The organism is Endozoicomonas sp. (genome assembly GCF_051008435.1).
Lineage (GTDB): Bacteria > Pseudomonadota > Gammaproteobacteria > Pseudomonadales > Endozoicomonadaceae > Endozoicomonas_A.
Genome location: NZ_JBPCXO010000106.1, coordinates 1 through 42,804, shown reverse-complemented (window position 1 = coordinate 42,804; position 42,804 = coordinate 1). Strand labels below are relative to the sequence as shown.

Genomic DNA, 42,804 nt, shown 5'->3' with positions numbered 1-42,804 from the left:
TATTTCATAAACTGCGCCGAATCTCGCGCAGGCATTTGTCGCTCTAAGGGATTTTGCGAAGGAGTGCCGTACCGGGGAGTACGGTCGACTGAGTAAAACTCCCTTAGAGCGGCAAAGGGCAAGTGAGAGCGGGAGCATGTTTATGAAATGTCCCGGCTAGGAGCGTGGGCGCTCTCAATTACAATAACCAAGTCACTGAAGCAGTTAAAAGGTTCTACGATTCTTAATCAACCCTTTATCCTCAGCTTCCTTGAGAACCTTACCCCATTGTGTTCGCCTGGGAAGCTTTTTTAGCTCTTCTTTTGTTCTTGGATTATTTACTTTCTTTATCATTCCTTTTTCTCCTATCAGAGGCTAGTTGGAATTCCTGAAGTTCTTCCTTGGAAAGTAGAGGGACATCCTCATCGTTCTCAGCAGCTCGCCTAATATCATCATTAGTCATGCGCTTGAGGCGCTCTACATCGGTTCTGCTCCTTAACTTCTTGGCCTCTTCACGTGTAATAGGTTTAACCATAATCAGTAGCCCTTTCGAATGTCCTAGTGTGATACTGGTCTATTTCATCTCTCTCAGCAAGTCGAGCAGAGATAAGACGAGTTATATCGTCGCCATCGTGAGTGAACCTTTCCGTGTATACAACAAACAGGACGCCTAAGCGTGTTTTACCGATGGTCTGAATTCGATCTTCTCCATAGTCATGGCGAAGGTCTAAACGTTCTTGTCTAAGTAGGTCATCCCAGACATCCATAGCGTCAAGAAAGTCGATACCGTGGTCTCTAAGGACTTTCTCTCTCTTGTTATCATCCCAGTCAAATAACATCATTACCTCCCTATAGTGGGCTCGATGTTACACTAGGGGAGTTATAAGCAGTAGATATATATACCCATTGGATTTCAAGTTGCTACTAGGCGGCAAGAGAGCGAATACCCGTAGTAGGCGGCAAGAGAGCGAATCCCCGTGAGCCTACGAGTAGTAGGTGATCGGGGTGAGCGAACGCTGACAACAACATAGCAACTTGAAAGGCGATGGGTATATATACTTAAATCATTGCTCTATGTTCACTGAGAGTCATTGAGCAATGTCAGTTTTGTCTAAAGCCTTCGATGAGTAACGAGCTGAACCCTCACCAAGAGGGCTCATCCTGCTTTATTCAATCCAGATCAATGTGGCTAGACGACCAGACTGCGCCCCATCTCTTCGGTAGGAGAACCAGCGATCTTCTTCCTTAAACGTGCAGAAATTACCACCACTGATTCGCTTCACGCCCAGTTTTTCCAATCGAAGTCTGGCCAGTTGATAGAGATCTCCATACCAGCGATCTCCCTGACCGGGAATAAAGGCAGACTCTGCCTCTGGATCAAAACTTAAAAAAGCCTCGCGAACCTCAGGCCCAACCTCAAAATGCGACTGGCTGATTGCCGGGCCAAACCAGGCCAAAATCTGATCAGGGGCATCCCCCATGGTTTCTACCGTGGCTTCAAGCACACCGGCCTGAAGCCCTTTCCAGCCAGCATGGGAAGCGGCAACACGAGTACCCGATGCATTACAGAAAATCACCGGAAGACAATCCGCTGTTAAAATCGCACAGGGCAATCCCTGCTGATCCGTCCAGACAGCATCCCCTTCCCTCTCAATGCTATCCGGTTTTGCCGTGACTACTTCAACACCATGAACCTGCTTGAGCCACTGAGGTCTATAGCGCCAGTGACAGCACTCCCCCAGCAACGCCCTGTTTTTTTCCACTACATCAGGATCATCACCGGAACGCAGCCCCAGGTTAAAACTGTTGAAAACGCCCTGACTGTACCCTCCGGATCTCAGGGTTACAAAAGCCCTGACGCCTTTGGGCGCTGGCCAGTCCGGGAACAGGTAACGATCGTCAGACATGTTCAGTTCTCTCTACTTCAAACGCCTGTAGCAAAAAAAGCCCCCTGAGCCACGCATCGCCCCGAAAGGCAAACTGTCCTGCTCAGGATTCTTTAGCGTCTTCTTTTAATACGGTCAGCAGCTCTGAAAAATCATCGGGCAGGGGCGCTTCCCACTCCATGTAATCATCCGTAACAGGATGCATAAGCCCCAGCTTTCTGGCATGGAGTGCCTGATGTTTGAAACCTCTCAGAGCTTCTTCCAGAACGGCTGAGCATCCCTTGGGAATTCTCAGACGGCCAGCATACAGATCATCACCCACCAGAGGAAAGCGAATATGACTCATATGCACCCTGATCTGGTGCGTCCTGCCGGTTTCCAGCTTGCAGCGCACATGGGTATGAGCATTAAACTTCTCCAGAACCCGATAATGAGTTACAGAAGGTTTGCCACTGGCCACTACCGCCATACGAAGACGATGAATTGGGTGACGGGCAATCGGTTCATTCACCGTGCCACCTGCGGTCATCACGCCCTGAGCAACCGCTTCATACTCCCGACTGACACTTCGATCCTGGAGCTGCGCTACCAGATCGGTATGGGCTGCCAGTGTTTTAGCAACCACCATCAGCCCTGAAGTATCCTTATCCAGACGATGAACAATGCCCGCTCTGGGCACTGAAGCAATTTCAGGAAAGTGGTACAGAAGACCATTCAGCAGAGTACCTGAATAGTTGCCCGCCGCTGGATGAACCACCAACCCCACCGGTTTGTTAATAACCAGAATGACATCATCTTCATAGAGGATGTTGAGTGGGATATTTTCTGGCTCCCAGCGCTGCTCATCTTCCACTTCAACACTGAGTATCAGCTGCTCACCACCGACCAGCTTGTCTTTTGGTTTTTTCTTCTGGCCATCCACCAGCAGATCACCGTTTTTAATCCACTCCTGAAGGCGTGCTCTGGAAAAGTCCGGAAAGCAGCTGGCAGCCACCTGATCCAGTCTTTTACTCCCCAGCTCATCAGGCACAATCACCTGCTGATTGATCTGCTCACTCATTAACCACTTCTCAAGTTCTAGGAGCCTGACCGAGAACAATGCTCAAGCACTGTTTCTCAACCGGGATCCTGGCGTCATCAACGAAAAAATAATCTCAGCCGCTACCGCCCAAATGCTGCATTAAATCGGGGTTATGAAAAAGCCGGGTCTTTCTGAACGCAGCAGAATGATATTTATAGACCCAGTTTCTTTTCGTTTTACAGCGGACTGTGTTTAAATTAGTTTGGATAAAGGCAGGTAGTTTATCACACCAGCGGAAACAGGCTGAGCTATGCTCAAAACTTTATCAAACCTGCTTCCCAGCCAAACGTTCAGGGGAGGCCTGATGCATCAGTTCTCCTCACAATCATGCCGGAGTACGGAAACTGTAAACACCATGACAATACTCAAAACGACTTTTTCGCGCCTGGTATTTTCGCGCCTGATATGTCTGTTCCTTGCTGCGGTGGTTCTGGCAGGATGCTCATCAACCCCCGAGAAAGAGAAACTCCCGGAATCCCTGACTGAGGCCGAACTTTACCAGATGGCCAACCAGTCACTGAATAACAAGAATTACTCACAGGCTGTAGAGCGACTGCGTACTCTTGAGTCACGTTACCCCTTTGGATCCTTTGCTGAACAGGCCCAGTTGGACCTCGTTTATGCCTATTTCATGAATGTTGAGCCTGAGGCGTCACGGGCAGCAGCAGATCGTTTTCTGCGTCTGCACCCACAACACCCTAATGCCGACTACGCCTATTACATGAAAGGCCTGGCATCAAATACTGCCGCCATGGGCTTGATTGAGCGTTACCTGCCACTGGATAACACCAAGCGTGATCCAGGCCAGGCTCGTCAGTCTTTTAATGAGTTTCGTGAGCTGCTGAACCGTTATCCGGACAGCAAATACGCACCCGATGCCCGTCAGCGCATGGTAGCCCTGAGAAACCGCCTGGCAGAGTATGAAGTTCATGCTGCCAACTATTACATGAAGCGAAAAGCTTATGTTGCTGCGGTTAACCGTGGGAAGTACGTCGTTGAGAATATGCAAAAAACACCGGCTGTAGAACCCGCTTTGGGTGTTATGGTGGAAGGCTATCAACGAATGGGCTTGATAGAACCCGCTAACGAAACCCTTGAAGTACTGAAACTGAACTTCCCGGACTCAAAACTGCTCAATAGGCAAGGCAAGTTTGTCGGCTATCAATCCTTTGGTGATGTTGACCCATCACTGCTCTATACCGTCACATTCGGCCTACTGGGCGATTCCGGCATCGAAAAGCAGAAAATGCAAACGCCTGTCGCTCCTCAGCCCCCCAAAGACGAACATTAATAGTCTGTGGCTTCCCATAGGAAGCCACCCACCTTCTTCTGGTTTAGTAATTCAATGCCAACAACTGTGAAGTGCCCTAAATGTGGCAAAGACGTGGAATGGAAGAAAGAAAACAAGTTTCGACCCTTCTGCTCTGAACGCTGCAAATTAATCGATCTTGGAGCCTGGGCAAACGAAGAACGCTCAATTCCCGGAAGCCCGACATTCGACGACCTGATGTCGAGCGATATCGACGATCTAAAGCACTGAAAACCCTCTCCCAGCACCCAACTCTACAGGCCAGGGCTCTTGCTTTAGCAGAGCTTTAGCCTGAGCCCTCTTGAACTGCAAAACCTCATACATGGCCTCACGAACTTCTGGCTGGTGCATATGTTCAGCCAGCTCACCAAGCTGCTGGTCTGTTAATCTGGCTATCCTCTCCAAGGCCACCTGTATGGATCTGCTCACTTGCTCCCCTGGCATTTGCTCAACCATGTTCAGCAAGGTTTTCTGCCCACGGTACTGAACTCTGTGCAATCTTGAAGGGCGCAAAAGCTTTTCTGAAAACTGCTCTACAGAACAGTTTTCTGGCAGGGAAAACCGGTTGTAAAAAGACATACCAAAATCAATGCTGATTAACTTACCTGTAAGCAATTCATCACCCTCTTCTACCTTTGCTAACTCATCACCCTCGGCTTGTTTGAAGAGATAATTATCGAGTTTGAGGTAGTCCTGATCACCCAATAGAAAGCGCCGCATCACCAGATTAGTGGCAGGATTATGGTCATCGGTAAACTGGCAAATAGAAGGGAATAATGCTTGATGGAAGAAAGTATCACCCGGATAGTAGCCCCTCAGATCTTTTGAAGCCACACAATGATCCTGCTGTTTTTCGTCCAGGCTGTAACGATAAATATACTCCCCACCATATCCCATAGCTTTCTTATAAGCTTCAGCTGCGAGACATTCTCTCTGGGCCAGAATTTTTCGATTATCGTAAAAATGGGCTTTATACGATTTTCCGGTAATGAGGTAGATCACCTTTTGCAGCAGACGCTTGAACTTTTCGGCTCTCGTTTCATGCCCCGGTGTTTTTACATGCCAGACATCTTCCTTTTTTTCGGTTTTGGAAGAGCCTGCTTCTTTCTCTGTACCCCTGACCTCTGGTTTAATTCGCATTAATTTATGATCAACAACACCTTGATGAATCTGCCCAGGTACTTCTTCCCAATACTCCCTGAACGGTCGATCATTAATTGAAGGCAGTATGTTTCTGCCAGCCTGCCCAGTCTCTTGGTAGTAGGTAACACCTCGATCCTGTATCTGGCGCTGATCATGATTTGAAGACCTGGTATGCAGCCCTTCAGTGACAGGCTGACTTGTCAATGAATCGATGGATCTCCCCAGAGAATCATGACCCGAGGGCAATGATGCTGGAGATGTTGAATCAGTGGGCAGCCCTGATGTAGATCTGTTACCACCAGGTCCGATACTTGGGTGAGACATTTGCTTCCCTGCAAATCATGCATCTTCATTAAGATTAGGAGCCGGTAACATAATGACAATCCTGCCCCTATTGTATCTGAGACCAAAAAGCGCCAACGGCTGCCACTCCCTGGGCACCCGACTCTATTATTGTTGGCTCGTCAGCAATCGACATCCCTCCCAACCAGAAAACCGGTATAGGACAGCCCTCCGTCAGCTCAGCAGCTCTTTCCTCTCCCAGAGTTTCACAACCCGGATGGGTATTAGTGGGCATCACCGGTGAGAGTGTTACAAAGTCGACACCTAACTTTGCTGCTCGATCAATTTGCTGCTGATTATGGCAAGAAGCTGCCAGCCATTGCCCCTGTCGACAAGCAGCTCTCCAATCAACCCCATCTTGCTGTAACTGCTTCGAGGTCAAATGCAAACCGTCACACCAAGTATTAGCCAACTTATCAGGACCCCCTTTCAGAAGTAATTTGACACTGGTTTCCCGACAAAGGTGGTGCAATTCTCTGGCTAAATGCTGATAGGCTGCCTCATCGAGCCACGGAGCCCGAAACTGAATTAACTCTATTCCCTGCTCAATCTGATAGCTGACTTTTTCCAACAATTCAGCAGCGGCATCAAACGGGCCGGTAATCATATAACGGGTTGGCAAAAGGGCCGCAGTAACAATGGGTCCATTAGCAGGAGGGAAATTCAGTTCAGGCAACTCTTTCAATTCAACCCAGCGAATTTCCTGACCCTCATTACCACGGGGCTGGCCCTTGATATCTTCTGCCCACCAGGTATCGAGATAGACCAATTTATCCGGGTAGTCATGTCGAATGGAAATCAGCTTCTGGAAATGCCCAGCTTCGATATCCAGCTCTTCCTTTAGTTCACGATTCAAGGCAGTCGTAATGAGTTCACCCTCTTCGACTTTACCCCCGGGAAACTCCCAATATCCACCCATATGCTTATCATCGGGTCGACGGGCTATAAGAATTCGCCCATCTTCCCCACGAATAACAGCCACTGCAACATGCACTACTTTCCTGACACCCGCCTGCTTTTCTAAAGACATAACCCATTGCCTTGTAATAGTGTTCGACCCGCCGTGAGCCAAAAAGTATTCACGATAGATCGTAATAATCGCATTATCTTATCAAGAGCTTTTTACAGAGTCTCACTACTCACTCATCGACAACTCTCAGCATGCCTCTTCAACTCTCGACCCCTATTCACGTCCACACTCCCAACAGTATCAGCAGGAGTGGTATTTTTTACCAAAAGAAAATTTAAATATCCCAATCTACACCCTCACTTCTCCGTTAAGGTGCCGTCTCTTTTCATGAGTAAGAATGTTCGGGAAAAAACTGAGGCAAACTGAAGGCTTTTGGGTGAGACAGGGAAGCCTCGACAAGCTTCCTTAAAAAACAGATTGTCGAGGCTGCCGGACGATTAATAGCTGCAAGACGTTTTAAGTTCTATATTCGGCATTAATACGAACGTACTCATGTGAAAGGTCCGTCGTCCAGATCGTTTCCGTAATATCACCGGCTCCCAGCAGAACACGAATCAGAATTTCTTCCTGATTCATCACCCGCTCGCCCTGTGCTTCGGTATAGGACCCGGCAACACCTCCTTTTTCAACAATGCAAACGTCGTTTAACCAAATGGCAACCTTATCAAGGTTCAGCTCACTGATCTCAGCTCTTCCCACTGCAGCGAGAATCCTGCCCCAGTTCGGATCACAGGCAAACAAAGCTGTTTTTACCAAAGGTGAATGAGCAATGGTATACGCCACTTCCAGCGCATCAGAAACACTCTCAGCTTGTTCAACCTGAATCGTTACAAACTTGGTAGCACCTTCTCCATCTTTGACGATCGCCTGAGCCAGATTGACGGCCACCTCTTCAATCGTCTGCTTGAGTGCCTGATACAACCCACCTTCAGACTGCATCAACAGTTCGTTGCCAGCCTTCCCAGTAGCAACCAGCATGCAGCAATCATTGGTAGACGTATCACCATCGACAGAAATTCTATTGAACGACAGATTAACCGCATCAGAAAGAAGCTTCTGCAATACAGCCTGATCTACGGAAGCATCCGTGGTAATAAAGGCAAGCATGGTAGCCATATTAGGCTTGATCATACCTGACCCTTTACTGATACCCGTTACCGTAAATTGCTTGCCACCGACCTCAAATTGTCGACTGCAACCTTTAGGTCGAGTATCTGTCGTCAGTATTCCTTCTCCTGCAGCACACCAGCCATCTTCACTCAAACCCGAGAATGCTGTCGGCAGACCCGATACAATTCTGTCAACGGGCAGTTTCTCTCCGATAACACCGGTTGAAAAAGGCAGCACCTGGTCTTCTGATACGGAAGCTATTTCAGCCAAAGCAGAACAAACCGCAGACGCATCATTCATACCCTGTTCGCCAGTACCCGCATTGGCGTTGCCCGTATTGACTACAAAGTATTCAGGCGCTCCGTTGATACGGCTCTTGGCAAGATGGACTGGAGCAGCACAAAAACGGTTCAGGGTAAAAACACCAGCAACGGACGCCCCCTGATCCCAGTTCATAAGCACAAGATCCTTGCGACCCTGCTTTTTGATACCAGCCTCTGCTGTCCCCAGGCGAAATCCACTGACGGGAAACATCTCTGGCCAGATTTCCGGTCCTACTGCCATGGTTTGTCCATCTCCTCTCTGTTAATTCCAAATCAATGCACAAGTCGACTTACTCAGCCCAACCGAATCATGAGAGTGGCGGCAAAGTCTGCAAGGGCTGAATATTCGCGGTCATTAATATAAAAAGCCAGGTCAGAGAGTGTGAGTCAGCTGACCATTTGTGAAGCATAGTTATAGTTAATTATTCACATTTTGTAACTAATTATTCGCGTATTTCTTCAAATATCTGAAAATAGGTTGGAAAAGTCTTTGAGGTACAACCAGGATCGTTGATAGTGACGGGACGACCACCAAATGCCGCCAGCGAAAAACACATGGCCATCCTGTGATCATCATAGGTATCTATTGCTGCAGACATGACCTGCTCAGGTGGATTAATCACAATGTAATCTTCACCCTCTTCCACTTCAGCGCCTACTTTACGCAGCTCTGTGGCCATGGCTGAAAGCCGGTCTGTTTCTTTGACCCGCCAGTTATAGATATTCCGAATAGCAGTCTGCCCTTGCGCAAACAGAGCTGTAGTGGCAATGGTCATAGCTGCATCAGGGATGTGGTTCAGATCAACATCAACGCCTTTGAGTTCACCTTTTTCCACTTCAATCCAGTTATCACTCCAGGTAACTTTAGCCCCCATTTGCTCCAGAACCTCGGCAAATCGGGCATCACCCTGAACACTGGCATTTCCGGTTCCATGCACCTTCAGCTTACCGCCGATGGCTGCTGCCGCCAGAAAGTAAGAGGCCGAAGAAGCATCTCCCTCCACCATGATTTCACCCACAGAGCGGTAAGTCTGCCCTCCCTCAACGACAAAGCTAGTGTATTCGTTATTCTGAACATCAACACCAAAGCGCTTCATGACGGAAAGGGTAATATCTATATAGGGTTTGGAAACCAGCTCACCCTCAATCGTGATAACCGTTCTGCCCTTAGCCAAAGGAGCAGCCATCAGCATAGCGGTCAGGAACTGACTGGAAATGTCACCTCTGATACTGACTTCTCCACCCTTGAGGCCGGTGCCCGCAATCTTGAGCGGTGGATAATTTTCCTTCCCCAGATATTCAATGTTTGCACCCGCCTGGGCAAGGCAGGAGACCAGATCACCAATTGGACGCTCATACATTCTGGGCTCACCCGTCAGAGTGTACGAACCCTCTCCCAGGCACAATGCTGCCGTTAACGGCCTCATAGCGGTACCGGCATTTCCCAAAAATAGAGTCAGGCTTTGACCAGAACCCAGGGGACCAGCCAACCCGGTCATTGTACAAACAGTATTATTGTCTGACAGTTGATACTGAACACCCAGCTCTTTGAGGGCCTTCAACATATAGCGGACGTCGTCACTGTCCAGAAGATTGGTAATGGTGGTTGTACCCTCTGCCAGCGCAGCCAGCAACAAGATACGATTGGACAGGCTTTTTGAGCCAGGAATAGAGACCTCCCCTTGCACACGGGAGATGGGCTTTAATACGAGTTGCTCCATTGGACTTCTTATCTGGCCGAATGATAGGGAGCATCGATTATACCGCAATGCAGCAATAAATCAGCTGATGTAAAACAGGGCAAAAAAGAAAACAGGCCGCAAAAGCGACCTGTTTATCTTTAAAGCATTATGCCAGGGTCAGACAATTCTGCCGTGACACTGCTTGTACTTTTTACCGGAACCACAAGGACAAGGTTCATTTCGACCTACCTTCCGGCTCTCACGAACAAACGGTTCAGCCGCACCTTCTGGCAACTCAGCCTCTTCCTCAGAGTCATCAGATAACCCCTGAGCTTGTTCATGCTGGAACTGCATGCGACGAATCAACTCCTGACGACGCTGCTCTTCCATTTCTTCCGTTTTGTCATCCTGCTGAACCTGAACATGAGACAAAATACGAATGGTGTCTGTTTTGATCTCTTCCAGCATGGACTGGAACAACTCAAAAGCTTCACGCTTGTATTCCTGCTTAGGGTTCTTCTGGGCGTAGCCCCTCAAGTGGATGCCCTGACGAAGGTGATCCATGGTCGCCAGATGCTCTTTCCATTTGTCATCCAGTACACGCAACAGGATATGCTTCTCGAAGTTCCTTAAAGGTTCTTCACCAGCAAGCTCTTCTTTCTGCTTATAGCTGGTAACCACCTCATCAAGAATCTTCTGTCTCAGGCCTTCTTCTTCCAGCTTGTCATCTTCATCCAGCCATTTCTTGATTGGCAACTGGATAGCCAGTTCAGCGTTAAGCTTCTGCTCCAGACCTTTCACATCCCACTGCTCTTCAAGACTTTCAGGTGGAATATGCTGAGAAATAACATCGTTAACCACTTCGTCCCGCATGTTTTCTATGCTGGACTGGACGTTCTCTGAGTTCAGTAGCTCATCACGCTGTCTGTAAACAACTCTACGCTGATCGTTCGAAACATCATCGTACTCAAGCAATTGTTTACGAATATCAAAGTTACGACCTTCTACTTTACGTTGAGCTTTTTCAATGGCATTGGTCACCATCCGATGCTCAATGGCTTCACCTTTTTCCATGCCCAGAGCTTTCATGAAGCTCTTCACACGGTCAGAAGCAAAGATACGCATCAGATTGTCTTCCAGAGACAAGTAGAAGCGGGATGAACCCGGATCACCCTGACGACCAGATCGACCACGCAGCTGGTTATCGATACGTCGAGATTCATGACGCTCAGTACCGATAATGTGCAGACCACCAGACTCCAGAACCGCCTTGTGACGCTTCTGCCAATCCGACTTGATCTGATCTTCCTGCTCCTGGGATGGAGTTTCCAGAGCAGCTATCTCAGCTTCCCAGCTTCCTCCCAGAATAATATCGGTACCACGGCCTGCCATGTTGGTGGCAATGGTGATGGCGCCGGGGCGACCAGCCTGGGCAATGATCTCAGCTTCTTTCTCGTGGAATTTGGCATTCAGAACATTATGGGGAATTTTTGCCTTATTCAGGGCATTCGACAGCAACTCAGAAGAATCAATGGAAGCCGTACCCACCAGAACAGGACGCTCTTCCTTCACTGTTTCCTTGATGTCCGCAATGATGGCTTCGTATTTTTCCTCGATAGTCAGATAGACGAGGTCATTACCATCCAGACGCACCATAGGTTTATGGGTAGGTATAACAATAACATCCAAACCATAAATCTGACGAAGTTCGAAGGCTTCTGTATCGGCTGTACCGGTCATACCAGACAACTTCTCATAGAGTCGGAAGTAGTTCTGGAACGTTGTAGAAGCCAGAGTTTGGCTCTCGGCCTGAATACTCAGTCCTTCTTTGGCTTCCAACGCCTGATGCAGGCCTTCTGACAGGCGACGACCCGGCATAGTACGACCTGTATGCTCATCCACAAGAAGGACTTCGCCTTCTGTCACAATGTATTCAACATTGCGAGTGAACAGTACATGCGCTTTCAATGCTGCATTCACATGGTGCAGCATGTTCAGGTTATGAGCAGAGTAAAGACTCTCACCTTCTGGAAGCAATGTCAGTTGCTGTAACTGCTCTTCAATGAACAGATGACCCACTTCAGTCAGCTCAACCTGACGGGTTTTTTCGTCCACCAGATAATGGCCCGTTGGCTCTTCACCTTCTTCAAGCTCCCCTTCCTGCTTCTTCAACTGAGGAGCCAGCTTGTTCATCTGCTTATACAGTTCAGAAGAATCTTCAGCCGGACCAGAAATAATCAGCGGAGTACGGGCTTCGTCAATCAGGATAGAGTCCACTTCATCGACTACGGAATAGTGCAACTCACGCTGAAACTTGTCTTCCTTACGGAAAGCCATGTTGTCACGAAGATAATCAAAGCCGAATTCGTTATTAGTGCCGTAGGTAATATCAGCCTGATAGGCTTCTCTTTTTTCTTCTGGAGACTGCTGAGGAACCACAACTCCAACGGTCAGCCCGAGAAACTCATAAAGAGTACTCATCCACTGGGCATCACGACGAGCCAGGTAGTCGTTGACGGTGACAACATGAACACCTTTACCTGTGATCGCATTCAGGTAAACAGGCAGAGTAGCCATCAGTGTCTTACCTTCACCGGTTCTCATCTCTGCGATGCGACCTTCATGAAGAGTAATACCACCGATCAGCTGGACATCAAAATGCCTCATCCCCATACTGCGCTTACTGCCTTCCCTGACTACAGCAAAGGCTTCTGGTAGCAAAGCATCCAGATTTTCACCCTGCTGATAGCGATCCTTTAGCGACTGGGTCTTGGCACGGAGCTCATCATCACTGAGATCAGACAGTTGATCTTCCAGAGCATTGATCTGTTTGACCAACTTGCTCATGCGTTTCAGCTGGCGATCATTCCGGCTGCCGATAATTTTTTTGACTAACGAAGCTAACATAGATTGGTTACAGTCTCACTCTAATTCCGGGGCTGCCTCTCTTGCCAACAATCCCGGGTGGGCAGACAAGCTAAATAACAGCCGAATATTCTATGACAATCACACAAAATTCTCATCCATATTAGCTATAAATCTGGCCCTGAATGATTCATAAGCCATAAACATAAAGCCCAAGATGGCGTTTTATTGACCGACGTCAACGCTCGACGCTGCAGCAAGACTGATAAGATGCAGAAAATTCAGCACCTATAAGCATTTATACTTGAAGCATTTATACTTGAAGCATTTATACTTGCCAACAATGGATATGAGGACAGAAAAGAAGAGTTTCAAGGGCAGGCGGACTATTTTTTTCATCGTCAGTTCAGACGATCAGATATTTACTTTTTAGACTGGATCGATTTTTGAATTAAAAAAGTGTTATTCATAACCCGCCCCCTGCCATGATAAACAAGGAGGTCGTGATGACGGACAAAGCTACTTGCTGGCCCGATAGATATAGCGCTGAGGATCTACATGCTTACCATTGCGTATCACTTCAAAGTGAACATGAGGACCTGTTGAGCGGCCGGAACTCCCCATTTCAGCAATAGCCTGACCACGAGTGACAATATCACCCACCTTAACCTTACTGGCCTGACTGTGCGCATAACGAGTCACGTAGCCATTGCCATGGTTAATTTCAACCAGCAGACCATAACCAAAACGATCACCTGACCAGGTTACAACACCCGCAGCCACCGCAATAATGTCAGAGCCTCTTTTTCCGGCCATATCAATACCAGAGTGCCAGGCTCTTTTTCCGGTAAAAGGATCCGTTCTCTGACCAAAACGTGAAGACAGCCAGCCTTTCTTGACCGGCAGACCAGCAACAAAAGCATCATCACTGATAGCTCTGTTAGCCACCAGACTGACCAGAATATCAAACTGCTGCTCTCTGCTATCTATCTGCTCAGACAGTTGATCAATGGCGTCAATTAGAGAAGGTTTTGAATAAAGGGATTCACTGGCAGGTAATTCTTCTGGGCCACCAATAGCAGGCACTTCATCGAATGAAAATTCACCATCATCGAGCTTGGCTTCAACGGTGAGCCGCTCACCCAGAGCATCAAGCCGGGTAATACGGCCTTGCAGCTCAGCAAGACGAATGGTCAGGGCATCAATCTGTCGCTCTGCGGCAAGACGAACATTTTCAACTTCCTTTTTCTGACCCCTCAGGGTTTCCTGCCATTGCTGTAAGCCTTCTTCTGTCAGGACAACACCAGGCTCAGCATTCAGCAAAAGATAAGTAACCCCTCCGCCCAGCATCATACAGAGCGAAATCGCCGAAATAGCAGCCAGTGCCAGCCGCTTACCTGTAACTCTGAACGATTGCGTTCGAGAGTGATCCTGTTTTACAACAATGACTTTCATCTAAAGAAGCCCTGTACTCCCAATGGTTTTATAGTCTCCGCGCCTGCAAAGTCCTTCTACAGAGTACGGAACATTCAGATTATCGACTCAAACCAATAAATCGCATTGACTCTATTATTATGGAAATCGCAACCTATCGCCCGGGCTTCAATGCAAAAGACGATAGAGCGTCATATCCATAACCTGTCCTGAGACAGGACAACGCTATTCAGTTATGGAGAATTGACACAACCATGCAAACTACAGGACCCTGGAAAAAAAAGTCACTTTGCTGCCGCTCTCCTACATCCCTATTTTTCTTCGCTCGTAACTGCTTCAGGCTTCAGATTTCATTTAAATCCAAAAGCACTTAATTTGAGAGAATCCCAAAAAAGGTCGCTTCTGCGACCTTTTTTGAAAGATGATCAGTGCATTCCCATTAGGTTACGCAGTGACCGCGACCGGCTTGAGATAGGAAATGGGTGCCACTTCAGCATTCTCGAAGGTGACCACCTCCCAGGCACTCTCGTTCTCGAGCAGAGAACGAACCAGCTTGTTATTCAACTCATGTCCGGACTTGTAGCCCACGAACTGACCAATCAGACTGTTACCCAGAAGGTACAGATCACCGATGGCATCCAGAATCTTGTGCTTAACAAGCTCATCATGATAACGCAGGCCGTCTTCGTTAAGAATGCGGTAGTCATCAACCACTACAACATTGTCAACGCTGCCCCCCAGAGCCAGATTCTGGGAGCGCAGGTATTCTACGTCACGCATAAATCCAAAAGTACGGGCACGACTCACTTCTTTCACGAAAGAAGTACTGGAAAAATCAATCTCAGAGGTCTGCGAACGACCTTTGAAGACAGGGTGATCAAAATAGATAGTAAAGCTGACCTTGAAACCGTCATATGGCTTGAAAGTAGCAGTCTTTTCACCGTCAGTAACGGTCACTTCTTTCTTGATGCGAATAAACTTCTTGGCAGCATCCTGCTCCTGAATACCAGCTGACTGGATCAGGAAAACAAATGGACCAGCACTACCGTCCATAATTGGCACTTCATGAGCACTGACTTCGACATAGGCATTATCAATACCCAGCCCAGCCATTGCTGAAAGCAAGTGCTCAACAGTATCAACCCGAATACCATCCTTCTGCAAAGAGGTACACAGGGTAGTTTGTCCGACATATTCCGCGCGAGCAGGAATCTCTACCACAGGATCAAGATCTGTGCGGCAGAAGATAATGCCGGTATCGACGGGAGCCGGCTTCAGGGTCAGATAGACCTTTTCACCGGAATGTAACCCCACTCCCGTAGCTCGAATAATATTTTTCAGGGTACGCTGTCTGATCATGATAACGCTATTCCGCGACCTCAAAGGCCCCTGTTATTTAAATGCAACGACCTATTGTAACAAAAGTTACATATGACACAACCGGTCATTCATTCAATCGGCCTGGCGACGTAAAAACGCCGGTATATCCAGGTAATCTACATTGTCAGTTGATGGTGCCTGCCTGCGGGGCTTCTCAACTTCCTCAGTCTCAGGCTGTTCCGCAGTTTTATTGCGAACATGAGGAGGAATATCGAGCTCCTTGAGGTTCAGGGTACCGTCAGGACGGGTCGCCTTGGACTTGGAACCATCAACCACCTTGAGTGACTGCTCCTGCTTCTCACCTTCTCCCAGGCCAGTTGCAACAACCGTTACTCTTAATTCATCCGTCATTTCTGGATCAATAACCGTGCCAACCACTGTGGTGGCATTATCTGAAGCAAATTCACGTACAGTATCACCCACTTCGTGGAATTCACCCACAGAAAGATCCAGACCTGCAGTAATATTGACCAGCACTCCACGAGCTCCCTGAAGATTAACATCTTCCAGAAGAGGGCTGCGAATAGCACGCTCAGCAGCTTCAATAGCCCTGCTACTGCCTGTAGCAGAACCTGTACCCATCATAGCCATGCCCATTTCGGACATAACAGTACGCACGTCAGCAAAGTCTACGTTAATCAGACCGTCACGGGTAATCAATTCCGAAATACCCTGAACAGCACCCAGCAGTACGTCATTAGCCGCACCAAATGCGTTCAGCAAACTGACATCACGCCCTAAAACGGGTAGAAGATTCTCATTGGGAATGCAGATCAGGGAGTCTACGCTCTCTTTAAGCTGATTCAAACCCTCTTCTGCCACTGACATTCTGCGACGACCTTCAAATGAGAATGGCTTGGTGACCACCGCAACGGTCAGGGCTCCCATCTCTCTGGCAATCTCAGCCACAACCGGCGCAGCCCCGGTTCCTGTCCCCCCCCCCATACCGGCAGTGATGAAAACCATATCAGAGCCGGCTAACACTTCTGAAATCCGGTCTCTGTCTTCCATTGCAGCTTCACGACCCACTTCCGGGTTCGCTCCAGCACCGAGACCTCGAGTAATATTGGCTCCCAGCTGCAGATGAGTATGCGCTTGAAGGTGCTGTTTTTTCAGTGCCTGAGAATCAGTATTGGCACAGACAAACTCAACCCCTTCCAGCTGACTATTGAGCATGTGACAAACCGCGTTACCGCCACCGCCACCTACGCCTACGACTTTTATCACCGCTTCCTGCGGTACATTATCCACCAGTTTGAACATGGCCCTCTCCTTTCTATCACCGTAAACAGGATATTATCTGAATATTCATTGCCACAACACCTCGTTTACTTACCGTAAAAACACTCTGCAAAATACTATTTTGAACAGTGCGTTCCTCTTTTGCCGCAGACAATCTGTTTATTGCCCTACGAAAGCGAACACTTCTATTGATGGCACCAGCCCCTCAATCAGAAGTTACCTTGAAACCATTTTTTAAGCCGATTGAGCAGGCCTTCTTCCTTTCTGCTGAAACCAGCGGTTTCCCTGCGCCCTTCCTGCTGAGCTTTCAAACCATAATGAAGCAGCCCGACACCTGTCGCATAAATAGGATTACATACGACATCTGCCAACCCTTGAATGGCCTGGGGCATACCGAGCCTGACCGGCATATGAAAAATTTCTTCTGCCAGATCAATAGCTCCTTCGATCTTGGAGGTTCCCCCCGTCAATACGATACCTGCCGGAATAAGATCCTCAAAACCACTGCGTCTCAATTCCGCCTGAATCAAGGTGAACAGTTCATCATATCTGGGCTCAACCACTTCTGCCAGAGACTGTCGTGACAACTCCCTGGCGGGTCTGTCCCCAACACTGGGCACTTTGATCATATCTTCAGCACCGGCCAGCTGGATCAGAGCGCAGGCATATTTAATCTTAAGCTCTTCTGCATGCTGAGTGGGCGTTCTCAAAGCCATGGCGATGTCATTCGTCACCTGATCACCCGCTATTGGAATGACCGCTGTATGTCGAATAGCCCCCTGAGTGAAGATGGCAATATCAGTGGTACCACCACCAATATCCACCATACACACACCGAGCTCTTTTTCATCTTCTGAAAGCACTGAATAGCTGGAAGCCAGCTGTTCCAGGATAATGTCGTCTACTTCCAGACCGCAACGTTTAATACAGTTTTCGATATTCTGTGAAGCATTGACTGCACAGGTCACCAAATGCACTTTAGCTTCCAGTCGCACACCCGACATACCCAGAGGCTCTTTCACACCTTCCTGAGTATCAATCACATATTCCTGAGGAAGAATATGAAGAATTTTCTGATCTGCAGGAATCGCGACCGCCTGCGCTGCATCAATAACCCGGTCAATATCAGCCCGGGTAACCTCACGCTCCCTGATAGCCACAATGCCATGGGAGTTCAGGCTGCGAATATGATTTCCTGCAATGCCGGCATAGACGGAGTGAATCTGACAACCCGCCATCAATTCTGCCTCTTCCACCGCCCTTTTAATGGCATGGACTGTAGAGTCAATATTGACCACAACACCTCGCTTTAAACCCCGCGAGGTATGCGAGCCGATCCCGATCACTTCCAGCTGACCATCTGCGGTTATTTCACCCACGATCGCCACAACCTTGGAAGTACCAATGTCGAGTCCGACGATTAAATTTCCGTTATCTGCCGTTGTCATGGCATCTATCTTCCCAAACCACTCAACCTGTAATAGTCAGTGCGTCGAACCCATTACTCCAGTGGTACCATGAAACCGAGAAACACAGATCTTTATAGCTGTTTCCAGGCCACCGAAGCCCCATTTAAATAACGCAAGTCAACGCGCCTTACATCCTGCCAGCGATCATCAAGCCTTGAATGATATAGCCTGATAAAACGCTGCAGTCTTTCCATTCTTCGATCACGTCCCAAATTGACATCAACATGATCCACTTTCAGCCACCAGGAGTCTGTCGTACTGAGTCTCAACTCACGAACAGCGACCCCCAGAGGCCTGATCACCTGACTAAATGCCAGGTATTGCTGCATAACATCCTGCGAACGATCTTCTGGACCTGCCAGTTTTGGCAGCTTGCTGAATACATCCAGCAATCCGGGCCTGAAGACCTCACCATCAACATCGATCAACCCATCATCCTGCCAGCGGGCAATCGGCTTACGCTCTTCCAGCCGGACCACCAGGGTATTCGGCCACTCTCTGCGTAAACTGGCTTCCCGAACCCAGGGCATCTCTAAAACAACCCTTCGCATCTCTTCCAGGTCGAGGTAAAAAAATCGGTTTTCCAACCAGGGAGCCAACTGTTTTTCAACATCACCACGTTCCAGATAATTGAACGTAGAACGCACTTCCACTCGTGCTATCGGCTGGTTAACCCACTTCATCAACGCTGGCCAGAACCAAAGCAGAGATCCGGCCAGAGCACAAACAGTGGTCAGGACCAGCAAACGGCGCCAGGGAATATAGCGCGCCTGTTTTTTCTCATTGCCTCGACTCGCCCCTCGACTGCGTCTGGCTGACTCGTCAGATGGCTTCTGATTCTGCTTGTACAAGCTCTTTACTTCCCTTTATTCCGCCATCTTTCTGATGAGCCGGTGACAGGGACGACTTCAGAATCTCCAGAACCAGCGCTTCAAAACTCAAACCCACAGACTTTGCAGCCATAGGGACGAGGCTCGTATCAGTCATACCTGGTACAGTGTTCACTTCCAGTAGCCAAAAGCGCCCTCTCTCGTCCTGCATGAAGTCAACTCGACCCCAGCCAGAGCAGCCCAACGTCTCGAAAGCCGTCAGAGCCAAAGCCTGCAACTCCTGCTCCTTGCTGTCGGTCAGCCCGCAGGGCAGATGGTATTGTGTATTCCCAGAGACATACTTGGCTTCATAGTCATAGAATGACTCTGCCGACTCAATTCGAATAGCGGGTAGAGGCTGGCCATTAAGAATGGTGACCGTGAACTCAGGCCCATCAATAAACTGCTCCACCAATACTGACCCACCATACCCGGAAGCTTGCTCCCAGGCAGGCAAAAGATCTTGTTCCCGATCGACCCGGGCAACACCGACACTGGAACCCTCAAGACTCGGCTTTACAAAGGCTGGCAATATTTCAACACAGCAGTCGAGGTTATCTGCATGCTCAATCAGCATGAAATCAGGGGTTGGCAACCCAACCGCCTGCCAGAGCAGCTTGCTTCTGTACTTATCCATAGCCAATGCCGATGACATGATGTCACTGCCAGCATAGGGGATATCCATTTGGTCAAGCAGCCCCTGAACAGTGCCATCTTCACCACGCGGCCCGTGCAGGGCAATAAAAACTCGATCAGGTTTCTCTTCCACCAACTGACTGACCAGACCTTCAACCGGATCAACCAGACAACAATCTACACCACTGCTTTGTAATGCTTCGAAGATTCGCTTTCCTGAAGCCAGACTCACTTCCCGTTCAGCCGAGCAACCACCCAGTAAAACAGCTACTTTTCCAAAAGCTTTTGGATCAATAACTTCACGAACTTGTTCCTGGCTATACATCATCAAGCTACCCTTCCATCCTGAGTTTTGTCTTCCAGCTTTTCTCCAAGCTCTGCCGCCAGTCTCGCAGCCAAAGCTCCGATGTCTCCGGCTCCCTGGGTCAGAACCAGGTCACTGTCTTCAACAACGCCTTGCAAGACGGTTCCCACTTCATCAGGGCTGGAGATAAAAATAGGCTCCAGCTGGCCTCTCTGACGAATACTTCGACAAAGACTTCGACTGTCTGCACCTGGAATCGGCTCTTCCCCTGCCGGGTAGACTTCCATCAAGAGCAACACATCGACCTGGGACAGCACCTCAACAAAATCTTCGTAAAGATCGCGGGTTCTCGAATAGCGGTGGGGCTGGTAAACCATAACCAGCCTCTTGTCAGGCCACCCGGCCCGTATGGCCTTGATCGTTGCAGCCACCTCGGTGGGGTGATGCCCGTAATCATCAACAAGCATGACTTGGGCAGATTCTGTCTGAAAATGCCCCTGCACCTGGAATCGTCTGCCCACACCCTGAAACTGCTTCAGTCCTTCACAGATGACCTCATCGGGCATACCTTCATCCGATGCAACGACATAGGTAGCAAGTGCGTTAAGAACATTGTGGCGGCCGGGTATGTTCAGCTCAACTTTTACCTTTTTATTGTCGTTTAATTTCCGTTCCAGTTCAAAACTGGTTTTCATGCCTTTTTGTTGAATATTGACAGCACGGAAATCCGCTTCTTCACTCTCACCATAGGTAATTATTTGTCGTTTAATTAATGGTAACAGTTCTTGCACTACAGGGCAGTCAATACACACTACTGCCAGACCATAAAATGGCAGGTTGTGAAGAAAATCCACAAAGGTTTTCTTTAGCTTGCCAAAATCTCCTTCATATGTCGCCATATGATCTGCATCAATATTGGTCACAATAGAAACCATAGGCTGCAGATGAAGGAATGATGCATCAGACTCATCAGCCTCTGCGACCAGGTAACGGCTGCCTCCAAGCTTGGCATTGGTACCTGCAGAATTCAGGCGGCCACCAATCACAAAAGTAGGATCCAGTCCGCCATACCCCAGCACAGACGCCAGTAAACTGGTGGTCGTGGTCTTGCCATGAGTACCCGCGACAGCAATCCCATGACGGTAGCGCATAAGCTCAGCCAGCATTTCTGCTCTGGGCACAACGGGCACACGCTGCTCCCTTGCTTCAACAACTTCCGGGTTTTCTGATGCCACGGCGGTTGAAGTCACAACGACATCAGCCCCTTTAACGTTTTCGGCTTCATGACCAATAAAGACGGTGATACCCTGATCTTCAAGTCGCTTTGTAACCGGAGAGCGTCTGATGTCTGAACCAGAGATCTGATACCCCTGGTTCTTCAGTACTTCCGCTATACCACACATACCCGAACCGCCAATACCGACAAAATGGATGCGTTTTATACGACGCATTTCGGGTATAGGAGCAATAGGAAAGATAGGTTTATTAGCAGGCATGAGCCACCTCCAGACAATGATCAGCTACTTCTTCAGCCGCCATAGGCTTGGCAACACTGCCTGCAGCCCTGGCCATAGTGACCAGCTGCTCGGGATTGCCCACAATATTTTCTAACATGTCTATAAGACAGTCTTCGTTCAAATCTTTTTGCTGCACCATCAGGGCTGCCCCCTGATTCACCAGATATTGCCCATTGACTGTTTGATGATCATCAACAGCGTATGGGTATGGCACCAGTACAGCAGCCCTCTGGGCCATGGCCAACTCTGAAACCGTCAAAGCGCCTGACCGACATACCACCAGATCAGCCCATTCATAAGCCCCGGCCATATCATCGATAAAGGGCTCGACCCGACCACTCACACCCAGCTCAGAATACAGCTCCCGGGTAGCATCCAGGTTATTCTTGCCGGTTTGATGCCAGACCTCGATACGACCTTTAAACTTTGCCAGCACTCTCGGAACCAGTTGATTAATCGCCACCGCACCTCTACTGCCCCCCACCACCAGCAGCTTTAAAGCTCTGCCAGTCAGCTCTGCAGGTCTACCCAGGTCAGCAATATCTGTTCTTACAGGATTACCGGTCAGAATAAATTTTCCAGAGCCATTTACAGAACCAAATGCATCGGGAAAAGCCAGCAGCACTTTGCGGGCAATTCTGGACAATATCTTGTTAGTGAATCCGGCAATGGCATTCTGCTCATGGATCACCAGAGGGATACCAGCCAATCGCGCTGCTACTCCACCTGGTCCAGTCACAAACCCGCCCATACCAAGCACACAAACAGGCTTACAGCTACGTATTACTTTCAAAGCACGATGCAGTGAGATAACAAGCTTCCAGGGTGCTTTAAGCAAAAAGCTCAACCCTTTGCCCCTCAGTCCGGTGACTGGAATAAAACTAATCTCAAACCCATGACGCGGAACCAGCTCTGCCTCCATACTGTTGGGCGTTCCCAACCAGTGAATAGCATAACCACGCTTCTCAAGCTCTCTTGCCGTGGCCAGCGCAGGAAATATATGCCCGCCTGTACCGCCCGCCATTATCAAAACAGCAGGTTTATCAGTAGCACTCATGACGCCCCCCTGCTTTTTTTCTCTGTCTCGACATTAAACTGCCGTCGCTCATAATCAATTCGCAACAATAATCCAAAGGCCAGGCAGTTAATCAAAAGACTACTGCCTCCATAACTGATCAGAGGCAATGCCAACCCTTTGGTTGGCAGCAATCCGGTATTAACACCAATATTGATCAACGCCTGACTGCCAAATAACAAACCAATTCCGTAGGCCACATAGCCATGGAACAGTAATTTTTTCGCCTCAGCCCTGAAGCCAATCTGCATGGCTCTCCAGGATATAAACAGAATCAAAGTCAGGACAGAAACTGCCCCGAGCACACCAAACTCTTCAGCCAGAACCGCAAAGACAAAATCGGTATGAGCTTCTGGCAAATAGAAAAGCTTCTGCAGACTATTACCCAGGCCCTCACCAAACCACTCACCCCGTCCAAAAGCGATCAGGGACTGAGTTAACTGATATCCGCTGCCAAAAGCATTGGCCCAGGGATCCATATAAGAAGCCAGACGAGCCATACGATAAGGTTCAAAAACAATCAGGGCGACAATAAAGCCGACCAGCAGCAGGATCAGAATAATGAATTGCCAGAGCCTGGCTCCTGCCAGAAAAATCATTCCCATGGATGCGCCCATCAATACTACAAGGGCCCCGAAGTCCGGCTCCATTAACAGCAACACTGAAGAGACGAAGAGAATCGCCATAGGCTTGAGAAAGCCTGTCCATTTCGTTCTAACTTCTTCAAGTCGACGAACCAGATAGGCAGCCAGATAAACAACAATCATCAACTTGGCAGCTTCGGAAGCCTGAAGGTTGAAAAAACCAAGAGGAATCCAACGAACACTGCCATTAATCTCCCGACCTACAACCAGCACTATCACTAAGAGTCCCAGACCACCGAACAGAGAGACCCAGCTGTATTTTTCTACTGTCTTCACCGGGACTATCAGCATGATTCCCATCAAAAACAGGCCGGCACCCACAAACAAACCCTGTTTGATCAAAATGTAGAATGGGTTGGAATACAGACTGCCCGCCACTTCCATAGATGCGGAACTGACCATAATCAGACCAACGACCAGAAGCCCCAGCACCGCACCCAACAAAGACAGATCAAGAGCACTGCTCTTGCCGGTAAAGGGTGACGCTATCTCGCTGAGAAGCTTCTGGTGCAGAGTCATGCAAGCCGCTCCCTGACCAGAGCGGTATAAACATCACCCCGTTGCTCAAAACTATTGAACATATCAAAACTGGCACAGGCAGGTGCCAGCAGGACTGCATCCCCACTTTCACTGACTTCATAAGCGCGTGCTATGGCTGCAGCCAGGTCTTCAGCAAACTGAACAGGGATCACTTCACTAACAGCTATTTCAATGTCAGCTGCATCTCGCCCCATCAGCACGACTTCACGGCCATATTTTTGTAACGGCTGCTTCAGCTGATTAAAATCAGCTCCTTTGCCATCACCGCCCGCTATGAGAACAATTTTTCCGGTCAGGGTTTCCCCCAAACCTTCAATAGCCGCAACGGATGCGCCTACATTGGTGGCTTTTGAATCATTAATCCACACCACCCCATCTTTTTCTGCAACCCACTGACAACGATGCGAAAGACCCGTGAAGCGACTGAGAGCATCCAGCATTGACACCATGGGAATACCCACTGAATCACCCAGAGCGAGTGCAGCCAGCGCATTCACTTGATTGTGACGGCCCGGTAATTTCATGGCTGCAGTATTCGAAAGTCTTTCGACCCCTTTGCAAAGCCAGGTACCTTCGTCATCCTCAATCAATCCATAGTCGTGCAAATCCGGCTTACCAGAAGTGAACGCTGTCGCTGCAGTAGCCTCAGGAAGCAAGGGGACGGTCAATGCATCCTGTTTGTTGTATACAGCATGTTTGCAACCACGGTATATACGCTGTTTAGCCTTATGGTAATCCATCATGGAATCGTAGCGGTCCATGTGGTCAGGACTGACATTCAATACGGTTGCAGCTGCCGCCCTTAAAGTGTGAGTCGTTTCCAACTGGAAGCTGGATAACTCAAGTATGTAGAGGTCGACGTCCGTCCGTTCAAGCAGTTCAAGAGCTGGAGTACCGATATTGCCGCCAACGGCAACATTCAAGCCCGCTTCCTTAGCCATTTCACCCAGCAGGGTCGTCACAGTACTTTTGCCATTAGAGCCGGTGATGGCTACTACAGGCTTATCCACGTCCCGACAAAACAGTTCAATATCACCGATCGCTTCAGCCCCGTTATTGACTGCCTTGGCAATCTCTGGGGTAGCAAGAGCAATACCCGGACTGAGAATCAACTCATCTGCTTCCTGCAGCCAATCGACATTCAGCCCACCCAGGTGGACCGGGATATCAGGAAAAGAAGCTCTGAGCTCATCGATACCAGGAGGATTCTCCCGTGTATCCATCACTTTGAATGACCGCTGTTTTTCAGCAAGGTATCGCACACAGGACAACCCGGTCTTGCCGAGTCCCACAACTACTCTTGTACGATTTGAACTAATCAATGCTGACACGCGTATAAAATCCCGACCAAGCTGTGTTAACGAATCTTCAGTGATGCAAGACCAATGAGAACCAGAATCAGTGTGATGATCCAAAAACGAACAATCACCCTGGGCTCTGGCCACCCTTTAAGTTCAAAATGATGATGCAAAGGAGCCATACGGAATATTCTGCGCCCCGTTAACTTAAACGACGCCACCTGCAAAATGACCGAAACGGTCTCCATGACAAAAACACCGCCCATAATGATCAGTACGATTTCCTGACGAACAATAACCGCCAGCACACCCAATGCAGCTCCCAGCGCCAGTGCCCCTACATCTCCCATAAAGACCTGAGCGGGATAGGTGTTAAACCAGAGGAAGGACAGACCCGCACCGCCTATGGCAGCACAGAAGACCACCAGCTCACCCGAGCCGGGGACAAAGGGAATCAGCAGGTACTGGGCAAAGTTTGCATGACCACTGGCATACGCAAAAATAGCCAGGGCAGCAGCCACCAGCACGGTAGGCATTATCGCCAGACCATCCAGGCCATCGGTAAGATTCACAGCATTACTGCATCCGACAATGGTTAGATAAGCCAACACAATAAAGAAAGGACCGAGATCAATCACAACACTTTTGAAGAACGGGACAATCAGACTGGTCTCTACGGGTGATTTGGCGGTAGCGTAGAGAAAAACAGCCGCACTCAGACCACCCACAGATTGCCAGAAAAACTTCCAGCGTGCTGGCAAACCCCTTGAGTTCTTTTCGACCACCTTCCGGTAATCATCCACCCAGCCAACAATACCAAATACCGCTGTCACCAATAAAACCACCCAGATATAGCGGTTATTCAGGTTAGCCCATAACAAAGTACTGACGGCAATACAGACCAGAATCAGCGCACCACCCATGGTGGGTGTTCCCGCTTTGCTGAGGTGAGACTGAGGACCATCATCACGGACAGTCTGACCAATCTGGTGATAGCTCAGCCGGCGAATCATATGAGGCCCTAGCCAGAGCCCCATACCCAAAGCAGTGAGCACACCCAGAATCGCCCTGAGTGTAAGATATTTGAAAACGGCAAAGCCGTGATAGTATTGCGACAGAAAATCCGCAAGCCAGAGCAGCATTATCAGCGCTCTCCCTTATATTCTGATCCCACCAGGGATCGGACTACATCCAACATTTCCATTCCTCTCGATCCCTTGACGAGAACAGTGACAGAACAATTGTCCTGATGTTCTCTGAACGCCTGTATCTGGGTTCTTACCCAGTTCGAGAGAGCCTCTTTATCATCAAAATGCTGACCATTATCATTATTGAACGCGTTTACAGCGGCGATAGACGCCGTACCGTAAGCAGCAAAACAATCAATATTTCTGGTAGCAGCATAGTCACCCACATCAACATGCCGGGCTTCAGTCACCTCGCCAAGGTCCAACATATCCCCCAGCACCATAAGGGTTTTACCTTCACAATCAGCAAGCTGATCAATGGCTGCCAGGGTAGCAATTGGACTGGCGTTATAACTCTCGTCAATGACCAGAACACCGTCAGACAGAGGATAACGAGTCCCTCTTCGTTGATAGGGCCGAGCATTCTCCAGCCCCTTGGCAATAATGTCCAGCCCCAACCCAACGGCTAATGCAGCCGCAGCTGCACAGCAAGCGTTCTGAACCTGATGTTTGCCCCAGAAAGCCAATTGAACAACCGCCTGACTTTCGACCCCTTTCTGACTGACATGCAATCTAAAACTCATACCTTCCGAAGTCGAAGACACCTCAGAAGCAAACACATCCGCTTCTGGCTTATCCAGACTGAAAGACACCACTCTTCGACCAGACTGTTTCAAAGCCCTTTCTTGCCAATGCTGAAAGCTCGGGTCATCCAAATTCAATACAGCCGTACCATTTTCCTTGAGACCTTCGAGAATGAAGCCTTTCTCATGAATAACCCCCTCAAGCGTTAACAAATCCTTGAGGTGATTTTCTGCGGCATTCATGATGATGGAAACATCCGGTTCAGTCAGGCGAGTAATGTAATCAATTTCACCGGGAGAGCTGGTTCCTAATTCAATCACAGCATGCTGCTGGTCTTCTTCCAGCCTGAACAGTGTGAGCGGCACACCATAGGCATTATTCAAATTGCCTTCAGTGGCCAGAACCTTGCCTGCCTGCTCAAATACTGACGCCAGCATCTCTTTAACAGAGGTCTTTCCGCAGGTTCCGGTAACGGCCACCACCGGCGCATGAAAACCCTCTCGATTAAACTGGCCCAGTCGACCAAGAGCTTTTTCGGTATCCCTGACCAGAATCTGGGCAACTCCAAGCTCTTCAACAGGTTCCTGAACTACCACCGCAGAAGCTCCGGCGTCCCTGGCTTGTCTGACATAGGCATGGCCATCAAACCGGGGGCCCTTAATGGCAACAAATAGATTCCCCTGCTCAAGTGTTCGGGTATCAATGCTGATACCCGAAACGCGGGCATCACTGCCTGACAGAACACCGCCCAGAACTTCCGTTAACTCAGACAGGGTGAATGATCGAATCATAATGCCCCCTCCCTGATGGAAACGTATTCTGGTCGCCAAAGGTCCAGAGCCTTAATGGCCTCTTCGCAATCATCGAAATGATGACGAACCCCATTAACCTCCTGATAGTCCTCGTGCCCCTTACCCGCAATGACAACAATATCTCCGGGAGCAGCAGCAGAAACAGCCTGCTGAATAGCTTCAGCTCGATTAACAACAGAGGTCACACAAGCGCCGGACTGATCAACACCATCCAGCGCATCTTTAATAATTTCGTCAGGATCTTCACTACGGGGGTTATCACTGGTGACCACTACTTCATCAGCGCCTTTGATAGCAGCCCGGGTCATGAGAGGTCTCTTGCCTCTATCACGATCACCACCACAGCCAAAGACACAGATTAATTTTGAAGCACCATGCTCACGCAATGCTCTCAGTACACTGATCAGAGCATCCGGTGTGTGGGCATAATCCACCACAACCACGGGCTTAGAGTCGCCCCCTAACCTTTGTATTCTTCCTGGCACAGTACTCAGTTGAGGGATCTGTTCAAGAACTTGCTTAAGAGGGTAGCCCTGACAGCAAACAGCACCGATGACCGCTAAAAGATTCTCCAGACTGAAACGTCCAAGCTGGGGAGTCTTTAATAACCCTTTCCCCCAGGGAGTCACCAAATCTGCCTGAACACCTTCCGCATCCAGAACAATATTACGAGCAGAGATATCCGCTTGATTCGAGACCATGGAGAAAGTAAAAACGTCAGTATCATCGGAACAGCTGGACACCATCAGCTCACTGTATTCATCATCCAGATTTATGATGGCCTTTCTGACTCTGCCTTCAGCAAAAAGCAAAGCCTTGGCCTTCGCATAGGCGTCCATTGTCTGATGATAATCAAGATGATCACGACTGATATTCGTGAAAACGCCTACTTCAAACTTCAGCTGATCCGCACGCCCTTGATGCAACCCGTGAGAAGAAACCTCCATAGCCATGGAAGAAACATGGCTATCCACCAGTTCAGCCATAAAGCCCTGGGTAGAGACAGGATCAGAAGTCGTATTCAAACAGGGCTGCAATTGGGGAGGAACACCTTTGCCCAGCGTCCCCATCACAGCACAGGATTCACCCAGCAAAGAAAGCAGTTGAGCGGTAAACCAGCAGGTAGAGGTTTTCCCATTGGTTCCGGTAACCCCCATCAGATTCAGCTTTGAAGAGGGCTGCCGATAAAATCGATCGGCAAGAAAGCTTAAATGCCCCTTTAAATTTTCAATAAAAATAATGGGCTTGCCAGCAAGCATGTCTGTTTCAAGGTGAGACTGAACCATAGACTCTGCAAGCACTGCAGCTGCCCCTGCTGCCACAGCCGCATCAATAAATTCCCGACCATCAGAACTCAGACCCGGCACAGCCAGAAACAGCTCACCCCCGATCAGCTTGCGGCTGTCGAGGGCCAGTCCTGTCAGCTTTATGTCTTTATCCAGCGGAGTTTGATTCAGCACCTCCAGCACTTCATTTAAAGACGTCATTTGACACGAGGTCATGTTCCATCCTGTTTCAGTTTCATAACTCCAATCCGTCCCAGATTGGCTCTTCCAGCTGTCAGCACTTTGTCTTCACTGGGTCTGACACCCAGCATTCGCAAAGCCTGACCATTCACTTTAGAAAAGACCGGTCCTGCAATCACACCCCCGTAGTAATCTTTTCCTGAGGGGTCATCAATAATCACAACCGTCGCAATACGAGGATTTTCTACTGGTGCCACGCCGGCAAAAAGACCAACGTAACGATCTTCAAGGTAACCACTGCCACCGACTTTCTTAACCGTCCCCGTTTTGCCCCCTACATTGTAGGACTTAACGGCACCTCGCCAGCCTGTGCCACCTTTACTGACCACTTTACCCAACATGGCCATAACATCATGGGCCACCTCTTCATCCATGACCCTGACACCATCAGGAGCTACATCCCGTTTAATCAGGGATGCAGGTCTGAGAAGGCCACCAGATCCCAGTACTGAATAAGCCTGAGCTAGCTGCAGCGGGGTAACGGTGAGACCATAACCAAAAGAGAGCGTCGCCACCTCAATATCGCTCCAGCGATCTTTATAGGGAAGAAAACCCGCTCTTTCACCCGGAAAACCTGTACCTGGACTCTGCCCTACACCCACACGCCGAAGCAGATCCACTACTTTATCAACGCCAATATCGAGCGCCATTTTGGTCACGCCGATGTTGCTGGACTTTTTCAAAACCGTTTCGACATCAATCGTTCCATAACCCCTGACATCCCGAACCGCATTTCGGCCGACACGCAAATAACCCACACCGGTTTTAATCTGGGTATAACGATCATACTTTCCGGTTTCCATGGCAGCAGCCACAGTAAAAGGCTTCAAGGTAGAGCCCGGCTCCACCAGATCAGTCATTACCCGGTTTCTCATACGGTAGGGCTGCAGACCAGTTCGATTATTCGGGTTATAGGAAGGCTGATTAACCATAGCCAGAATTTCTCCGGTCTGAACATCAATCATCACCAGTGATCCCGCCGAAGCCTTGGCTTTTTCTACCGCGCTTTTCAACTCCCGGTAAGCCATGTACTGGAGTCGGGAATCAATACTGAGCATCAATTCCTTTCCGGGCTGAGCGCTTTCCACCAGTTCTGCCTCTTTGGCCAGACGACCCCGGCGATCTTTTAGTAATCTTCGGGTACCCTCGGTGCCGGTCAACCAGTGATCGTAACCCAGCTCAAGGCCTTCCTGCCCTTTATCATCAATACCTGTAATGCCAACCAGATGCGCCGTCACTTCACCCATGGGGTAGTAACGGCGTTGTTCATCAAGAATATGAACACCCGGCACTTTCAGCGCTTTAACTTTCTCGCCCTGTTCCGGCGTCATTTGTCGCTTGAGATAAATAAATTCTTTTGCAGCGCTCTTATTCACCCTGCCAGCCAGCCAGCTCTTATCGACTTTCAGAGCGAATGCCAGTTCATTCCAACGCTCTGGCGCTTTAATAAGCTCCTGAGGATCAGCCCAGACGGTCATGACAGGGGCACTTACAGCCAGAATTTTGCCATTCCGATCAAATATGACACCTCGGTGTGCCGGAATGGACTCATGACGGACAGACCGCTTATCTCCTTCATTCTGGAGAAAATTACGATTCAAAACCTGAAGATCTACGAGGCGATAGCAAATTACCAAACCGGCCGTTATAAACAACAGCTGCAGGAGTTTGATTCTCCAGCGGTAAGGCATGGCATTTTCTTTGCCAGTTTGTTTTTTTCTGCTGGCGCTGACTATCCTTGCTGCAGATTTCACGGCGCCACCATTTTGATACGTCCAGCGTCAGGCACTTCCATGTCCAACTCTTCCCTTGCAATTTTATCCACTCGCCCGGGATTGGTCAGGGAACTCTGCTCCAGAAGCAGCTTCCCCCATTCAACCTGAGCCTTGTTCCTTTGCTCCAATGCCCGTTGAAGCTCGTTGTGAAGCCGTCTGTTTTCATGACCGACAAAGCTCACTGCGACACCAGACACAAGTACACTGGCCAGCAGCAGAGCACTGACTAAATTGGATTTCTGAAACAACGCCTGCAGCGGTTTTCTATCCATTTTTCCAGCCTTGTCAGATCAGCTTCTCGGCAATACGCATGACCGCGCTTCTCGCTCTTGGATTCGCCCTAACTTCTTGCTCACTCGGCTTAGTCGCCTTACCTATGGGTCGTAGTCGTTTATTGAGCTGATCTTCCGTTACTGGCATCCAGCGCGGCAGCTCATCACCTTTGGCCTGTCTTCGTATAAACCTTTTGGCAATCCTGTCTTCCAGTGAGTGGAAACTGATAACCACCAGACGCCCACCTGGTTTAAGGACTTCCAGAGCAATATCAAGACAATCCACCAGATCGTCCAACTCTCGGTTAATATGTATACGAATTGCCTGAAACGCTCTGGTAGCCGGGTGCTTACCCTTCTCTCTGGAGGGGCTGGAAGCAGCAATAATTCCTGCCAGTCGCTTCGTAGTTGTAATAGGCTCTTCTTGCCTTTCCCTGACAATTGCTCTGGCAATTCTGCGCGAAAAACGATCTTCGCCGAACTCCCAGATTACCTTACTGATTTCTTGCTCTTCGGCACGGTTAATCCAATCTGCAGCACTCTCTCCCTGGGCGGTATTCATCCGCATATCCAGAGGTCCATCCTGCATAAAGCTGAAGCCTCGCTCAGCATTATCCAGCTGTGGCGAAGAAACCCCCAAGTCTAACAGGACGCCTTCCACTTTCTCGCCGTCAAGGGCTTCTTCCAGCTGTGCAAAAGAGCCATGGAATAAGGAAAAACGGCTGTCACTTTCAGCAAGCTGCTCTGCAACAGCAATGGCTCCGGGGTCTTTATCTATCCCCAAAAGCCGTCCCTTGTCTGAAAGCTTTTCCAAAACAGCGCGACTATGACCACCACGACCGAATGTTCCATCGACATAGATCCCGTCAGGATCTGTGACCAGAGCTTCAACCGCTTCATTTAACAGCACGGTAATGTGCTGATCTGATTGTTCTTGCAATGACATCTATCATGCCCGGGCTCTCACCCATTAAAGGGACAAAGACTGGAGCTCAGCCGGTACTTCACCGGATTCACTGGCTTCCTGAAGATAATCGTCTCGCCGCTGGTTCCAGCAGGCTTCGTCCCACAGTTCAAACTTTTTTCCCTGACCCAGAAGAATGCAGTGCTTATCCAAACCTGCATACTCCCTGAGCAAGGGAGGTACCAAAACTCGGCCACTGCCATCCATATCGATGTCGGTGGCATGCCCGATAAGAAGTCTTTGAATTCGGCGCGTCATTGGATGAAAGCTGGGCAAGGCTTCAATCTTTGCCTGAATCGCCTCCCATTCATCCTGTGGATATATCAATAGACAGGGCTCGTCGGTATCAATAGTTGCCACCATGCTGCCTTCACAGCGATCTCTCAACACCTGCCGATAACGGGTAGGTATTGCAAGACGCCCTTTAGCATCAAGGTTGATGGCATTGACCCCACGAAACAAAACAGTTCTCCCTGGTCAAGTCAGACAGAATGACAGGCCGCAGCCCGAAGAGAAAAAAGTGTTCATTTTCACCCCTCTTTCCCACATCATGCCCATTCAACTCCACAATTATCCACTTTACGCCACTGAAGCACACTATAGAAATCTCAAAAACCCACGTCAAGGTCAGAATCTGTCTGCTGCGTCAAAGAATTGACCAGTCCAGAGACCTCACAACCAGAGCTTTGCATCAAAAAAGTGCATGAAAATGAGCAGCTTGGGGAAGAGAGCTGTTTAAGCTCATGAAGCAGGAAACGCGTTTGAAAAAAATGTAAAAATTTCAAACAATTGCCTATCTGGATGCAGACAACGCCCAATCCATTGCAGACTGGATATTCACATCATCCGAGATCAGTTCAGGAAAAAACTCTAAACAGCGGAAGAAAAAAAAGCTCGAGTTGGCCTGTAAGCCGGGTTCTGTCCAACCTGTAAACAGGTCTGGGCAATCATTCATCTGGGATGCCTGTCACCAGACACCTCAAGCAACCTACCCGAATCCAGTGCGGGCCACACCTCTAGGATTCCTATTTGGTCTTGCTCCAGGCGGGGTTTACCATGCCGTGAACTGTTGCCAGTCACGCGGTGCGCTCTTACCGCACCCTTTCACCCTTACCGGCTACCTGACGGTAGCTTAGGCGGTCTGCTCTCTGCTGCACTTTCCGTAGGCTTTCGCCCCCCAGGCGTTACCTGGCGCCACACCCTTTGGAGCCCGGACTTTCCTCCACCAGATACTGAAACAGTATCCAACAGCGACTGCCCGGCCAACTCGAGGCGGCGAATACTACCGAATGATCCCGCTCACTGCAATTCGTTCATTTCCCAAAGTTATAAAAAAAGCCAGCTTCGACACATGATTCATAACGTTCCCGCTTCAGCAGGATCCTTATACATGACTAGAATTCATCCACTTAACTTTCGACATTAATTAAAAATGAACCTGCAAAAACATCTACCTCTGTCACTTCTCATGGGTTCAACTGCGCTTTTTGGAGCCAGCCACACCTTAACCCCGGCACCACCAGAGCAGCACAACGTTTCAATGAAGTTTGAAGCCACTGTAGAACTTACCAACCACACACGGGTCCACGCGAGCAAAATAGAGCTGGGAACTGAGAAGTGCCGTCCGATGACATCCAGCCAGGAAAGTCAGTTACATTTTGCTGAGAACGCTCTTAACCCCGCTACGCTTTCTGACTACAAATCAAAATACCTGTCAGACCAATATGAAATCTGTACGCCTTCTTCTCTATGGGTCACTGAAAAAGCCAACCTCATAACACAGGATTTCATCTACCTGGGACAGTACTCGCAAATACTGTTGCACCAAGGCACGCTTACTCCGCCCCCAGGGTCCTTTATCGCGCTTAGGCCCACCCTCAAAGCATCTTTTCCACGAATAGTTATGGAGAGTTGCTCCACTATCCAGGCCGAATGGATTAACATTCGCATCACCGCACAAGACAACCAATGGCTGCCACCTGCCTCCAAAACAGTGTTACTTAAAGCCATTCACTCCCCTTTCTGCGAAGAAATAACACCCGACTTTCGCATCGCTAGCAGCCTGACCCAAAAGTGGTCAATCGAAACCCGACAATCCGACTCAACGGAGTTTATTGCTGTTCGGGAAGACATTCCATTTTTATACAGCCAGGCGGCCTCTCCCTCTCTACAAAAAGAAGCAGAGTTCATTGATATGGAACTAAGAAGAGAGGCTTCGGAAAACCCAGGCAGTAATGCCGCCCAGGCTTTGGCAAAACTGGATCGTATCTCAGAACAGAATCAGTATGACGAAGCAGTCAGAGAATTAATTGCGCGAAGGCAACAAAACTGATTAACGGAAAAAGCAGATTTACCAGAATGAAAAGATAGAAGCATCAGGCTCCACAACAGAGCCTGAAAGAAGACACTTATTTCATTGAAAGCGACAATTCATACAGCTGTTTCTTGCGATATCCGGAAACATCTGCAATCACTGCCGCTGCTTTTTTAGGCGGCAACTCTTTCAACAACCGCTGCAGCAACTTCACCGTATCAGGATCCACTGACTCTTCTTTCTGCTCAGCAGCACCTTCCACCAGCACCACAAACTCTCCACGGCACTGATTGGAATCTTCTTGTAAAATTTTCTCCACCTCTTCAACAGTACCAGCAAGAACCGTTTCAAATGTTTTGGTCATTTCTCTGGCCAAAACAATGTAACGATCCTTACCCAGCACTTCCCGGAAGTCTGCCAGACTATCCAGAATTCGGTGCGTGGACTCGTACACTGCCCATGTATGCGGCATAATGCCCAACGCTTCGAGCTTTTTTTTCCTGCCGGACGATTTGGCAGGCAGAAAACCTTCAAAATAGAATCGGTCAGTCGGCAAACCACTGACCGATAGAGCCGCTACCAGTGCACAGGCACCTGGAACAGGTGCCACCTTAATACCCTGCTCCCTGACTGTTCGTACCAATACGAACCCGGGATCTGAAATCAGTGGCGTCCCCGCATCACTGATCAATGCGACAGAATCCCCTTGCTGCAATCGAGCCAGAAGCACTTCAGCCTGATGCCTTTCATTATGCTCATGACAGGGAATCATGGGAGTCTCGATTCCAAAGTGATTGAGAAGCTTACGACTGTGTCGGGTATCTTCTGCCGCAATCACTGAAACCTGTTTCAAGACCTCAATAGCTCTCGGCGTCATATCATCGAGATTACCAATGGGGGTTGAAACAACAAAAAGGGTGCTTTCAGACATATCCTGCCAGCCAGTCAATCGATCATGAAAACCATTCATAATCGAGGGAAATAAAGTCAAACGGCCATGAGTTTACTCTTTTCAAAGGCTTGTTGACAGATTCCTTAATGACTTGACCACTTATCTCTGTCCCATCAGGCTGACGCACAAGGCGTGTTGGGGTAGACTACTGTCATCAAAAACAGTTCGGTCGTTGACTCCGATTTTATGAGCCAGAAGTTTTTTATGAGCCAGAGCCTGCCCAAGCACAGTCTGATAACCACCCTGCTGATTAGCGCAGTGCTGGCAGGGTGCTCATCACAACCCAGCAAAGTGGTTGAACAGCCTCTACCAGCCTACGAACTCGCTCCCGAGGGAGCCGATCAGTTGCTGGAACGCGCCAAGCGCAGCCCATTTCCAGAGAGTGCCAAGCTGAAAATTCAGGCCGCTGACCAGCTAATCAATGATCAGATGGTCAGAGCACAAGCTATTCTGGACAGCCTGAATTACGAAGAACTGCCTGAACCCCAGAGAGCTGAAATGGCACTTGCAAGAGCTCGCATCGCTGAGCAGACAGGGCAAAACTGGGAAATATTTTTCTGGCTGGATCGAGCCTCGGTCATCAACAGCAGCAACACCCAACTCCGGGATCAAAGCCATACCCTCAAGGCCCGGGCCTACAACCGCTATAGAGAGTACGTTGCAGCCCTGGATGAATGGAGCATGCTGTCCAACATCAGTGAGCTTGACCAACAACCCAAAAACCGGGATGCCTTTTGGGAGACTCTGCTCAACGCCCCTGAAGAACGTCTGATTACTCTGGGCAGCCAGAGCAGCAACGAAGCCATGAAAGGCTGGCTGGAACTTGCCCTGGTTTACCGCCCCGGAAAATCATTGGACCAGCAGCTGTCTGATTTGAGCAACTGGCGAAGTCGCTGGCCAAGCCACACCGCTATCGCTTATCTGCCAAAGGATATCAGTGCCCTTCAGATAGCCAGCACCCAACAACCTGACAAAATTGCGCTTCTTCTTCCCGTCAGTGGACCACTGGCATCTGCTGGCAGAGCCATTCGAGACGGCTTCCTTGCAGCCTATTATCACGATCTTTCAGAGTCTGCAGAGACCATACCTGAAGTGACTATCATGGACACTCACGGCAAGAATGTCGTTGAGCTGGCCAATGATGCCAAAAACAAAGGCACTGAGCTGATTATCGGCCCTCTGGACAAAATCAATGTCAGCCTGCTGAAAGAGAATACGCCTGAAGGCGTTACCGTACTTGCGTTAAACACATTGGAAGGCAGTGGCAACCACTCTCTTCAAAAAGACAGTTTTTACGAGTATGGCCTTTCTACTGAAGATGAAGCCAGAGCCGTTGCCCGCCGTGGCATTCTGGACGGACATCGCCGTGTACTAATCATACGTCCGGAAACGTCATGGGGTGACAGAGCCACTAACAGCTTTGTTGCCGAATGGACCAAACTCGGTGGCGAAGTGGCCGGCATTTCTGAATTCAACAACAAAACCGAATTCAGCCAACTGGCTGGCCAGGCCTTACTGGTTGACGAAAGCCAGAAGCGAGCCAAAGAACTCAACAGAGTTCTCAGAGAAAAGTTAGGCTTTGAGCCTCGGAGAAGGCACGATGTCGACATGATCTACATGCCTTCAAACCCTAAAGAAGCCCGCCAGCTTAAACCGGCTCTTTCTTACCAGTTCGCTGGTAAACTGCCGGTTTACGCAACTTCCAGCGCATACACCGGCAGAGTCAGCCCAAGCAGGGACCAGGATCTGGACAACCTCAGAGTGCCCGTGATGACCTGGTACCTCCCAGACCAGAAAGGCAACCTTGAGTCCAACATCCGAGCCACATGGAGCAGCTCCAGGGGACAATATGGCAGCCTTTACGCCATGGGTGCTGATGCCTTCAAGTTGTATCCTCGTCTGCAGCAACTTGCCAGCCTGCCCGGCAGCCGACTGGAAGGACTGACAGGACTGCTCAGCATCAATAGCACTCATCATGTTGAAAGAGAGTTGTCATGGCAGGTTTTCCGCAACGGTCGACTGAGACCTCTCCCTATTCCAGTCCAAGACAAAGCCGATGTTCTGGCAGTTAAAGCTTCACAATAACAAAGGCATTTCTGCAGAAAACCGGGCTCTGAAATACCTCAGAGCCCGGGGCATGAAACTGATCCATAGAAACTATGCCTGCAAAGCAGGAGAGATAGACCTGGTCATGCTTGACAAAGAAACGCTGGTTTTCATAGAAGTTCGCTTCAGAACCCAATCACAATATGGCTCAGCCGCCGACTCAATCACCTCCAGCAAACAAAACAAAATCAGAAAGACCGCCGACCACTTTCTGGCTTACCACCGTAACCATCAACACAGGTTATGCCGCTTTGATGCTCTTCTGCTCAAAAATTCACCCACACACCATGACGCAAGTCAGGAAAAGCTTATAGAATGGCTTCAGGGTATTTTTTGATCCAACGCTTAACTAAACAACAGAGTACAGCTAAAACCAACTCACCCTCTATTTTCTCTCTGCATCAAACGCAAGGGTATAATAAAAAGGGGTAATGAAAAAAAAATCACGGTAAACTAACTGTTCTATTACTATCCCCCATGAATTCATAAGGCTTTCACGATTTTCATGATGCCCATAGCGAAAGAAAATGCCTATAGCAAAAGATACAGCGGCAAACCATTCGGGATTTTGAGACATGCATGAGCGCATCACACAACACTTTTCAGACAGCATTGATGCCAAGATCCGTGCTGCAGATAGCCTGCCTCCCCTGATCGCTCAGGCATCCGAAATGATGGTGCAATCTCTTCTGAACGAAGGAAAAATCCTCGCCTGTGGCAATGGAGGCTCAGCGGGCGATGCCCAGCACTTTGTTTCCGAACTGCTGAACCGTTACGAGCGGGAAAGACCTGCCCTGCCTGCCATGTCTCTGTGTGCTGACAGCCTGACATTAAGCTCAATTGCCAACGACACCAGTTTTCATGAGGTCTTTTCAAAACAGATTCGGGCATTGGGCCAACAAGGCGACATTCTGCTGGCCATATCGACATCAGGCAATTGCCCCAATATTGTTCAGGCGATACAGGCAGCTCATGACCGGGATATTCAAGTGATTGCCCTGACCGGCAAAAGCGGAGGGGATATGGCCAGATTACTGCACCCAGAAGATATTGAAATCCGGGTTCCAGACAATAGCTCCCCCCGCATTCAGGAAGTTCATACACTGGTCATTCATTGCCTGTGTGATCTGATCGATGAATTCCTGTTTTCCGGGGAATAATACGGACTCCATTTAATTCATCACCGACCGGGAGATTATAAGGTGAAGCGTTTATGCGCCCTGATTTTAACCAGCTCACTGTTTCTGCTGGGTGGCTGTGCAACCATTGTAGACAGCTTTAATGAAGACCCTATCAGCATGGACCCTACCGAGCGTTCATGGGGCAACTGGATAGACGACCAGACTATTGAAACCGTAGCGGCGGTCAATATCAATAAAGCCGATGAACGCTTTAAAGACAGCCGGGTAAAGATTGTCAGCTTTAACGGCACGGTACTACTGGTTGGTCAGGTACCCAGTGCTGAACTTAAGCGACTTGCAGAAGAAACCACCAAGACTGTCGACGAAGTCCACAAGGTTTATAACGAACTCACTGTTGGCAGCAACGCCAGCCTGCTTGAGCAGAGCAATGATTCCTGGCTCACCACCAAGGTGAAGACCAACCTGATCAAGAGCGAAGAAATCTCTGCAGATCGCATCAAGATCAACACCGAAAAAGGGACCGTTTATCTGATGGGACTTACCAGCCCACGGCAGGCACAGGTAGCGGTTGATATTGTCAGAAACACCGGCGGTGTTCAGAAAATTGTAAAAGTCTTCGAGTATATTCGCTAAGCAATTCAGTACGAACTGGCACAAACATTCTCAACAAAAACCACCCGTTTGTGTCAGTATTTTTCACCCACCTCCCTAAAACCCATACATTTAATAAGTTAAGTAAGAATGCTTACTTATATGCCCGATTGAGATTGCTATGATGCCATTCAATTTCTCCAAGACCTGCATTAGCCCGGAAAAATGATAAAGCCGCTTTGGTTATTGTAATGACGAGAGAAATACCGGAAAGCTTACTTTTGATGTGTACGTTAATAACACAGTGAGCAACAAGCTCGACACATTATGAAATTTCCGGGCTACTGAAAACAGAATCAAGGGTTAAGACGTATCATGAAAGGCATTCAAATCATCTCCAGCGAAAACAGCGCCCTGGTTAACTCCATCTGGCTGATTGATGCAGCCACTCAAGAAGCTCGCTTGATCTGCGCTAAAGGCGACGAGCTGGAAAACGACACCGTTCTGCCAGTAGAAAAACTGGGAACGTTCGAAAGTCGTGATATCGAGCTGACGTTTGAAGAAAAGACCATCCGTGAAGGCGGTCAACACCTGAACGTCAACGTTCTGTCCCGTGAAAAGCTGGAAGAAGCCGCCGCCAACCCAGAGAAATACCCGTCTCTGACCATCCGCGTTTCTGGTTATGCGGTACGTTTCAACTCCCTGACCCCAGAACAACAGCGCGACGTTATTACTCGCACTTTCACCAACGAAATGTAAATGCTGTTCCGGAGGAAAACCCTTGTTTTCCTCCCCCGCCTAAAAACCCTCCTATCTTTCTTCTTATTATTTTTGAGCGTTGCTTTTAATGCGCTATGCCGGTTGATTCATCACACAGGGGAGCTGCAATTTGAACTTACTACTGCTTAAATAAAAGCTCACACTGATTGACTGAGAATAAGATGGATCAAAATAAAGCCGACCAGGTCATCATCATCGATTGTGGTAGCAGCAAAACCATCGAGATACAAAACATTCTCTCCCATCTTGGCATTCCATCCCACATCACCCCCCTGAAAGAAGCCAACCATTCCCTTTTCAACAAAGCACCTGCTGTTATTATTTCCGGGGGTCCGCATCTGTTTACTGAGAGCCCTGAGAAAAAAAATGAATTGATGCAGCAATTTCAGTTTTTACAACAACCACTCCCACCCACTCTCGGAATTTGTCTGGGACATCAGGCTATAGCCCTGACATACGGAGGTGAAGTCTATCGAGACCAGGAAAGAAGAGAACAAGACAAGATTGTCATTCTGGATGACCACCCTCTGTTTGATAATCTTCCCACAGATCCCCTCTTCAAAGAGGATCATTGTGAAGGAATACAGACAGGTGAAAAGACAAGCGTTCTGGCACGATCAGAGTTTTACGACGTTGAGGCCATTAAAATCCAAGATCGCCCTATACTGGGTGTGCAATTCCACCCGGAAGTGTCCGGGGAAAATGGAAAGAAATTGCTCTCAAATTTTATGAACTGGGCATTAAAACAGAATAAAGCCGACTGAGTCGGCTAACCGGACTTTTCCAGTGCATGCCCTTTCCCTTTCCATGCTTCCTGACCACCAGGGTGACGAAAAACATTATGATACCCCAGGCGCACAGCCCACATGGCAGCGTTATGACCACGCAGACAGCTTGTTCTGCCACAGGTAAACACCAGAACCCTCCCTTTGTCATCCAGCAGCCGAACAAAATCCTCTTCCTTTAACCCATCCATCAAAGAATCATCCCAGCCATCACTCATAACCGCAGTTTTTGGAAAAGTGAAATTAACAGCACCTGGAATATGACCTTTTCTGTAATCTTCTGCCTTTCTGACATCTACGAGCAGAAAAGGCTCTTCAGAATCGATCATCTGGGCCAGCTCATCCGTTGTAATCAGACCATAGCCTGAATCCTCTGCCTGCCTGGCCAGATCGACACTGGTTTGCTCCAGCACAGCTTCCTGCTTGTATTTATCAACACAAGCTGAGAGCAACAAGGCTAATGACAAAAGCATGAACCCCCGCCACCTTGATAACAGGGGATTCGACAATCTAAATGCCATGCCCACCATAAACTTGTTTTACTCCACTTTCCCGGCCTGAAATCACTACTGACAAACTCAGCAATAAATATTATTTTTCATGAATCTCGAGGACTTCATCACCATTCACACTGGCTTCAAAACCATCCAGAGTTTCGTACTCATAGAAGCCGTCACTGTTCATGTGTGGTGTGTCTTTTGACGTAATTGAACGACCATCTTTGAGCGTAATAATGTGAGGGCTGGAACAACCAATCAAGAGAACGGCGATAGCTAAAGCAAAAATCAGATTAATGCGTTTCATAAAACACTCCTGTACAACCATCCCCACAGCTTAGAAAAGGATTTCGGCTCTGCAACCAAAATCCGGTATTTTCCTTACAAAGTAAGAGATCCGATCGAAATATCAAGAGTACAATCAAGGAAGAAGAACAAAGGAAGGAAGAGCGCACCAGGCGCTCTTTGAGTCAGAACTACATACCGTTTCGGAACGTTTTGTGATCAATAACACCGCTTTCCCGGACACCCTTGAGCCCAACCGCATACTCTTTCAGGACAGCCAGACTGTAATCCATACGCTCCTGCATATGCTGATCGGCTTCTGCATCTTCACCCGTCATTACAGAAGCAACATTACGGACAATAAGGTGATCCGGAATGTAACAGAGACGGCAGTTTTTATAACTGCTGGAGCGTAACTCTACGATGGGATAAGAGCCCCCCTGCCCTGCAGAGACCGCAGTAATTAGACCTGGTTTATGCCCCAGCTGCGCCGCCCCAAAAATCAGGAAAAAGTTTTTCAGACCTGAGGGAACCATACCATTCCACTCCGGCACCACCACAATAACGGCATCACTGGCGTTCAATGCCGCTCTCCAGGGAGCCAGAAGGGTCTTCCATTCCTCATTACCAGACCAAATGGATTCATCCCACAGCGGCAATGGATTTTCAGCGAGATCAAGCACATCAACCTGATCAAACAATCCCAATGTTTCAGCACGCTCTTTAAGCACATGACTGATACGAGTACTCTGGGATTCTTTCCGATGGCTTCCACTGATAATTGTCAGCTTCATCAGGACCTCTTGTTAACAATTCTGATTATTGATTACGGACAAATGATAACCAAAACCGCCCACTTAAGCGAAGCCAACTCTGCTCTAATGACAGCCAGAAAGGCCAAATCAACCAAAGCCGGAAATCAACGGACACCACAGATAAAAGCCGATGGAAAAACCGGTAAGAAAAAAGCAGGTGAGTGAAATAAAAAAACCGCCATAAATGGCGGTTGTAATTCCTAAAAAGCTGCTGGACAGAGAAAGAGAATAATACCTTTCCCTTGCAGCGACTATCCTTTATCCCATGGTTTTCTCAACCCGCAACGAACAGCAGAGTGAACAGACTGCAAAGCTTCT

40 protein-coding genes and 1 other RNA gene are annotated in these 42,804 nt (G+C 48.8%); 10 read left to right on the top strand and 31 right to left on the bottom strand.

The window, feature by feature from the left end; genetic code table 11:
• Window positions 1-204 precede the first annotated feature (204 nt).
• The 4 genes from ACR2PX_RS04875 to rluD all read right to left on the bottom strand — a co-directional run bounded on the left by ACR2PX_RS04875 (window position 205) and on the right by rluD (window position 2,925).
• A complete protein-coding gene (locus ACR2PX_RS04875; protein ID WP_433998241.1) occupies window positions 205-333 on the bottom strand; it encodes a hypothetical protein in 129 nt (42 codons plus the stop codon).
• A 173-nt stretch (window positions 334-506) separates the two neighbouring features.
• Window positions 507-821, bottom strand: coding sequence for a BrnT family toxin (locus ACR2PX_RS04870; RefSeq protein ID WP_433998240.1), 315 nt, complete (start codon window positions 819-821; stop codon window positions 507-509).
• Window positions 822-1,145: 324 nt separating this feature from the next.
• Window positions 1,146-1,886, bottom strand: a complete 741-nt coding sequence (gene pgeF / locus ACR2PX_RS04865) for a peptidoglycan editing factor PgeF (RefSeq protein ID WP_433998239.1) — start codon at window positions 1,884-1,886, stop codon at window positions 1,146-1,148.
• 82 nt (window positions 1,887-1,968) lie between these two features.
• Entirely contained in the window at window positions 1,969-2,925 is a 957-nt protein-coding gene (gene rluD, locus ACR2PX_RS04860; RefSeq protein ID WP_433998238.1) for a 23S rRNA pseudouridine(1911/1915/1917) synthase RluD, read from the bottom strand.
• A gap of 376 nt (window positions 2,926-3,301) precedes the next feature.
• Between rluD and ACR2PX_RS04855 the strand changes: the two genes are divergently transcribed.
• Both ACR2PX_RS04855 and yacG read left to right on the top strand, forming a co-directional pair.
• Window positions 3,302-4,237, top strand: a complete 936-nt coding sequence (locus ACR2PX_RS04855) for an outer membrane protein assembly factor BamD (protein WP_433998237.1) — start codon at window positions 3,302-3,304, stop codon at window positions 4,235-4,237.
• A gap of 54 nt (window positions 4,238-4,291) precedes the next feature.
• On the top strand, window positions 4,292-4,486 hold the full coding sequence (yacG, locus tag ACR2PX_RS04850; protein WP_062268881.1) for a DNA gyrase inhibitor YacG: 195 nt from the start codon (window positions 4,292-4,294) through the stop codon (window positions 4,484-4,486).
• On the opposite strand, the gene ACR2PX_RS04845 is transcribed toward yacG, so the two are convergent.
• The 23 genes from ACR2PX_RS04845 to rnpB form a co-directional block, all read right to left on the bottom strand.
• Window positions 4,475-5,602: a hypothetical protein gene (locus ACR2PX_RS04845; RefSeq protein WP_433998236.1), complete on the bottom strand. Its 1,128-nt coding sequence runs from the start codon at window positions 5,600-5,602 to the stop codon at window positions 4,475-4,477. The genes yacG and ACR2PX_RS04845 overlap by 12 nt on opposite strands.
• Window positions 5,603-5,789: 187 nt before the next feature.
• Window positions 5,790-6,770 (bottom strand): Nudix family hydrolase, encoded by a 981-nt coding sequence (locus ACR2PX_RS04840; RefSeq protein WP_433998235.1) that lies wholly within the window; start codon window positions 6,768-6,770, stop codon window positions 5,790-5,792.
• A gap of 396 nt (window positions 6,771-7,166) precedes the next feature.
• The gene (gene argJ / locus ACR2PX_RS04835; protein ID WP_433998234.1) at window positions 7,167-8,384 is read right to left on the bottom strand and encodes a bifunctional glutamate N-acetyltransferase/amino-acid acetyltransferase ArgJ; all 1,218 of its coding nucleotides are present in this window, start codon (window positions 8,382-8,384) and stop codon (window positions 7,167-7,169) included.
• Between the two features lie 202 nt (window positions 8,385-8,586).
• Window positions 8,587-9,864, bottom strand: coding sequence for a 3-phosphoshikimate 1-carboxyvinyltransferase (gene aroA, locus ACR2PX_RS04830; protein WP_433998233.1), 1,278 nt, complete (start codon window positions 9,862-9,864; stop codon window positions 8,587-8,589).
• A gap of 138 nt (window positions 9,865-10,002) precedes the next feature.
• Entirely contained in the window at window positions 10,003-12,732 is a 2,730-nt protein-coding gene (secA, locus tag ACR2PX_RS04825; protein WP_433998232.1) for a preprotein translocase subunit SecA, read from the bottom strand.
• 477 nt (window positions 12,733-13,209) lie between these two features.
• Window positions 13,210-14,145 (bottom strand): M23 family metallopeptidase, encoded by a 936-nt coding sequence (locus ACR2PX_RS04820; protein ID WP_433998231.1) that lies wholly within the window; start codon window positions 14,143-14,145, stop codon window positions 13,210-13,212.
• Window positions 14,146-14,568: 423 nt separating this feature from the next.
• Entirely contained in the window at window positions 14,569-15,483 is a 915-nt protein-coding gene (gene lpxC / locus ACR2PX_RS04815; protein ID WP_433998230.1) for a UDP-3-O-acyl-N-acetylglucosamine deacetylase, read from the bottom strand.
• A 93-nt stretch (window positions 15,484-15,576) separates the two neighbouring features.
• Window positions 15,577-16,767, bottom strand: coding sequence for a cell division protein FtsZ (gene ftsZ, locus ACR2PX_RS04810; RefSeq protein ID WP_433998229.1), 1,191 nt, complete (start codon window positions 16,765-16,767; stop codon window positions 15,577-15,579).
• 188 nt (window positions 16,768-16,955) lie between these two features.
• Window positions 16,956-18,194, bottom strand: coding sequence for a cell division protein FtsA (ftsA, locus tag ACR2PX_RS04805; protein WP_433998228.1), 1,239 nt, complete (start codon window positions 18,192-18,194; stop codon window positions 16,956-16,958).
• 92 nt (window positions 18,195-18,286) lie between these two features.
• A complete protein-coding gene (locus ACR2PX_RS04800) occupies window positions 18,287-19,066 on the bottom strand; it encodes a cell division protein FtsQ/DivIB (protein ID WP_433998227.1) in 780 nt (259 codons plus the stop codon).
• The gene (locus ACR2PX_RS04795) at window positions 19,038-20,048 is read right to left on the bottom strand and encodes a D-alanine--D-alanine ligase (RefSeq protein WP_433998226.1); all 1,011 of its coding nucleotides are present in this window, start codon (window positions 20,046-20,048) and stop codon (window positions 19,038-19,040) included. The genes ACR2PX_RS04800 and ACR2PX_RS04795 overlap by 29 nt, the downstream gene beginning before the upstream one ends.
• Complete coding sequence (gene murC, locus ACR2PX_RS04790) at window positions 20,048-21,520, bottom strand: UDP-N-acetylmuramate--L-alanine ligase (protein ID WP_433998225.1); 1,473 nt, start codon at window positions 21,518-21,520, stop codon at window positions 20,048-20,050. Before murC ends, ACR2PX_RS04795 begins: the two co-directional genes overlap by 1 nt.
• On the bottom strand, window positions 21,510-22,598 hold the full coding sequence (murG, locus tag ACR2PX_RS04785; protein WP_433998224.1) for an undecaprenyldiphospho-muramoylpentapeptide beta-N-acetylglucosaminyltransferase: 1,089 nt from the start codon (window positions 22,596-22,598) through the stop codon (window positions 21,510-21,512). Before murG ends, murC begins: the two co-directional genes overlap by 11 nt.
• On the bottom strand, window positions 22,595-23,779 hold the full coding sequence (gene ftsW / locus ACR2PX_RS04780) for a putative lipid II flippase FtsW (RefSeq protein WP_433998223.1): 1,185 nt from the start codon (window positions 23,777-23,779) through the stop codon (window positions 22,595-22,597). Before ftsW ends, murG begins: the two co-directional genes overlap by 4 nt.
• Window positions 23,776-25,092 carry a UDP-N-acetylmuramoyl-L-alanine--D-glutamate ligase gene (murD, locus tag ACR2PX_RS04775; protein ID WP_433998222.1) on the bottom strand — a complete coding sequence of 439 codons (1,317 nt, stop codon included), beginning with the start codon at window positions 25,090-25,092 and terminating at the stop codon, window positions 23,776-23,778. The genes ftsW and murD overlap by 4 nt, the downstream gene beginning before the upstream one ends.
• 65 nt (window positions 25,093-25,157) lie before the next feature.
• A complete protein-coding gene (gene mraY, locus ACR2PX_RS04770; RefSeq protein ID WP_433998221.1) occupies window positions 25,158-26,240 on the bottom strand; it encodes a phospho-N-acetylmuramoyl-pentapeptide-transferase in 1,083 nt (360 codons plus the stop codon).
• 2 nt (window positions 26,241-26,242) lie between these two features.
• The gene (locus ACR2PX_RS04765; RefSeq protein ID WP_433998220.1) at window positions 26,243-27,661 is read right to left on the bottom strand and encodes a UDP-N-acetylmuramoyl-tripeptide--D-alanyl-D-alanine ligase; all 1,419 of its coding nucleotides are present in this window, start codon (window positions 27,659-27,661) and stop codon (window positions 26,243-26,245) included.
• Window positions 27,658-29,184, bottom strand: coding sequence for a UDP-N-acetylmuramoyl-L-alanyl-D-glutamate--2,6-diaminopimelate ligase (locus tag ACR2PX_RS04760; protein ID WP_433998219.1), 1,527 nt, complete (start codon window positions 29,182-29,184; stop codon window positions 27,658-27,660). Before ACR2PX_RS04760 ends, ACR2PX_RS04765 begins: the two co-directional genes overlap by 4 nt.
• A complete protein-coding gene (locus tag ACR2PX_RS04755; RefSeq protein WP_433998218.1) occupies window positions 29,181-30,962 on the bottom strand; it encodes a peptidoglycan D,D-transpeptidase FtsI family protein in 1,782 nt (593 codons plus the stop codon). Before ACR2PX_RS04755 ends, ACR2PX_RS04760 begins: the two co-directional genes overlap by 4 nt.
• Window positions 30,959-31,255, bottom strand: a complete 297-nt coding sequence (gene ftsL / locus ACR2PX_RS04750) for a cell division protein FtsL (RefSeq protein ID WP_433998217.1) — start codon at window positions 31,253-31,255, stop codon at window positions 30,959-30,961. The genes ACR2PX_RS04755 and ftsL overlap by 4 nt, the downstream gene beginning before the upstream one ends.
• Before the next feature lie 13 nt (window positions 31,256-31,268).
• Window positions 31,269-32,201, bottom strand: coding sequence for a 16S rRNA (cytosine(1402)-N(4))-methyltransferase RsmH (rsmH, locus tag ACR2PX_RS04745; protein ID WP_433998216.1), 933 nt, complete (start codon window positions 32,199-32,201; stop codon window positions 31,269-31,271).
• A 24-nt stretch (window positions 32,202-32,225) separates the two neighbouring features.
• The gene (gene mraZ, locus ACR2PX_RS04740; RefSeq protein ID WP_433998215.1) at window positions 32,226-32,681 is read right to left on the bottom strand and encodes a division/cell wall cluster transcriptional repressor MraZ; all 456 of its coding nucleotides are present in this window, start codon (window positions 32,679-32,681) and stop codon (window positions 32,226-32,228) included.
• Window positions 32,682-33,110: 429 nt separating this feature from the next.
• An RNA gene (rnpB, locus tag ACR2PX_RS04735) (RNase P RNA component class A) lies at window positions 33,111-33,489 on the bottom strand.
• Between the two features lie 162 nt (window positions 33,490-33,651).
• Here rnpB and ACR2PX_RS04730 point away from each other — a divergent pair.
• Complete coding sequence (locus ACR2PX_RS04730; RefSeq protein ID WP_433998214.1) at window positions 33,652-34,551, top strand: hypothetical protein; 900 nt, start codon at window positions 33,652-33,654, stop codon at window positions 34,549-34,551.
• Between the two features lie 76 nt (window positions 34,552-34,627).
• Here the strand turns inward: ACR2PX_RS04730 and rsmI are convergent, their stop codons facing one another.
• A complete protein-coding gene (gene rsmI, locus ACR2PX_RS04725) occupies window positions 34,628-35,464 on the bottom strand; it encodes a 16S rRNA (cytidine(1402)-2'-O)-methyltransferase (RefSeq protein ID WP_433998213.1) in 837 nt (278 codons plus the stop codon).
• Between the two features lie 225 nt (window positions 35,465-35,689).
• On the opposite strand from rsmI, the gene ACR2PX_RS04720 reads away from it, so the two are divergent.
• The 6 genes from ACR2PX_RS04720 to ACR2PX_RS04695 all read left to right on the top strand — a co-directional run bounded on the left by ACR2PX_RS04720 (window position 35,690) and on the right by ACR2PX_RS04695 (window position 40,868).
• Window positions 35,690-37,570, top strand: coding sequence for a penicillin-binding protein activator (locus ACR2PX_RS04720; protein WP_433998212.1), 1,881 nt, complete (start codon window positions 35,690-35,692; stop codon window positions 37,568-37,570).
• Window positions 37,542-37,928: a YraN family protein gene (locus tag ACR2PX_RS04715; protein ID WP_433998211.1), complete on the top strand. Its 387-nt coding sequence runs from the start codon at window positions 37,542-37,544 to the stop codon at window positions 37,926-37,928. Before ACR2PX_RS04720 ends, ACR2PX_RS04715 begins: the two co-directional genes overlap by 29 nt.
• A 238-nt stretch (window positions 37,929-38,166) precedes the next feature.
• On the top strand, window positions 38,167-38,751 hold the full coding sequence (locus ACR2PX_RS04710) for a phosphoheptose isomerase (RefSeq protein ID WP_433998210.1): 585 nt from the start codon (window positions 38,167-38,169) through the stop codon (window positions 38,749-38,751).
• Between the two features lie 42 nt (window positions 38,752-38,793).
• A complete protein-coding gene (locus ACR2PX_RS04705) occupies window positions 38,794-39,366 on the top strand; it encodes a BON domain-containing protein (RefSeq protein ID WP_433998209.1) in 573 nt (190 codons plus the stop codon).
• A 333-nt stretch (window positions 39,367-39,699) separates the two neighbouring features.
• Window positions 39,700-40,083 (top strand): autonomous glycyl radical cofactor GrcA, encoded by a 384-nt coding sequence (gene grcA / locus ACR2PX_RS04700; protein WP_433998208.1) that lies wholly within the window; start codon window positions 39,700-39,702, stop codon window positions 40,081-40,083.
• A gap of 182 nt (window positions 40,084-40,265) precedes the next feature.
• The gene (locus ACR2PX_RS04695; RefSeq protein WP_433998207.1) at window positions 40,266-40,868 is read left to right on the top strand and encodes a glutamine amidotransferase-related protein; all 603 of its coding nucleotides are present in this window, start codon (window positions 40,266-40,268) and stop codon (window positions 40,866-40,868) included.
• 5 nt (window positions 40,869-40,873) lie between these two features.
• On the opposite strand, the gene ACR2PX_RS04690 is transcribed toward ACR2PX_RS04695, so the two are convergent.
• The 3 genes from ACR2PX_RS04690 to ACR2PX_RS04680 all read right to left on the bottom strand — a co-directional run bounded on the left by ACR2PX_RS04690 (window position 40,874) and on the right by ACR2PX_RS04680 (window position 42,465).
• The gene (locus ACR2PX_RS04690) at window positions 40,874-41,362 is read right to left on the bottom strand and encodes a rhodanese-like domain-containing protein (RefSeq protein WP_433998206.1); all 489 of its coding nucleotides are present in this window, start codon (window positions 41,360-41,362) and stop codon (window positions 40,874-40,876) included.
• Between the two features lie 118 nt (window positions 41,363-41,480).
• Window positions 41,481-41,693: a YgdI/YgdR family lipoprotein gene (locus tag ACR2PX_RS04685; protein WP_433998205.1), complete on the bottom strand. Its 213-nt coding sequence runs from the start codon at window positions 41,691-41,693 to the stop codon at window positions 41,481-41,483.
• 169 nt (window positions 41,694-41,862) lie between these two features.
• On the bottom strand, window positions 41,863-42,465 hold the full coding sequence (locus tag ACR2PX_RS04680) for an NADPH-dependent FMN reductase (RefSeq protein WP_433998204.1): 603 nt from the start codon (window positions 42,463-42,465) through the stop codon (window positions 41,863-41,865).
• 42 nt (window positions 42,466-42,507) lie between these two features.
• On the opposite strand from ACR2PX_RS04680, the gene ACR2PX_RS04675 reads away from it, so the two are divergent.
• Entirely contained in the window at window positions 42,508-42,651 is a 144-nt protein-coding gene (locus ACR2PX_RS04675) for a hypothetical protein (protein WP_433998203.1), read from the top strand.
• The last annotated feature ends 153 nt before the right edge of the window (window positions 42,652-42,804 follow it).

What these genes read in the sequence shown, in the direction of transcription:
- ACR2PX_RS04765 (WP_433998220.1), bottom strand. Translation starts at nt 27,661, where the DNA reads ATGATTCGATCATTCACCCTGTCTGAGTTAACGGAAGTTCTGGGCGGT.
- aroA (WP_433998233.1), bottom strand. Translation starts at nt 9,864, where the DNA reads ATGGAGCAACTCGTATTAAAGCCCATCTCCCGTGTGCAAGGGGAGGTC.
- murC (WP_433998225.1), bottom strand. Translation starts at nt 21,520, where the DNA reads ATGCCTGCTAATAAACCTATCTTTCCTATTGCTCCTATACCCGAAATG.
- ACR2PX_RS04720 (WP_433998212.1), top strand. Translation starts at nt 35,690, where the DNA reads ATGAGCCAGAGCCTGCCCAAGCACAGTCTGATAACCACCCTGCTGATT.
- ACR2PX_RS04675 (WP_433998203.1), top strand. Translation starts at nt 42,508, where the DNA reads ATGATAACCAAAACCGCCCACTTAAGCGAAGCCAACTCTGCTCTAATG.
- grcA (WP_433998208.1), top strand. Translation starts at nt 39,700, where the DNA reads ATGAAAGGCATTCAAATCATCTCCAGCGAAAACAGCGCCCTGGTTAAC.
- ACR2PX_RS04710 (WP_433998210.1), top strand. Translation starts at nt 38,167, where the DNA reads ATGCATGAGCGCATCACACAACACTTTTCAGACAGCATTGATGCCAAG.
- argJ (WP_433998234.1), bottom strand. Translation starts at nt 8,384, where the DNA reads ATGGCAGTAGGACCGGAAATCTGGCCAGAGATGTTTCCCGTCAGTGGA.
- ACR2PX_RS04685 (WP_433998205.1), bottom strand. Translation starts at nt 41,693, where the DNA reads ATGAAACGCATTAATCTGATTTTTGCTTTAGCTATCGCCGTTCTCTTG.
- ACR2PX_RS04680 (WP_433998204.1), bottom strand. Translation starts at nt 42,465, where the DNA reads ATGAAGCTGACAATTATCAGTGGAAGCCATCGGAAAGAATCCCAGAGT.
- lpxC (WP_433998230.1), bottom strand. Translation starts at nt 15,483, where the DNA reads ATGATCAGACAGCGTACCCTGAAAAATATTATTCGAGCTACGGGAGTG.
- ftsA (WP_433998228.1), bottom strand. Translation starts at nt 18,194, where the DNA reads ATGACAACGGCAGATAACGGAAATTTAATCGTCGGACTCGACATTGGT.
- yacG (WP_062268881.1), top strand. Translation starts at nt 4,292, where the DNA reads ATGCCAACAACTGTGAAGTGCCCTAAATGTGGCAAAGACGTGGAATGG.
- ftsL (WP_433998217.1), bottom strand. Translation starts at nt 31,255, where the DNA reads ATGGATAGAAAACCGCTGCAGGCGTTGTTTCAGAAATCCAATTTAGTC.
- ACR2PX_RS04690 (WP_433998206.1), bottom strand. Translation starts at nt 41,362, where the DNA reads ATGCTTTTGTCATTAGCCTTGTTGCTCTCAGCTTGTGTTGATAAATAC.
- ACR2PX_RS04730 (WP_433998214.1), top strand. Translation starts at nt 33,652, where the DNA reads ATGAACCTGCAAAAACATCTACCTCTGTCACTTCTCATGGGTTCAACT.
- ftsW (WP_433998223.1), bottom strand. Translation starts at nt 23,779, where the DNA reads ATGACTCTGCACCAGAAGCTTCTCAGCGAGATAGCGTCACCCTTTACC.
- pgeF (WP_433998239.1), bottom strand. Translation starts at nt 1,886, where the DNA reads ATGTCTGACGATCGTTACCTGTTCCCGGACTGGCCAGCGCCCAAAGGC.
- ACR2PX_RS04820 (WP_433998231.1), bottom strand. Translation starts at nt 14,145, where the DNA reads ATGAAAGTCATTGTTGTAAAACAGGATCACTCTCGAACGCAATCGTTC.
- rsmH (WP_433998216.1), bottom strand. Translation starts at nt 32,201, where the DNA reads ATGTCATTGCAAGAACAATCAGATCAGCACATTACCGTGCTGTTAAAT.
- secA (WP_433998232.1), bottom strand. Translation starts at nt 12,732, where the DNA reads ATGTTAGCTTCGTTAGTCAAAAAAATTATCGGCAGCCGGAATGATCGC.
- ACR2PX_RS04875 (WP_433998241.1), bottom strand. Translation starts at nt 333, where the DNA reads ATGATAAAGAAAGTAAATAATCCAAGAACAAAAGAAGAGCTAAAAAAG.
- ACR2PX_RS04715 (WP_433998211.1), top strand. Translation starts at nt 37,542, where the DNA reads ATGTTCTGGCAGTTAAAGCTTCACAATAACAAAGGCATTTCTGCAGAA.
- ACR2PX_RS04795 (WP_433998226.1), bottom strand. Translation starts at nt 20,048, where the DNA reads ATGATGTATAGCCAGGAACAAGTTCGTGAAGTTATTGATCCAAAAGCT.
- rluD (WP_433998238.1), bottom strand. Translation starts at nt 2,925, where the DNA reads ATGAGTGAGCAGATCAATCAGCAGGTGATTGTGCCTGATGAGCTGGGG.
- ACR2PX_RS04840 (WP_433998235.1), bottom strand. Translation starts at nt 6,770, where the DNA reads ATGTCTTTAGAAAAGCAGGCGGGTGTCAGGAAAGTAGTGCATGTTGCA.
- ACR2PX_RS04760 (WP_433998219.1), bottom strand. Translation starts at nt 29,184, where the DNA reads ATGACCTCGTGTCAAATGACGTCTTTAAATGAAGTGCTGGAGGTGCTG.
- mraY (WP_433998221.1), bottom strand. Translation starts at nt 26,240, where the DNA reads ATGCTGCTCTGGCTTGCGGATTTTCTGTCGCAATACTATCACGGCTTT.
- ACR2PX_RS04870 (WP_433998240.1), bottom strand. Translation starts at nt 821, where the DNA reads ATGATGTTATTTGACTGGGATGATAACAAGAGAGAGAAAGTCCTTAGA.
- rsmI (WP_433998213.1), bottom strand. Translation starts at nt 35,464, where the DNA reads ATGTCTGAAAGCACCCTTTTTGTTGTTTCAACCCCCATTGGTAATCTC.
- ACR2PX_RS04695 (WP_433998207.1), top strand. Translation starts at nt 40,266, where the DNA reads ATGGATCAAAATAAAGCCGACCAGGTCATCATCATCGATTGTGGTAGC.
- ACR2PX_RS04855 (WP_433998237.1), top strand. Translation starts at nt 3,302, where the DNA reads ATGACAATACTCAAAACGACTTTTTCGCGCCTGGTATTTTCGCGCCTG.
- murG (WP_433998224.1), bottom strand. Translation starts at nt 22,598, where the DNA reads ATGAGTGCTACTGATAAACCTGCTGTTTTGATAATGGCGGGCGGTACA.
- ftsZ (WP_433998229.1), bottom strand. Translation starts at nt 16,767, where the DNA reads ATGTTCAAACTGGTGGATAATGTACCGCAGGAAGCGGTGATAAAAGTC.